The 57,671-nt window shown below is 73.4% G+C and carries 39 protein-coding genes (1 of these 39 running past the window's edge); 24 read left to right on the top strand and 15 right to left on the bottom strand.

All coding sequences use genetic code 11. From position 1 onward, the window contains the following. Both AB0B40_RS30365 and AB0B40_RS30360 read right to left on the bottom strand, forming a co-directional pair. Positions 1 to 338 carry the start of a methylaspartate mutase gene (locus AB0B40_RS30365; RefSeq protein WP_345053097.1) on the bottom strand. The gene continues 937 nt to the left of window position 1, outside the view, so 338 of the gene's 1,275 nt are visible here — the first part of the coding sequence; it begins with the start codon at positions 336 to 338; its stop codon lies off the left edge, out of view. Between the two features lie 32 nt (positions 339 to 370). After that, positions 371 to 808 carry a cobalamin-dependent protein gene (locus tag AB0B40_RS30360; RefSeq protein ID WP_345053050.1) on the bottom strand — a complete coding sequence of 146 codons (438 nt, stop codon included), beginning with the start codon at positions 806 to 808 and terminating at the stop codon, positions 371 to 373. 229 nt (positions 809 to 1,037) lie between these two features. On the opposite strand from AB0B40_RS30360, the gene AB0B40_RS30355 reads away from it, so the two are divergent. Beyond that, on the top strand, positions 1,038 to 1,331 hold the full coding sequence (locus AB0B40_RS30355; RefSeq protein WP_345053053.1) for a hypothetical protein: 294 nt from the start codon (positions 1,038 to 1,040) through the stop codon (positions 1,329 to 1,331). Positions 1,332 to 1,369: 38 nt separating this feature from the next. Continuing rightward, complete coding sequence (locus AB0B40_RS30350) at positions 1,370 to 1,582, top strand: MbtH family protein (protein ID WP_251094770.1); 213 nt, start codon at positions 1,370 to 1,372, stop codon at positions 1,580 to 1,582. Positions 1,583 to 1,643: 61 nt separating this feature from the next. Here AB0B40_RS30350 and AB0B40_RS30345 read toward each other — a convergent pair whose 3' ends face one another. Further along, a complete protein-coding gene (locus AB0B40_RS30345; RefSeq protein WP_362266708.1) occupies positions 1,644 to 2,570 on the bottom strand; it encodes an ornithine carbamoyltransferase in 927 nt (308 codons plus the stop codon). Positions 2,571 to 2,993: 423 nt separating this feature from the next. Further along, a complete protein-coding gene (locus AB0B40_RS30340) occupies positions 2,994 to 4,340 on the bottom strand; it encodes an AAA family ATPase (RefSeq protein ID WP_362266705.1) in 1,347 nt (448 codons plus the stop codon). Between the two features lie 254 nt (positions 4,341 to 4,594). Between AB0B40_RS30340 and AB0B40_RS30335 the strand changes: the two genes are divergently transcribed. Then, on the top strand, positions 4,595 to 7,564 hold the full coding sequence (locus AB0B40_RS30335; protein WP_345053062.1) for a BTAD domain-containing putative transcriptional regulator: 2,970 nt from the start codon (positions 4,595 to 4,597) through the stop codon (positions 7,562 to 7,564). A gap of 187 nt (positions 7,565 to 7,751) precedes the next feature. Here the strand turns inward: AB0B40_RS30335 and AB0B40_RS30330 are convergent, their stop codons facing one another. Together AB0B40_RS30330 and AB0B40_RS30325 are read right to left on the bottom strand one after the other, a co-directional pair. Beyond that, positions 7,752 to 7,997: a hypothetical protein gene (locus AB0B40_RS30330; protein ID WP_345053065.1), complete on the bottom strand. Its 246-nt coding sequence runs from the start codon at positions 7,995 to 7,997 to the stop codon at positions 7,752 to 7,754. Between the two features lie 165 nt (positions 7,998 to 8,162). After that, on the bottom strand, positions 8,163 to 8,519 hold the full coding sequence (locus AB0B40_RS30325; protein WP_345053067.1) for a hypothetical protein: 357 nt from the start codon (positions 8,517 to 8,519) through the stop codon (positions 8,163 to 8,165). Positions 8,520 to 8,795: 276 nt separating this feature from the next. On the opposite strand from AB0B40_RS30325, the gene AB0B40_RS30320 reads away from it, so the two are divergent. From AB0B40_RS30320 to AB0B40_RS30290, 7 genes are read left to right on the top strand one after another with little or no spacing between them, the layout of a single operon-like run. After that, positions 8,796 to 10,130: an MFS transporter gene (locus AB0B40_RS30320; protein WP_345053070.1), complete on the top strand. Its 1,335-nt coding sequence runs from the start codon at positions 8,796 to 8,798 to the stop codon at positions 10,128 to 10,130. Beyond that, complete coding sequence (locus AB0B40_RS30315) at positions 10,114 to 13,653, top strand: amino acid adenylation domain-containing protein (protein ID WP_362266703.1); 3,540 nt, start codon at positions 10,114 to 10,116, stop codon at positions 13,651 to 13,653. Before AB0B40_RS30320 ends, AB0B40_RS30315 begins: the two co-directional genes overlap by 17 nt. Beyond that, a complete protein-coding gene (locus AB0B40_RS30310; RefSeq protein WP_362266701.1) occupies positions 13,638 to 14,690 on the top strand; it encodes a MupA/Atu3671 family FMN-dependent luciferase-like monooxygenase in 1,053 nt (350 codons plus the stop codon). The genes AB0B40_RS30315 and AB0B40_RS30310 overlap by 16 nt, the downstream gene beginning before the upstream one ends. Beyond that, a complete protein-coding gene (locus AB0B40_RS30305) occupies positions 14,690 to 19,402 on the top strand; it encodes an amino acid adenylation domain-containing protein (RefSeq protein ID WP_362266699.1) in 4,713 nt (1,570 codons plus the stop codon). The genes AB0B40_RS30310 and AB0B40_RS30305 overlap by 1 nt, the downstream gene beginning before the upstream one ends. After that, a complete protein-coding gene (locus AB0B40_RS30300) occupies positions 19,399 to 23,235 on the top strand; it encodes an amino acid adenylation domain-containing protein (RefSeq protein ID WP_362266697.1) in 3,837 nt (1,278 codons plus the stop codon). The genes AB0B40_RS30305 and AB0B40_RS30300 overlap by 4 nt, the downstream gene beginning before the upstream one ends. A 3-nt stretch (positions 23,236 to 23,238) precedes the next feature. After that, positions 23,239 to 26,505: an amino acid adenylation domain-containing protein gene (locus tag AB0B40_RS30295; protein ID WP_362266695.1), complete on the top strand. Its 3,267-nt coding sequence runs from the start codon at positions 23,239 to 23,241 to the stop codon at positions 26,503 to 26,505. Further along, positions 26,502 to 28,625 (top strand): beta-ketoacyl synthase N-terminal-like domain-containing protein, encoded by a 2,124-nt coding sequence (locus AB0B40_RS30290; RefSeq protein ID WP_362266693.1) that lies wholly within the window; start codon positions 26,502 to 26,504, stop codon positions 28,623 to 28,625. Before AB0B40_RS30295 ends, AB0B40_RS30290 begins: the two co-directional genes overlap by 4 nt. 99 nt (positions 28,626 to 28,724) lie before the next feature. On the opposite strand, the gene AB0B40_RS30285 is transcribed toward AB0B40_RS30290, so the two are convergent. The 3 genes from AB0B40_RS30285 to AB0B40_RS30275 form a co-directional block, all read right to left on the bottom strand. Further along, positions 28,725 to 29,462 carry a thioesterase domain-containing protein gene (locus AB0B40_RS30285; protein WP_362266692.1) on the bottom strand — a complete coding sequence of 246 codons (738 nt, stop codon included), beginning with the start codon at positions 29,460 to 29,462 and terminating at the stop codon, positions 28,725 to 28,727. Between the two features lie 111 nt (positions 29,463 to 29,573). Further along, positions 29,574 to 30,050: a hypothetical protein gene (locus AB0B40_RS30280; RefSeq protein ID WP_345053089.1), complete on the bottom strand. Its 477-nt coding sequence runs from the start codon at positions 30,048 to 30,050 to the stop codon at positions 29,574 to 29,576. A gap of 19 nt (positions 30,051 to 30,069) precedes the next feature. Then, positions 30,070 to 30,312 (bottom strand): hypothetical protein, encoded by a 243-nt coding sequence (locus AB0B40_RS30275; RefSeq protein ID WP_345053092.1) that lies wholly within the window; start codon positions 30,310 to 30,312, stop codon positions 30,070 to 30,072. Between the two features lie 182 nt (positions 30,313 to 30,494). Here AB0B40_RS30275 and AB0B40_RS30270 point away from each other — a divergent pair, with 182 nt between their 5' ends. Then, positions 30,495 to 32,693, top strand: coding sequence for a DEAD/DEAH box helicase (locus AB0B40_RS30270; RefSeq protein WP_362266690.1), 2,199 nt, complete (start codon positions 30,495 to 30,497; stop codon positions 32,691 to 32,693). Between the two features lie 39 nt (positions 32,694 to 32,732). Here the strand turns inward: AB0B40_RS30270 and AB0B40_RS30265 are convergent, their stop codons facing one another. Continuing rightward, entirely contained in the window at positions 32,733 to 33,941 is a 1,209-nt protein-coding gene (locus tag AB0B40_RS30265) for a serpin family protein (protein WP_362266713.1), read from the bottom strand. Between the two features lie 579 nt (positions 33,942 to 34,520). On the opposite strand from AB0B40_RS30265, the gene AB0B40_RS30260 reads away from it, so the two are divergent. The 5 genes from AB0B40_RS30260 (at position 34,521) to AB0B40_RS30240 (ending at position 39,752) form a co-directional block, all read left to right on the top strand. Next, the gene (locus AB0B40_RS30260) at positions 34,521 to 35,273 is read left to right on the top strand and encodes a GntR family transcriptional regulator (protein ID WP_345055237.1); all 753 of its coding nucleotides are present in this window, start codon (positions 34,521 to 34,523) and stop codon (positions 35,271 to 35,273) included. Between the two features lie 380 nt (positions 35,274 to 35,653). After that, positions 35,654 to 35,845, top strand: coding sequence for an SPOR domain-containing protein (locus AB0B40_RS30255; protein WP_055709733.1), 192 nt, complete (start codon positions 35,654 to 35,656; stop codon positions 35,843 to 35,845). Between the two features lie 30 nt (positions 35,846 to 35,875). Further along, positions 35,876 to 36,301, top strand: coding sequence for a (deoxy)nucleoside triphosphate pyrophosphohydrolase (locus AB0B40_RS30250; protein WP_362266687.1), 426 nt, complete (start codon positions 35,876 to 35,878; stop codon positions 36,299 to 36,301). 193 nt (positions 36,302 to 36,494) lie between these two features. After that, positions 36,495 to 36,893 carry an ATP-binding protein gene (locus tag AB0B40_RS30245; RefSeq protein WP_345055241.1) on the top strand — a complete coding sequence of 133 codons (399 nt, stop codon included), beginning with the start codon at positions 36,495 to 36,497 and terminating at the stop codon, positions 36,891 to 36,893. A gap of 270 nt (positions 36,894 to 37,163) precedes the next feature. Next, positions 37,164 to 39,752, top strand: coding sequence for a SpoIIE family protein phosphatase (locus AB0B40_RS30240; RefSeq protein ID WP_345055242.1), 2,589 nt, complete (start codon positions 37,164 to 37,166; stop codon positions 39,750 to 39,752). A gap of 99 nt (positions 39,753 to 39,851) precedes the next feature. Here the strand turns inward: AB0B40_RS30240 and AB0B40_RS30235 are convergent, their stop codons facing one another. Next, entirely contained in the window at positions 39,852 to 41,789 is a 1,938-nt protein-coding gene (locus tag AB0B40_RS30235; protein ID WP_362266685.1) for a hypothetical protein, read from the bottom strand. A gap of 80 nt (positions 41,790 to 41,869) precedes the next feature. On the opposite strand from AB0B40_RS30235, the gene AB0B40_RS30230 reads away from it, so the two are divergent. Beyond that, on the top strand, positions 41,870 to 43,114 hold the full coding sequence (locus AB0B40_RS30230) for a hypothetical protein (RefSeq protein ID WP_362266683.1): 1,245 nt from the start codon (positions 41,870 to 41,872) through the stop codon (positions 43,112 to 43,114). Positions 43,115 to 43,147: 33 nt separating this feature from the next. Here AB0B40_RS30230 and AB0B40_RS30225 read toward each other — a convergent pair whose 3' ends face one another. From AB0B40_RS30225 to AB0B40_RS30210, 4 genes are read right to left on the bottom strand one after another with little or no spacing between them, the layout of a single operon-like run. Continuing rightward, on the bottom strand, positions 43,148 to 43,918 hold the full coding sequence (locus AB0B40_RS30225) for a succinate dehydrogenase/fumarate reductase iron-sulfur subunit (protein WP_345051052.1): 771 nt from the start codon (positions 43,916 to 43,918) through the stop codon (positions 43,148 to 43,150). Further along, positions 43,915 to 45,846, bottom strand: coding sequence for a fumarate reductase/succinate dehydrogenase flavoprotein subunit (locus AB0B40_RS30220; RefSeq protein ID WP_345051055.1), 1,932 nt, complete (start codon positions 45,844 to 45,846; stop codon positions 43,915 to 43,917). Before AB0B40_RS30220 ends, AB0B40_RS30225 begins: the two co-directional genes overlap by 4 nt. 25 nt (positions 45,847 to 45,871) lie before the next feature. After that, positions 45,872 to 46,693: a hypothetical protein gene (locus AB0B40_RS30215; protein ID WP_345051058.1), complete on the bottom strand. Its 822-nt coding sequence runs from the start codon at positions 46,691 to 46,693 to the stop codon at positions 45,872 to 45,874. A gap of 26 nt (positions 46,694 to 46,719) precedes the next feature. Further along, the gene (locus tag AB0B40_RS30210; RefSeq protein ID WP_345051060.1) at positions 46,720 to 47,010 is read right to left on the bottom strand and encodes a hypothetical protein; all 291 of its coding nucleotides are present in this window, start codon (positions 47,008 to 47,010) and stop codon (positions 46,720 to 46,722) included. A gap of 313 nt (positions 47,011 to 47,323) precedes the next feature. On the opposite strand from AB0B40_RS30210, the gene AB0B40_RS30205 reads away from it, so the two are divergent. The 7 genes from AB0B40_RS30205 to AB0B40_RS30175 form a co-directional block, all read left to right on the top strand. Continuing rightward, positions 47,324 to 49,534 carry an ABC transporter family substrate-binding protein gene (locus AB0B40_RS30205; RefSeq protein WP_345051062.1) on the top strand — a complete coding sequence of 737 codons (2,211 nt, stop codon included), beginning with the start codon at positions 47,324 to 47,326 and terminating at the stop codon, positions 49,532 to 49,534. A 136-nt stretch (positions 49,535 to 49,670) separates the two neighbouring features. Then, complete coding sequence (gene typA, locus AB0B40_RS30200; RefSeq protein WP_345051065.1) at positions 49,671 to 51,587, top strand: translational GTPase TypA; 1,917 nt, start codon at positions 49,671 to 49,673, stop codon at positions 51,585 to 51,587. Between the two features lie 565 nt (positions 51,588 to 52,152). Continuing rightward, on the top strand, positions 52,153 to 53,193 hold the full coding sequence (locus AB0B40_RS30195) for an ABC transporter permease (protein WP_362266680.1): 1,041 nt from the start codon (positions 52,153 to 52,155) through the stop codon (positions 53,191 to 53,193). Between the two features lie 101 nt (positions 53,194 to 53,294). Beyond that, on the top strand, positions 53,295 to 55,088 hold the full coding sequence (locus tag AB0B40_RS30190; protein WP_345051070.1) for an ABC transporter substrate-binding protein: 1,794 nt from the start codon (positions 53,295 to 53,297) through the stop codon (positions 55,086 to 55,088). Between the two features lie 94 nt (positions 55,089 to 55,182). Next, positions 55,183 to 56,160 (top strand): ABC transporter permease, encoded by a 978-nt coding sequence (locus AB0B40_RS30185; RefSeq protein ID WP_345051073.1) that lies wholly within the window; start codon positions 55,183 to 55,185, stop codon positions 56,158 to 56,160. Positions 56,161 to 56,175: 15 nt separating this feature from the next. Next, positions 56,176 to 57,237 carry an ABC transporter ATP-binding protein gene (locus AB0B40_RS30180; protein ID WP_345051075.1) on the top strand — a complete coding sequence of 354 codons (1,062 nt, stop codon included), beginning with the start codon at positions 56,176 to 56,178 and terminating at the stop codon, positions 57,235 to 57,237. A 13-nt stretch (positions 57,238 to 57,250) separates the two neighbouring features. Further along, a partial coding sequence (locus AB0B40_RS30175; RefSeq protein WP_362266677.1) for an ATP-binding cassette domain-containing protein occupies positions 57,251 to 57,671 on the top strand: 421 nt, incomplete at its 3' end.

The raw sequence follows: 57,671 nt of genomic DNA, 5'->3' as shown, positions 1-57,671 counted from the left end.
GGGCGGGCCGAGCCGTGCCGCACCTGCACCGGGAAACCGGCGTCGCGTACGCCGTCCAGCACCCAGGCCGCGGTGTGCGGGCTGTAGGAGGTGATCGGGAAGCCGTTGAGCGGGACCCGGTCGCGCAGCGCCCGCACCGCCGAGGGTTCGTCGCCCACCCGCGTGTAGCTGTCGATGGTGACGGTGCCGACGACCGCGTCCGCCGCCCCCTTGGTGGCCCGCAGGCCGGCCCGCATCAGCGCCGGGTCCGAGAACCCCATCCGCGGCTGCACCACGAGCGCCCCGCGGGCCTGCGCCTCGGCGACGAAGCGGCCGAAGGACGGCGGCCGCCGGTGCAGCGCGTTGACCGCGTCGGCCTTGTCGACCGCGTTCACCGTGTCACCGCCAGGGAGCCGACGAAGGACTCGAAGGCGGCGATGCCGGTCCCGTCCTGGAACACGGCGTCGAAGCCGGCCCGCATCAGCTCGGCGGCCTGCTCCTGGTCACCACCGCCGACACCGAGCTTGCCGCCGATCACGGACGGCAGACCCGCCAGCTCCCACCGCGACCTGACCGCCTCGATGAGGGGCCGGGCGTCGTTGAAGCCGTGCCCGTTGACACTGCTGACGACCAGCAGATCCGGTTCGAATTTGCAGCAGGATTCCACGATTTCGTCCTGGGGAACGCACGGACCCAGGTTGACGACCTTGTGCCCGAGGTCTTCGAGCAACAGCTGGATGAATACGAGGTTCCAGGTGTGCGCATCGGACGGCAGTCCGGTTACGACGACGTCCAGCGGCCCGGATCGAGGGCGATCCGCCCGTTCCACAGGCTTCATTGTTCGCTTCGTCCACATCATGGGGTGACAGGGGAGAAAGAGGCTCCGGCGGTCCCGGAACTTCCTTTCGGACATCACCGTAGATTCGCGCCGCCGCCGTTTCCGGCGTCCCCGGCGGCAACCGACAGGCAGGCGGGCAGCAGTTGGCGTCCGCCTGCCGCCGCCGGTCTCCGCGGGGCCCGACACTGGGGTGCACGACACCCGAGTGAGGAGTGAGGACATGACGGACACGCTGGAGGCAGTGCTGGACCGGGCACGCGAGGAGATCGACCGCAGTGAGGCCCTGGGGGAGGCTCAAGTCGCCGTGCTGGAGGCCGCATTGAGCCTGGTGCGAGCGGGCAGGCCGCGGCTCGCCGAGGCCCCGTCGGAGCGTGCGGAGCTGCTGCGCGAGGCGCTCGCCTCGGTCCGCGCGGCCACCGTCGCCACCGGGATCGCGGTCACCCGCGCGCACCGGAGCCCGGTTGCCGCACAACTGCCCGGCCTGCTGCCTGGCAAGGCGCCGGCGCGGATCTAGCGTCTTCTCCACAAGCCGACTTCGCAGAGGTGGACACCATGGCAACGAATCCGTTCGAGGACGCCGACGGCCGTTACGTCGTGCTGGTCAACGACGAGGGTCAGCATTCCCTCTGGCCCGCCCGCATCGAGCAGCCGGCCGGCTGGGAACTCGTGAAGGAAGAGAGCGGAAAGCAGGAATGCATGGAATTCATCGAGGCCAACTGGACGGACATGCGACCGCGTTCGGTCGTCGCGGCGCTCGCGGGCTGACACCGCGAAAGGGCCGGGCGGGCTGGAATTCTCCAGCCCGCCCGGCCCTTTTCCCGTCCGCTCAGCTCCCGGCGGAGACCACGCACCACTCCAGCACCGCCATCGCGGCCGTCATCTTGTGGTACGCCTGCCGCCAGGCGACGCTGCGCGGCCCGTCCAGCACCTCGTCCGTGACCTCCTGACCGCGCACGGCGGGCAGGTCGTGCAGGAACACGGTGTCCGGGCCGCCGAACCGGTCGAGGAAGGCGTCGTCGATCCGGAAGCCCTCGAAGTCCTTCAGCCAGTCGGGGTCGGCCTTGGGCACGCCCATCGTCTGCCAGCGGCTGGTGTACACCGCGTCGACCGGCCCCTCGACCTGGTCCGGGCTGGTGATCTGGGTGACCGCGGCCTTGCCGCCGGCCAGCTCGTCGGCGAGGTCCAGCTTGTCCTTCGGCACCTCGTAGCCACTCGGGCACAGCAGCGTCAGCCGCAGTCCCGGGCTGAGCGCCGTGGCCAGTGCGAGGGCGGCGCCGGAGCTGTTGCCCTCGCCGACGGCGAGGAGGTGCAGCCCGTCCAGCGAGTCGAACCGCTCGGTGAGCGTGGCCAGGTCCGCGACGGCCTGGGTGGGGTGCTCGTCCAGGCTGAGCGCGTTGACGACGGCCAGGTCCGGGCTGCTGCCGAGCCGCCGTATCTCCTCCACGTCCCCGTTGGTGCGCACCACCAGGGCGTCCAGGTACTGCCCGAGCACGCGCGAGGTGTCCTCGACGGTCTCGCCGGTGGACAGTTGCAGCTCGTTCGGGCCGTACGTGATGACGTCGGCACCCAGCCGGGTCGCCGCGCTCCAGAACGACGTACGGGTGCGGGTCGAGGACTTGCGGAAGTAGACGCCGACCTGCTTGCCGTCGAGCGACCTGTGATCGACGCCCTCGCGGCCGAAGAACACGGCCCGCCGCACGATCCGGTCCAGCTCGGCGGGCGTCAGGTCGGCGAGGGAGATGAGGTTGCGCATGGGTGGGGTGCCTTTCGTGGAGAAGGGGGTCGCGGATGCGTAGGAAGTCCGGGCGGCCGGCTCTTCACCCGGCCGGCCCCGCCGCCGGCCGGGTCTTCCGCCGGGCAGGTCTTCCGCCGGGCGGGTCTTTCGTTGGCGGGGCGGGTCTGCTGTGGGTGGGGTCTTTCGTTGGCCGGGCCGGTCTGCCGTCGGTGGGGTCTTTCGTTCGCCGGGCGGTCTGCCGTCGGTGGTGGGGTTCTTCGTTGGCCGGGCGCGTCCGCCGTCGGTGGGGTCCTTCATCGACCGGGTCGGCAGGGGCTTCCGTTGGCCGGGCGCGTCCGCCGTCGGTGGGGTTCTTCGTTGGCCGGGCCGGTCCGCCGTCGGGGGGCCTTCGTCGGGCCCCCGCGGCTTTTTCGCCGGTCGGCCCCCGGTGGGGCCGGCGGCTCAGTCGGCGGCGCCGACCAGGTCCGCCGCCGGTCGCCGCGCGGTCATCAGCTCGCGGACCAGGTTCAGCACCGTGAACCCGACGGGCCCGCCCGGCTCCGTCGCGTGCTGGCGGACAAGGCCCCGGAGCAGCAGGCCGTGCACGTCCCGGGCGGTCTCGGTCAGCGGCCTGCCGTTCGCGCGGGCGGCGGCGTCCACCGTCCACGGCTCGGGCAGGGCCGCCAGGGTGGTGAGCAGGTCGGCGGTACGGTCGTCCAGTTCGGCCAGCGCGGAGCCCAGCTGCTCGCCGAGCGTGCCGCCCGGCTCCGAGGTCGCCGGCGTGACCCCGTCGACGAGGAACAGCGGGGTCGCGCGGGCGATCTCCAGAAGCTGGTCCGGCGAGTACAGCAGCAGCCAGGAGGCGGCGGCCTCCAGAGCCCGCGGGATGCCGTCCACGCGGTGGCAGATGTGGGCGAGGGCGGTCGTGACCGCGTCGGTGGGCAGCAGGTCGGGACGCATGTGGCTGACGTACGACAGCATCAGCTCGACGGCGGGCCGGCCGGCGACCAGCGAGTCGCCCGGCAGGGCGGACTCGGCGGCGCTCGGTGCCGGAGCGGGCAGCGGGGCCAGCGGCAGCAGCCGTCCGGCCGGGGGCTGGGTCACCCGCCGCGAGGTGACGACGGTCTTCAGCCGCTCACAGGCGCGCAGCAGGTTCAGCAGGGCGGGCAGCGCGGGCGCCGAGTCGTCGAGTCCGTCCAGCACGATCAGGGTCGGCTTGTCCCCGATGACCGAGGTCAGCTCCTCGAAGCGGTCGCCGTCGCGGATCAGCGAGCGGACCCACCCGGCCAGTGGTGCCTGCGGACCCTGCTCCGGGCCGGCGTCCGCGGCACGGTCCATGGGGACCCACAGCACCGGCATCCGGTCCCGGGCGTGCAGCACCAGCGCGGCCTCCTGGGCCAGCCGGGACTTGCCCACGCCGGGCAGCCCCACCAGGGTCAGCAGCCGGTCGTGCCGGTTGTCCAGCCGGTCGGTCAGCGCCTCCAGTTCGGCACGGCGGCCGACCAGCGGACGCAACGGGGTCGGGGGCGCGGCCAGTTCGGCGCTGTAGAGGGACTGCAGGACCCGGCCCGCCGCGTGGGCGTCGGCGGCCAATTCGAGCTCGATCCGCCGGGCATCGCTCATACGCATGGCATTCGCCAGCAGTTTGAGTGTTTCTTTACGAGGGTTTCGTACACGGCCCTGCTCCAGGTCCCGGATGGCGCGCACGCTCACCGTGGCAAGCCCGGCCAGCTGTGCCTGGGTGAGCCCAGCCCGCCGCCGTGCATTCTGCAGCAGCACATCGAGACCGGGTGTGGACTCGGAATTCATAGGTCTCCCCCTTATCCTCAGATTCTTGGCCACATGCCAGGTTGGCGACCCGAGTCGACGAGGTGCCTGCCAACGAGGAAGAGACTGGACGAACCGCTTCCCGAACGATTCCCGTCGCAGTACCGCAGCGTTCCGCATGCCGTTACGATCGCCCAGCGCGAAGGGGACTGCTTAAGGGGAGCGGCGACTCAGGGGGGAGGCTGTCGGTGACGGCTGCGTCAGGAGATCAGCTTCGGTTCAATGTCCTCGGCCCGATGGAAGGGTGGTCGAATGGCGTCCGGTTGAAACTCGGCGGCGTTATTCAGGAGCGAGTTCTGGCCACTTTGCTGCTGGAGCCGGGAAAGGTACTCCCGGTCTCCCGGCTGGTCGAGGCCGCCTGGGACGACGATCCACCGGCGACCGCGTCCCACCAGGTCCGTAAGGCCGTCGCCGACCTGCGAAGACGGATACCGGGCGGTGCTGACGTACTGCTCACGGACGGCCCCGGCTACCGGGTCGTGATCGAAGAGACCCAGAATGATCTGTCCGAATTCGGAATGCTGGTGCGCACCGCAAAAGCGGCCGTGGCCGAAAGCCGACTCTCCGAGGCGTCCGAAATGCTGCGCGGCGCACTGGCGTTGTGGCGGGGCCCGGTGCTGTCCGGTATCGGGGGACCGGTCATCGAGGCGGCCGCCACCAGTATCGAGGAACGCCGGCTGGCCGTCTGGGAAGAGCACCTCGCCCTGCGCCTGTCCCTCGGCGAGTCCGGTGAGCTGATCCCGGACCTCAGGGAACTGGTCGCCCAGCACCCGCTGCGCGAGACCCTGCGCGGCCAGCTGATGCTCGCCCTGTACCGCTCGGGACGGCAGGCCGAGGCGCTGGAGGAGTACGGCAAGGTCCGCGAACTGCTCGTCGAGGAACTCGGCGTCGACCCGGGCCCGCAGCTGACCAGGCTGTACGAGGGCATCCTGCGGGAGAGTCCCGAACTGGCCGGTCCCGAGCCCGCCGCCCCGGCCCCCGTTCCCGTTCCGCTCCCGGCCGAGCCGCCCTGCACCCTGCCCTACGACCTCGCCGACTTCACCGGCCGTGCGGTCGAGATGGCCGAACTGCTGCGCTGCGCGACGCAGAAGGGGGAGCAGGGCCCGAAGATCGTGGCCCTGGACGGCATGGGCGGCAGCGGCAAGACCTCCCTCGCGGTGCGCGCGGCCTACCAGCTCATCCCCGAGTACCCGGACGGCCAGCTCCACATCGACCTGCGCGGCTACACCCCCGGTGACCAGCCGGTGTCCGCCGGCACCGCGCTGGACAGCCTGCTGCGGGCGCTCGGTATCCCCGGTGACCGCATCCCCGACGACACGGCCGGCCGCACCGCCCTGTGGCGGGCCACGCTCAGCGGCAAGCGGCTGCTGATCCTGCTCGACAACGCGGCCGACGCCTCCGGCATCCGCCCCCTGCTGCCCACCACCGCCGGCTGCCTGGTCCTGCTCACCAGCCGGGGCCGCCTCGTCGACCTCGACGGCGCGCAGTGGATCTCCCTCGGCGTGATGTCCCCGCGCGAGAGCGCCGCCCTGGTCGCCGAGACACTCGGCACCGAACGTGTCGCCGCCGAGCCCGAGGCCGCCGCCGAACTGGCCCGGCTGTGCGACCACCTCCCGCTCGCCCTGCGCATCGCCACCGCCCGCCTGCGCAACCGGCCCCGCTGGACCCTGCAGTACCTGGCCGAACGGCTGCGGGACGAGACCCGCCGGCTCGACGAACTCAGCTCCGGCGCCCGCAGCGTCTCCGCCACCCTGCGCCTGTCGTACCAGGCGCTGGACGAGGAGAGCCGCACGGCCTTCCGGATCCTCTCCCTGCACCCGGGCGGCGACATCAACGTCCACGCGGCGGCCGCGCTGCTCGGCTCTGACATGTGGGACGCCGAGGACGTGCTGGAACGCCTGCTGGACGTGCACCTCGTGCAGCAGCCGGAGATCGGGCTGTACTCCTTCCACGACCTGGTGCGCAGTTTCGCCCAGAGTCTCTTCGACGCCGCCGACCACAACGGTGACGAGGCGGCGACGGCCGTGGAACGGCTGCTCTGCTACTACCTGACGGCGACCGAGGCGGCCTGCGACGTCCTCTACCCCGGCCGCCGCCACCGCCCCACCGGCATCGAGAAGTCCACGGCCGACCTGCCGCCCCTCGGTGACGCCGAGCGGGCCCAGACCTGGTTCACCCGGGAACAGGACGCGCTGCTCGCCGCGGTCACGCTGGCCGAACGGCGGGGCCTCGACCGTTATGTCGTCTGTCTGAGCCGCAACCTCGTCTTCCAGCTCAGCGCGCGTGGACAACTGGAGGAGTTCGGGGCGCTGGGGCGGGCCTCGGTCGCCGCCGCCAAGCGCCTCGGTGACCTGGCCCTGCTGGGCGTGAGCCTGTCCAACCTGGGGGTCGCGTGCTGGCGGCTGGGCCGCTTCGAGGAGGGACTGCAGGCCGCCCGGGAGGGCCGGGACGTCGCCGCGCAGCTCGGCGACCGGCACACCGAGGCGCACAGCGAGGCCACTCTCGGCCAGTTCAACAGTCTGCTCGGCAACTTCCCCGAGGCGCTGGTCCACCTGGAGCGCGCGACCGCCTACGAGCGGGAACTGGGTACCCCCTGGTCGGAGTGCGACAGCCTGAGCCTGCTCAGCACCCTCTACGAGCAGTGGGGACGCCACGAGGAGGCCAAGGCGGCGGCCCGGCGCGCGGTGGATCTGCAGTGCGACCCGGGCCTGCGCGAGGAACAGTTCACCGCGCTCACCGACCTCGCCTTCGCCCAGGCCGGTCTCGGTGAGTACGAGGAGGCCGCGCGCAGCCTGGAGCAGGCCCGCGCGCTCGTCGACGACCGCGCCGACCAGGGGAACGTGGCCCTGGCCCTGGCCCTGTCGGCCGACGTCGACCAGCACCTCGGCCGGCCGGTGCGCACTCCCGACCTGGCCGAGCAGGCCCTCGAACTGGTGGCGTCCAACGCCTCGCCGCTGCGCCGGGCCAAGGTGGAGAACATCGTGGGCCGGCTGCGCCGGCGGCAGGGCGAGCGGCGGGCCGCGCGCGAACTGCACGCCGACGCCCGTGAACTGGCCTCCGCGATGAGCTACCGCATCGAGGAGGCGTACGCGCTGGCCGGGCTGGCGGACGCCGAGGACGACGCCGTGGCCGCGGCCCGGCACCGGGCCGCGGCGGAGGAACTGTTCGCGCGGATGGGGGTCGCGGAGGAACGGCGACGGCGCTGAACGGGCCGAGCGCGTGCGCTGAAAGGTTTCTCCAGCTGGGGCGCCCCAGAAGCCGGAACGGCCGCGGGGCGCGGGAGCGGCCACAGGAACGGCTGCGGGAAGCGGGAACGGCCGCAGGAACGGCGAGTGCCCCGCCCGGAGGTCCGGACGGGGCACTGTCGCGAGACGTGCAGCCTGGGGCGGGGGCTCAGCCGGCGACGATGACCGTGGGCTTCTGGTTGTCGGCCAGGACGACCGTGGTGCCGGTCGGCTTCTGGTTGTCGGCCGGGACGACCGTGACGTCGGTCGGCTTCTGGTTGTCGGCGAGGACGGAGGTGACGCCGGTGAGGTCCTGGCTGTTCGCCTGCACACCCTGCTCGATGGCGTGACCGCCGAAACCGAGGACCAGCGTGGCGGCGATCAGAGCGATGAACCCGGCAACCTTGCGTCCCATTGTCTGCCCCTTTGTGGTGTCTGAGCGATTCGCGGTGATTTCCGCTTCCTGACGCCACTGACTTTCCTGGGGGCCGTTCCCGGTGGGTTCCTCGTGCGTTACCGCCCTGCGGGAACGCATGGGGAACGGCCCCGGGAACCCCCGGGGAACGCCTTTGACCTGCGGTTACTCACTCAGACTGCACGTCACCACCCGAGGTCCCGCGGCGGTCAGCACCACCTGGGTACGGGCCGGTCCCGACTCATGGCCGGCCAGGTCGAGCAGCGACCGCACCAGCGAGCGCATGGCGGCCCGCTCGGCCTCGTCCGAGGGGGGCGGGGCGATCCTGGCCACGCTGTGCATGCCGTCCACCGTCTCCGTCTCGACACTGAACGTGGGCCCCTCGGCGAGGACGTGGGCGACGTAAGGCGGCGCCTGGCCGTCGGAGGCCGCCCGCTCCGCCCAGCGCTCCACGGAGGACAGGTCCTGGAGCGCGTGGGCCAGTGCCGTCCCGTCCGGCGAACGGTCCCGCGGATCCTTCACGGCTTACTCCTTCTGCGGGTCTGCAGACAACAACACCGGGACCCTCACCCGGACGGCTCCCGATTCCGTCCCGATCCGCTCCCGTCCCGGTCCCGTTCAGACGTTCGCGATGGGAACGCGTCGGGAATCGGCCACCGCATCATGACGGCCATTCGACAGCGGACCCGGAATCACGAGGCCGGTGCCCTGACCGCACGCGACCGTCCTGGGGGCAGTGCAGTGACAGCAACTCCAACCGATACGAGCCCGGGCCGTTTCACCGGCCTGGGGCCGCTCATGCTGGTCTGGTCGGGCCAGGCCGTCTCGCTCGTCGGCAGCGCGGCCGTCCGGTTCGCCTTCGTCGTCGACGTCTGGTCCACCGGGGAGAGGGCGAGCGCCGTCACCGCGCTCTCCCTGTGCGCGCTGCTCCCACAGGCGCTGCTCAGCCCGCTTGCGGGCGCAATCGTCGACCGTATGCGAAAGCGGTCCGCGCTTCAGCTTGCGGACGCCGGCGGCCTGCTGGTCGTGGGCTGCCTGGCGCTGCTGCACTACCTCGGCCTGCTCCACTCCTGGCAGATCTACGTCGCCACCGCCCTGCTCGGCGCCTGTGCGGCCTTCCAGTTCCCGGCCCTGTCCTCGGCCGTGCCGCTGCTCGTCCGCAAGGACCAGCTCGGCCGCGCCAACGGCCTGCTGGGCGGCGCCAAGAGCGCGGCGAGCATCGGCGGACCGGCGCTGGGCGGAATCCTGCTCACCGTCTTCGGGATAGGCCCGACCCTCCTCGCCGACCTGGTGAGTTACGCCATCGCCCTGATCGGCGTACGACTGGTGCGGTTGACCGGAGACAGGCCCGCACCGCCGTCCGGGCCGCGCCGCAGGATCACCGCGGAGTCCGGGGAGGGCCTGCGCTACCTGCTCCGCACGCCCGGCCTGCGGGACCTGATCGTCAACTTCTGTGTCGTCAACCTGGTGATGGTCTTCGGCTTCGCCCTGATCCAGCCCATGGTGCTGCTGCGGGCCGACAGCGCCGCGCTGGCCGCGGTCAACACCGCGATCGGTGTCGGCGGGGTCGCCGGCGGCCTGCTGATGGCCGCCTGGGGCGGACCGCGCGACCGCGGCCGGGGCATGATGCTGGGCGTCATCGGGATGTGCCTGTCCGCACTGGTGGGCATGGCGTTCGCCGGCGGGGTCCTCGGCTGGTCGGTGGCCGTGCTGATCGGCGCCCTGCTGATGACGGTCGTCAACTCGCAGATGAACGCCATCGTGCAGAGCAAGGTCCCCCAGGAGTGGCAGGGCCGCGTCTTCGGCGCGGTGATGTTCCTCGGCTACATCTCCGTCCCGCTGGCCACCGCCCTGTCCGGCCCGCTCGCCGACCACGTCTTCGAACCGCAGGCCGCCCACGGCACGGGCCTGTTCACCGTCCTCGGCCCGCTCTTCGGCGACCGGCCCGGCAGCGGCATGGCAGGCATGTTCTTCCTCGCCGGCCTGGCGGGCATCGGGGTCTCCCTGTGGGGGCTGGCCAGCCGGAACATCCGCGAGATCGACCTCGTGATGCCGGACGCGGACGACGAGGCGGCCGACGACGCGCACGACGTCCGGGAAGACGAAGGGGTCCGGGATGAAGTGCGTGCATGAACTCGTCGAGGAGCGGGCGCGGTCGGCACCCGGCACCCTCGCGCTCATCGACGGCGACGACCGCCTGACGTACGCCGAACTCGACGCGCGCGCCGCCCGCTCGGCCGCACTGCTCGTCCGGCACGGCGTACGGCACGGCGACACGGTCGGCGTGCACCTGGAGCGGTCGGCCGAACTGGTCGTGACCGTCCTCGGCGTCCTCAAGGCCGGCGCCGCCTATCTGATCCTCGACCCCGGCTTCCCGGCGGCACGCCTCGCCGCGATGGCGACGGACGCGGCCGTCACCGCCGTCGTCACACCTCGCGGCCGGCACCTCGGCGGCCTCGACGCCCCCGTGGTGCACCCCGGGGACGCGGGGACGGCGACCGCGCTGCCGCACGGCACGGTTCCCGTACGCCCCGCCGACCGCGCCTGCGTGATGTTCACCTCCGGCTCCACCGGCCGCCCCAAGGGCGTCGCCGCCCCGCACGAGGCGGTCACGGCCACCCTCACCGGCCAGGACTTCGCCTCCTTCGGGCCGGGCGCGGTCTGGCTCCAGTGCGCGCCGCTGTCCTGGGACGCGTTCGCGCTGGAACTGTGGGGGCCGCTCGTGAACGGCGGCACCTGTGTGCTGCACCCCCCGGGCCGCCCCGAGCCCCTCGTGATGGCACGCCTGATCACGGAGCACGGTGTCACGTCCATGTACCTGTCGGCATCCCTGTTCAACGTGGTCGTGGACGAGTACCCGGACGCCCTCGACGGTCTGCGTGAACTCCTCGTGGGCGGCGAGGCGTTGTCGCCCCCGCACGTCGCCCGCGCCCTCGCGCGCCGGCCCGGCCTGAGGCTGGCCAACGGCTACGGCCCCGTCGAGTGCATGGTCTTCCTCACCACCCACCCGGTCACACCCGGGGACCTGGCCACCGGCGGCCCCCTCCCGATCGGCCGCCCGCTCGCCGGGAAACGCCTGTACGTCCTCGACGAAGGGCTGCGGCCGGTCCCCGACGGCGGCACGGGCGAGCTGTACGCGGCCGGTGCGGGCCTGGCCCGGGAGTACACCGGCCAACCCGCCCTCACCGCCGAACGGTTCGTCGCCGCCCCCGGGGGCGAGCGCCTCTACCGCACCGGCGACCTGGTCCGCCGCCGGCCCGACGGTGTCCTCGAACACCTCGGCCGTGCCGACAGCCAGATCAAGATCCGGGGCTTCCGGGTGGAGCCCGGCGAGATCGAGACCGTCCTGGCCGGTCACCCGGGCGTCGACCGGGCCGCCGTGGTCGCCCACGCCCACCCCGCGGGGGACCGGCAGCTGACCGCGTACGTCGTCCCGCGCGGCACCCCGGCACCCTCGGCGGCGGAACTGCGCGGCCACGCCCGCCGCACCCTTCCCGACCACCTGGTGCCGGCCGCCTTCGTCGTCCTGGACGCCCTGCCCCTCACCCCGAGCGGCAAGCTGGACCGGGCGGCGCTGCCGGAACCGGTCTTCGCCTCCGGGGGGACCAGCGGTACGGACGAGCGGGCCGGCGGCCCGGCCGACGCGACCGTGAGCGCCCTGCGCGCCCTGTTCTCCGAGGTCCTCTCGGCCCCCCTCGGTCCCGACGACGACTTCTTCCTCCTCGGCGGCAACTCCCTGCTCGCCGCCCGGCTGGCGGGCCGGGTCCGCTCCGCGCTCGGCGTCGAGCTGGACATCCGTACGCTCTTCGAGGCGCCCACCCCGGCCCGGCTCGCCCCGCTCGTCGAACGCGCGCCCGCCGCCGTACCGCCGCCCGGGCCCACCACCGCCGCGGGTCCGCTGCCCGTGTCCGACGCCCAGCAACGCCTGTGGTTCCTGGACCGGACCGGCGCGGGCGCCGCCTACAACCTCCCCATGCTGGTCCGGCTGCGCGGAGCGGTCGATCCGGACGCGCTCGCCGGCGCACTGGCCGACGTCGCCGACCGGCACGAGGTGCTGCGCACCCTCTTCGGCGAGACCGACGGCGTCCCGGTACGGCGTGTGCTGCGCGGGACACGGGCGCAGCCGCCCTTCGCGCACGAGCACGTCGGGGCCGCGGAGCTGGAGCCGGCCCTCGCGGAGGTGGCGCGGCACCGCTTCGACCTGAGCGCCGAACTGCCCGTCCGGGCGGTCCTGTTCACCCTCCGGGAGCGGCCGGACGAGCACGCGCTGCTCGTGCTCGTGCACCACATCGCCGGTGACGGCTGGTCGCTTCGCCCGCTGTTCCGTGACCTGTCGCGGGCCTATACCGCCCGGGTCCAGGGCCGGCCGGCCGGCCTCGGCCCGCTCGCCGTCCCCTACGCCGAGCACGCCCGTCGCCGCCTGGACCGGCTGGGCTCCCCGGCCGATCCCGCTTCCCCGGCGGCCGTGCAACTCGCCTACTGGAGGCGGCGGCTGGCGGGACTGGACGCCGACGGCCCGCTGCTGCCGCGCCGCCCGCAGGCGCCCGCGGTGCCCGGACCGGCCGCCGGGACCGTCGTACGGCGGCTGGACGCGGCGGCCCACGCCCGGCTCGTCGACTCCGCGAACGCCCAGGGCGCCACCCTCTTCATGGCCCTGCACGCCGCCCTGGTCACCGTGCTGCTGCGGGCCGGCGCCGGCCCCGACACGGCGGTCGGCGCACCCGTGGCGGCACGGGCGGCCGACAGTGACGTCGAGGACGTCGTCGGGTTCTTCGTGAACCTGCTCGTCCTGCGCGCCGACGCGTCCGGTGACCCGACCGCGGCCGAACTGCTGGCCCGCGTCCGGGACACCGACCTCGCCGCCTTCGCCCACCAGGACGTGCCGTTCGAGAGCGTCGTCGGCGCGCTCAACCCCGCCCGCAGACCCGGCCGGCAACCGTTCACCGAGGTGGTCCTGGCGCTGCAGAACAACGCGCGCGCCGAGGTCGCGCTGCCGGGCGCCGAGGCCGGCGTGGAGCTGGTGCGCACCGGGTCCGCCCGGTTCGAGCTGCTCGTCGACGTGTCCGAGACCACCGCCCCGGACGGCACGCCCGGCGGCCTCACCCTCACCTTCGAGTACCGGGCCGAGGCACTGGAGGAGTCCTTCGCGGGCTGGCTGGCCGAGGCGCTGCCGCAGGCCCTGGAGGCCGCCGCGACCGCCCCGGCGACCCGCCTCTCCGCGCTCCCCCTGCCCGCACCGCCCCGCAGGGCGGGCACCGCCGACCGCCTCGCGTCACCGGCGGCCCCCGCCACCGCGCCCGCGGCCGGCACCCCGTCCGAGGAGCGCGTCGCCGCGGTCTGGCGCGAGGTCCTCGGCCTGCCCCGGGTCGGCCGCCACGAGGACTTCTTCGCCCTCGGCGGCAACTCGCTGCGGGCCGTACGGGTCGCCGCCCGCCTGAGCACCCCCGACCGGCCGGTGACCGCCGCGCAGCTCTTCGCCACCCCCACCGTCGCCGCCCTCGCCGCCGCACTGGAGGGCACCGCGGCCCGCCCGCGGCCCGCCATGGCACCCATCCCGCGCAGACCGCGCGTACCGCACACACCCCAGACATCCCGGACGACCGCGGCCGAGCGCGGCGGCAGGAAGCAGGAGGACAGGCAGTGGACCTCAGCGTGATGTTCTTCGGTGCGGACAGCACCGCCGGCGGGCAGGTGCGGCACGAGCGCACCTACGAGGACATCCTCACCGTCGCCCGGACCGCCGACCGCCTCGGCTTCCACGCCCTGTGGACGCCCGAGCGCCACTTCCAGCAGGTCGGGCAGGTGTTCTCCAGCCCACCGGTGCTCAGCGCCGCGCTCGCCGTGGCCACCGAGCGGATCGGCATCCGGGCCGGCAGCGTCGTCCTGCCGTTGCACCACCCGCTGAAGGTCGCCGAGGACTGGGCGGTCGTGGACAACCTCTCGCACGGCCGGGCGGGGCTGTCGGTCGCCACCGGCTGGCACTCCGCCGACTTCGCGCTCGCGCCCGGCAACTACGCCGACCGCCGCGCCCGCACCCTGGACACCGTCCCCGTCCTGCGCTCGCTGTGGGCGGGGGACAGCGCGCCCTTCCCGGACGGCACGGGCAAGCCGGTGAGCGTGCTGCCCCAGCCGCGGCCCGTACAGGAGTCGCTGCCGCTGTGGATCACCACGTCCGGCAACCCGGAGACGTGGGAGGCGGCCGGCCGGCTGCGCTGCGGGGTGCTCGGCGCGACCGTCGGGCAGAGCCGGGACGACCTCGCCGACCGCATCGCCCGTTACCGCGCCGCCTGCGCGGCCGCCCCCGACCAGCGGGGCACCGACGCGCACGGCCGGGTGACGCTCATGGCACACACCTACGTCGGCGCCGACGACGCGGAGGTACGGCGCCTGGCCGCCGCCCCGCTGAAGACGTACCTGGCCTCCTACCTCCGCCAGACCGCCGCCAACCGCACCGCCGACGCCGGCACCGCCGCGCTCACCGAGGAGAAGACCGCGCTGCTCGCGGAGTTCGCGTTCGAGCGCTACCTGAGCTGGGGCAGCCTGCTGGGCTCGCCCGGCCACTGCGCCAAGATGCTCGCCGACCTGGCGGAGCTGGGCGTGGACGAGGTCGCCTGCTTCGTCGACTTCGGCCTCGGACTCGACGACGTGCTCACGAGCCTGAACCGGCTGGCCGAACTGAAAGAGAGCCTGTGATGACCGCCCCCGTCCGTCAGGGACCGCGGCCCGCCGCCTCCCTCGCCGACCGCTTCAGCGCCCTCGGCGGTGAGCAGCGCGTCAAGCTGCTGCGCAAGCTGGTGGAGAGCGGACGCGTGCGGGACGTGCCCGCCGTCGTCCCGCCGAGGGACCCCGCCCGGCCGGTCCGGCTCAGCCCCGCGCAGCAGGACCTGTGGGCGTACGAGTCGCTGTATCCCGGCACCCCCGCCCTCAACCTGTGCTGTGCGTACCACTTCGAGGACCCCGTGGACGTCGCCCACCTCCAGGCCGCGCTCACCCTCGTCCAGGAGCACCACGACATCCTGCGCACCCGGGTCACCGGCACCCCGGGCGGCGAACTCCACGTCGACTTCCCCGACTCCGGCCCCTTCGTGCTGGAGCGCGACGACCTGCGCGGCACCGGAACCACCGTCCACCAGGCCTTCGACGCCTTCCGCCGGCGCCCCTTCGACCTGGACCGGGGCAGGCTGATGCGCGGCCGTTTCGTACGCGTCGACGACCGCCGTACGACCCTGATGCTGAGCGTGCACCACGCCATCGCCGACTGGTGGTCCTTCGACGTCCTGCAGAACGAGTTCGCCGAGGCGTACCTGGCCATCCGTGACGGCGCCGTGCCCCGGCTCACCCGCCCCGGCGTCCAGTACGCCGACTTCTCCGCCTGGCAGGGCGAGCTGGAGGAGGCCGGTGTCTTCGGTGAGCGTCTCGCCTTCTGGCGCCGCTACCTGGCCGACCCGCCCGGCCCGCTCACCGCCCCCGGCCACGGATCCACCGCCGACGACCCCGGCCGCGACCCCGACGGCATCGTCCACATCGGCTTCGACCTCGACCCGTCCGCCGCCGCCGCCGTCCGCGCCCTGGCCCGCCGCTCCGGCACCACCGTCTACGGCGTCCTGATGGCCGCTTTCGCGGTCCTCGCCCACCGGGTCACCGGTGCCGAGGACATGGTGCTGGGCACCCCCGTCGCCAACCGGGCCGCCAAGGGCCTGGAACGGGTCATCGGCTACGTCATGAACGCCGTCCCCACCCGCTGGCGCGTACGCCCCGACAGCTCCTTCGCCGACCTCCTCACCGTGTTCGCGGCCGACTTCCCCGACCTCGTCGCCAACGCCGACCTGCCCGTCGGCCGGATCGTCGCGGCGACCGCACCCGAGCGCAGCATCGGCCGGTCCCCGCTGTTCCAGTGGGTCTTCATGCACCTCACCCAGCAGCCGAGCGTGTCCGCCGTACGCGAGTTCGCCGAACCCGAACGCATCCACACCGGCGGCGAGCACGACCTCGTCGGCGTGGTGAAGGACAGCGGCGACGCGATGATCGGCAGCTTCGAGATCCGTACGGACACCTTCTCGCCGGAAGCGGTCGCGCGCTGGGCCGAGTGCTACGTCGAGCTGCTCAGGCAGGTCACCGAGGACCCGGCGCTGCGGGTGGCAGACATCGACATCGTGCCGTCGGGCCTGCGCGAGCGCCTGCTCGCGACGGCGTCGGGCGCCGGTGCGGCGGCGCCGCTGTCGCTGCCCGAGCTGGTGGCCCGGCAGGCCGCCCGCACCCCGGACGCACCCGCGCTCGACACCGGCACGCGGACCCTGTCGTACGCCCAACTCGCCGACCGGGTCGACCGGCTGGCCGGCGCCCTGGCCCGGCGCGGGGCCGGCCCCGGGCGCCTCGTGGCGCTCGTCCGCGGCCGTGGCACGGACTGGCCGGTGACCGCGCTGGCCGTCCAGCGGACGGGTGCCGCGTACCTGCCCCTCGATCCCGAGCACCCCGCGGAACGGCTGCGGCGCACGCTGGCCGACGCGGGGCCGGTGCTGGTCGTCGCGGACGACGCGCTGCCGGCGGCCGGCGACGTACCGGTGCTGGTGCCGGGCCCCGAGGCGTACGAGGGCGAGCCGTTGACCGCCCCCTACCCGGACCCGTCCAGCCCCGCCTACGTCATCCACACCTCGGGTTCCACCGGCACCCCCAAGGGTGTCGTCGTCCCGCACTCGGGCCTGGCCGCGCTCGCGAAGTCCCTGGCGGACCGGCTGGACCTGGCCTCCGGGGACCGGGTGCTCCAGCTGGGCCCCCCGACCTTCGACATATCGGTCGCCGACCTGTGCATGGCCTTCGGCTCCGGCGCGACCCTGGTCCTGCCGCCGGCCGGGATGCTGCTGGGGGACGACCTGGCGCGGGTGCTGACGCGGCGGCGGGTGTCCGCGGTCATGACGACACCGTCCGTGCTGGCGACGGTCCCGGCCGGTGCCTGCCCGGACCTGAGGGTGCTGGCGGTGGGCGCGGAGGCCTGCCCGCCGGAGCTGGTGGAGCGCTGGGCGGCGGACGGCCGCCGCTTCCACAACGTGTACGGCCCCACCGAGGCCACCGTCGCGGTCACGATCTCCGAGCCCCTCGGCCGTGGGAGCGGGCCGACGCGCGCACCGCTCGGCCGGCCCTTCGCCGGCGCGCGGGTACGCCTGCTCGACGACCGGCTCCGCCCGGTGGCCCCCGGCACGCGGGGTGAGCTGTACCTCTCCGGCCCCCTGGCCGACGGCTACCTGCACCGCCCCGCGCAGACCGCCGAGCGCTTCACGGCCGACCCCTACGGCCCCCCGGGCGCCCGCATGTACCGCACCGGCGACCTCGCCTGGCAGGACGACGACGGCACCCTGCACTACCTGGGCCGCACCGACGACCAGGTCAAACTGCGCGGCCTGCGCGCGGAGCCCGCCGAGATCGCCGCCACCCTCGCCGAACACCCCTCCGTCGGCGGCTCGGTGGCCGTCGTCCGGGAGGGCGGGGCCGGCCGCCCGCAGCTGGTCGGATACGTCGTCCCGGCCCCCGGCCACACCCCTGACCCGGGCACCCTGCTCGCCCACGCGGCCGAACGTCTGCCCGCCGGCCTGGTCCCGGCCGACGTGGTCGTCCTCGACGCGTTCCCGCTGACCTCCAACGGAAAGATCGACGGGGCCGCCCTGCCCGCCCCCGCCCCCCGCGGCCCGGCCGCGTCCCCCGCCGGCCGCCGCCCCGCGTCCCCGGCCGAACGGACCCTGTGCGCCCTGTACGCCGAGGTCCTCGGCACCGAACCCTCCGACGTGGACGCGGACGCGGACTTCTTCCGGCTCGGCGGCGACAGCATCATGGCCATCCAGCTCGCCGCCCGGGCCGCCGCGGCCGGTCTGCTCCTCGCCCCGCGGGACGTCTTCACCGCCCGCACCCCAGCCCGCCTGGCCCTGTCGGCCCGCCCGGCGGCCCCGGAGCGGCCCGCCGGCCCCGACCTGGCCGAGGGCCGCCTCCCGCTCACCCCGATCATGCACTGGTGGCGCGAACAGGGCACCCCGCTCGGCACGTTCATCCAGTCCATGGTGTTCCCCGTCCCGCACGGCGTCGGCCAGGACCGCGTCCGGGCCGCCGTCGCGGCCCTCGCCGAACGGCACGCCGCCCTCCGCATGCGGCTGATACGGCACGACGAGTCCACCGACTGGGAACTGGAGGCGGGCCCGGCCACCGTACGCACGGAACGCGTCGCCGTCCCCGCCGGCACCGACCCGGCCGGCCTCGCCCAGGAGTCGGCGCGCTCCGCCGTACTCGACCCGGAGCAGGGGGAGATGCTGCGGGCGCTCTGGCTCGACGCCGGACCCGGCCGGCCCGGTCTCCTGCTGCTCCTCGTGCACCACCTGGCCGTCGACGGGGTGTCCTGGCGGGTGCTGGGGCAGGAACTGGCGGGGCTGCTGGCGGACGGCGGCGAACCTCCGGCGGATCCGGGCGCCTCGTTCACCCGGTGGGCGCGGCTGCTGGCCGCCGAGGCGGACCGGGCGACGGACGAACTCGGCTGGTGGACCGGCCGGCTGGCCACCGCCGGCACGGCCCGGCTGACGGACGGACCGGACGGCTGGACGAGCCGGTCGGCCGCGTCCGCCACCGCCCACCGCCGCGCCGCCGTCACCGTCGAACTGGACGCCGAACTGACCCGGTCCGCCCTGGTCACCCTGCCCGGCGCCTTCCACTGCGGCACCGACGCCGTCCTGCTCACCGCCCTGGTCCGCGCGGCCGTCCGCCGGCGCGGCACCGGTACGGCCCTCCTCCTGCACCTGGAGGGACACGGCCGCGAGGCACTGTCGGCGCCCGTCGACGTCTCGCGCACGGTCGGCTGGTTCGTCACCCAGTACCCGGTCCTCCTCGACCCCGGCCCGGACCGCGGCCCCGCGGCGCTCAAGCAGGTCAAGGAGCAACTGCGGGCGGTGCCGTCCGCCGGCCTCGGCTGGGGCCTGCTGCGCTACCTCCACCCCGAGGCCGGCCCCGCCCTGGCCGCGCTGCCCGCTCCCGACGTCCGCTTCGCCTACCTGGGGCGGTTCGCCGGGGACGACGCGGCCGGCGGGCGGTTGCTCGACTCCGGACCGGAAGCGGTGCCGGTCGCGCACGCCCTGGAGATCGACGCCCTGGCCCGGGGCACGGAGGGCGAACCGCGGCTGGAGGCGACCTTCTCCTACGCGGAGGGCGTCCTCACCGAGGACGGCGTACGCGAGCTGGCCCGGCTGTGGACCGAGGAACTCACCGCCCTCGTGGCGGACACGGCGGACGGCTCCGCCGCCGGCCACACCCCGTCCGACTTCCCGCTGGTCGACCTGACCGTCGACCAGCTCATGGAGTACGAGAACGACCTGGACTTCGAGGAGGACGCCGACGGCTCCGACGGCCTCGACGGGGAGGTGACGTTCCGGTGAGCGGGAACGTCCAGGACGTCCTGCCGCTGTCCCCGGCCCAGGAAGGACTCCTCTTCCACACCCTGCGGGACACCACGGGACCCGACCCCTATCTGGTCCAGGCCCGGTTCCGGATCGGCCCCGGCACCGACCCGGGGCGGGTACGGGCCGCGGTGACGGAACTGCTGCGGCGCCACCCCAACCTGCGCGCCTGCTTCCGCCACGAACGCCTCGAACGGCCCGTGCAGATCGTTCCGCGCGCGGTGAAGGTGCCGTGGCGGGAGGCCGACCTCACCGGCCTCGACCCCGACGAGACGGCCGTGCGGATGCGACGGCTGCTGGAGTCGGACGCCGCCCGGCGCTTCGACCCCGCCCGGCCGCCCCTCGTGCGGGCCACCCTCGCCCGCCACGACACGGGTGCCGAACTGCTCCTGTCCTTCCACCACATCCTGCTCGACGGCTGGTCCATGCCGGTCGTGGAGGCGGACCTGGCCGCCCTGGTCGCGGGCCGCCCGCTGCCGCCCGCCGCCCCCTACCGCGACTACCTGGCGTGGCTGGCGCGGCAGGACCGGCACAAGGCGGAGACGGCCTGGGCCGAGGCACTGGAGGGGCTCGAACCGCCCGCGCCGCTCGCGACCGCGGCCGACGACGGCTCCTGCGACCGCGCCCAGGTCCGTCTGCCCGCCCACCTGACCGCCGCGCTCACCCGGCGCGCCGCGCAGGCCGGCGTCACCCTCAACACCCTCGTCCAGGCGGCCTGGGCACTCGTCCTGGCCCGGACCACGGGCTCCCGGGACGTGGTCTTCGGCGCGGTCGTCTCCGGCCGCCCGCACGACCTGCCCGGCGTCGAGAGCATGGTGGGCCTGTTCGTCAACACGCTCCCGGTACGGGTCCGGCTGCGTACCGGCGAGACCACGGCCGAACTGCTGGGCCGCCTCCAGGACGAACAGTCCCGGCTCGTCGCCCACCAGCACGCGCGGCTCGCCGACGTACAACGCGCCGCGGGCGTGGGGGAGCTGTTCGACTCCGTCCTCGCCTTCGAGAACTTCCCGCAGCGAGGTGAGGACGACACCGGCCCGGACGAGCTGACCCTCGTGCGGGTCACCGACGCCACCCACTACCCGGTGACGCTGGCCGTCACCGCCGGCGAGCGGCTGTGGCTGTCGGTCGGCTGCCGCCGGGGCCTGTCGGCGTCCGCGGTGGCCGGCCGCGTGGCCCATGCCCTGGGCGTGCTGGCGGGCGACCTCGACCGGCCGGCGGACGGCCTCGACGTCCTGCCGCCCGCGGAACACCTGCGGCTGATCGACCTCGCCACCGGTCCGGTCCGCCCCGTGGCCCGGCCGGCCACCGTCACCGCCCGGTTCGCCGCGCAGCGGGCCCGGACCCCCGACTGCCCGGCCGTCGAGTCGGACGGCACCACCCTCACCTACGCCGACCTGGACCTGGCCTCCGATGCCCTGGCCGCCCGTCTGGTCCGGGCGGGTACGGCCCCCGGCGACACGGTCGCCCTGCTGGCCGCCCGCTCCCCGTCCGTCGTCGTGGCCCAGCTGGCCGTCCTCAAGGCGGGCGCCTGCTGGCTGCCGCTGGACCCGGCCCAGCCGCCCGAACGCCTGGCCCGGCTGACGAAGGCGGCCGGGGTCCGGCTGGCGCTGACCGCGGGGACGGCGGCCGAACCGCCCGACGGCGTGCTGAGCCTGGACATCGACGAGCCCGGGCCGCCCCCCGCCTCGCCCCTCCCGGAAACCCACCCCGGCTCACCCGCCTGTGTCCTGTACACCTCCGGCTCCACCGGCGAACCCAAGGGCGTCGTCGTCCCGCACCGCGGCATCGTCGAACTCGCCGCCGACGCCCGCTTCCAGGGCGGCGGCCACCGCCGTGTGCTGGCGCACGCCCCCTGCACCTTCGACTCGGCGACGTACGAGGTGTGGGTGCCGCTGCTGAACGGCGGGACGGTCGTCATCGCCCCGCCCGGCCCCGTCACCCCCGGCGTCCTGCGCCGCGTGATCCCCGGGCGGCGGATCACCGCGCTGTTCCTCACGCCCGAACTCCTGCGCACGGTCGCGGAGATCGCGCCGGAGTCGGCGGCCGGGCTGAGGGAGATCTGGGCGGGCGGCGACGTACTCGCCCCCGAGACCGTGACCCGGCTGCGGGCGCACAGCCCGGGCACCACCGTCGTCAACGGGTACGGCCCCACCGAGGCGACCGTCTTCGCCACCGCCCACACCACCGACGGCGCCCCCGGCGCGATCCCCATCGGCCGCCCGCTGGACAACACCCGCGCCTACGTCCTGGACGGGCTGCTGCGCCCGGTGCCCGACGGAGGCACCGGCGAGCTGTACCTCGCCGGGACCGGCCTGGCGCACGGCTACCTCATGAGGCCCGCGCAGACGGCGGAGCGGTTCGTCGCCGACCCGTACGGGCCGCCGGGCAGCCGCATGTACCGCACCGGCGACCTGGCCCGCTGGACCGGCGACCGCGTCCTCGACTTCCGCGGCCGCGCCGACGACCAGATCAAGGTGCGCGGCGTGCGCATCGAACCGGCCGAGGCGGAGACCGCGCTCGCGGCCTGCCCCGGGGTACGGCGGGCCGTCGTCGCCGCGCGCCCGGACGCCGCCGGCGGCAAACGGCTCGCGGCATGGCTCCTGCCGGACGAGGCCACGGACGACGAGTGGCCCGAACTCCTGCGCCGCGCCAGGGAATTCGCCGCCCGGCAGCTGCCCGCCCACCTCGTGCCCTCCGTCTGGGCCCGCATCGACCACGTACCGCTCACCCGCCACGGCAAGACGGACCGGGCCGCCCTGCCCGAGCCGACGGGTGACGCGACCGGCGGGCCGGGCACCCGCGCTCCGCGCGACGACCGCGAACGGTGGCTGTGCGCGCTGTTCGCGGAGGTGCTCGGTGTGCCCGGCACCCACCCGGACACCGACTTCTTCACGGCCGGCGGCCACTCCCTGACCGCCCTGCGCCTGGCCTCGAAGGCCCGGGTGCCGCTGGCCGCCCTGTTCGCGGCTCCGACCCCCGCCCTGCTCGCCGCCCGCACCACCCCCACCCCCGCCCCCGGCACCGACCTGGCACCCCTCCTCACCCTCCGCACGGGCGACCGCACCCCCCTGTTCTGTGTCCATCCCGCCCTCGGCCTCGGCTGGTCCTTCGCCGCCCTCCTCCCGCACCTCCACCCGGACCGGCCGGTGCACGCCCTGCAGAGCCCGGCGCTCACCGAGGGCGCGGACCGGCTCCCGGCGAGCGTCGCCGCGCTGGCCGAGGCGTACACCGAACGCATCCGCGCACTCGTGCCGCACGGCCCGTACGCCCTGCTGGGACGCTCCTTCGGCGGTCCCGTCGCCCACGAGATCGCCGTACGCCTGCGCCGGGCCGGGCAGGAGGTGCGGCTGCTGGCCGTGCTGGACGCGATGCCCCAGCCCCCCGGCACCCCCCGGCTGCCGGCGGACGTGGTCGAGCGGGAGGCGCTGCGGATCCTGCTCCACAGCCACGCCCCGGACCGGCCCGCGCCCCCCGGCCGCTACGGCCGCACCGAGGCGTTCGCGGTGATCCGGACCACCGACAGCCCGCTCGCCGGCCTCGGTGACGGGGTGCTGCACGCCATGACCGACGCGGGCGCCCACCACATCCACCTCGCCCGCGCCTGGCGGCCGTCCCGTTACGACGGCCCCGTCACCTTCTTCTCCGCGACCCAGCAGGCCCACGCGGGGACCGCCGAGAAGGCGGCGGCCTGGCAGCCCGTCACCGCCGCCCTCGACGTGCACGAACTCGCCTGCACACACAGCGGAGTACTCCAGCCGGACCCGGCCGCACGCGTCGCCGCGGTCCTCGAAACCACCCTCCGGGGGGAATGACCCATGACCACCGACGCACCCGCCCCCACCGAGCCGGCCGTCGACGAGGAGTACGAGTTCCCCGTCTCCGACGCGCAGAGCCGGCTGCTCGTCCTCGACCAGCTGAACCCGGGCACCGCGCAGTACAACGTGCCGGCGGCCTTCGCCGTGACCGGCCCCTTCGACGTCGCCGCGTTCGGCCGTGCGCTGGACACGCTGGTCGCCCGGCACGAGTCGCTGCGCACCGTCTTCCGCACCACCGCGGACGGCACGTACACCCAGCGCGTGCGGGCCGCCGGCGGCGCGGCGCTCACCGTCGAGGAGGAGGTCCCCGCCGGCCGCGTCGACGCGCTGCTGCGGCGGGAGGCCGCCCGCCCCTTCGACCCGGCGGCCGGACCGCTGCTGCGCTGCACGGTGTACGCCGTCGACGACGGCACCCACCGCGTGCTGCTCGTCGCCCACCACCTGGTCTGCGACGGCTGGTCGCTGGGCGTCATGCTGGACGCGCTCGGTGCCGCCTACCGGGACGAAGCGGCCGGACGGCCGCACAGCCCGCCGGGCCGGCCCCTGCAGTTCCCGGACTTCGCGGTCTGGCAGCGCGAACGCCGGGCGGCGGGGGAGTACGACACGGCCGTACGGCACTGGGTGGAGGCACTTCGGGGCGCGCCCGCCGTCCTGGAGCTGCCCACGGACCGGCCGCGGCCCGCGTCGCGCTCCGTGGCCGGCGGCAGCACCCGTTTCCTGATCCCGGCCGCCACGCGGGCCCGCCTCGCCGAGGCGGCCGGCGCCTGCGGGGCGACGCCGTTCATGGCGCTGTTCGCCGCCTACGCCGCCTTCCTCGCCCGGCTCTCCGGCCGCGACGACCTGGTCATCGGCTACCCGGTGTCCGGCCGCGAGCACCCCGACCTCCAGCACACCGTCGGCATGCTCGCCGGCACCCTCGCGCTGCGCGTCGACGTGAGCGGCGACCCCTCCTTCCACGAGCTGACCGGCCGTGTCCGCGCCGCCCTGCGGGCCGCCGCCCCGCACCAGGACGCCCCGTTCGAGGCGGTGGTGGACGCCCTCGCCCCGGTCCGCGCGGCCGGTCACGACCCGGTGGTCCAGGTCGTCTTCTCCTACGACGACGACACCTCCCTCACCCTGGACCTGGCCGGAGCCGGCACGCGGCGGCTCGAAGTCGACCTGGACACCGCCAAGTTCGACTTCCACCTGCACGTGGAGCGCTGGGGGGAGGACCTGGCCGCCCAGTTCATCCACCGCGGCGACCTGTTCGAGACGGCGACCGTGCGCCGCTGGACCCGCAACTTCACCGTCCTCCTGGACGGCCTCCTCACCGACCCGCACGCCCCGCTCTCCCGCCTGGCCACGGTCGCGGAGGACGAGCGGCGGCTGCTCGTCGCGCAGAACGACCGCCTCCACGGCGCCGCCCCCGCCGACCGCCTGGTCCCCGACCTGATCGCCGGTGTCGCGGCGGCCCGCCCGGAGGCCACCGCGCTCGTCCACGGCGCGGAACGCCTCAGTTACCGCCGGCTCATGGAGCGCGCCGACGCGCTGGCGGCCCGGTTGCGCGCCGCCGGCGTGGGCCCCGGCAGCCGGGTCGGACTGCTCCTGCCCCGCTCGGCGGACCAGGGCATCGCCGCGCTCGCGGTGCTGCGGGCGGGCGGCGCCTACGTCCCCCTGGACCGCGCCCACCCCGGCGACCGCCTGCGCTACATGCTCGACTGCTCCGGCACCGGCCTGCTGCTGACCGCCGAGGCCACCGCCGGGCAGGGCGCGGACCTCGGCGTGCGCTGTCTGCGCGTCGACCGCACCGACCCCGCCGAGCCGCCGCCCGTCACCGACGGCCCGGCACCCGGTGCCCGCGACCTCGCCTACGTCCTGTTCACCTCCGGCTCCACCGGCCGGCCCAAGGGCGTGGCCGTCGAACACCGCTCCCTGGTCAACCTGACCACGGCCGTCCGCCACCACTTCCCGGTGACGGCCGCCGACCGGGTGCTGCAGTTCGTGGCGTTCGGCTTCGACGTCGCCGTCTCCGACCTGTTCTTCCCCTGGGCGGCGGGCGCCGAACTGCACGTCCCGACCGAGGACGAACGCCTCGGTGAGGGCCTGCTGCACCGGCTGCGCGACTCCCGCATCACCTATGTGTTCCTGCCGCCGTCCGCCGCCATGCTGCTGCCCGACATCAAGGGAAAACTGCCCGACCTGCGCACCGTCGCGGTCGGCGGCGAGGCGTGCCCCGCCGAACTCGTCGAGCGGCTGCACGAGCCCGGCCGGCGGATCGTGAACGCCTACGGCCCGAGCGAGGTCTCCGTCTACTCCCACACCGCCGACCTGGCCCCCGGCGACCCGGTCGTGCTCGGCCGCGCGGTGGCGGGCAGCCGCTGCTACGTCCTGGACGAGTGGCTGCGCCCCGTCCCCGTGGGCGTCACCGGCGAGGTCTACATCACCGGCGCCGGACTCGCCCGCGGCTACATCGAGCGGCCCGGCCTGACCGCCGAGCGGTTCGTCGCCGACCCGTACGGCGCCCCCGGCACCCGGATGTACCGCAGCGGCGACCTCGGACGCGTCGACGCGCACGGCGTGCTGAGCTACCTGGGCCGCAGCGATCTGCAGGTCAAGCTGCGCGGGGTGCGCATCGAGCCGGGCGAGATCGAGTCGCTGCTGGCCGCCCACCCGGCGGTGCGGATCGCGGCGGCGGCCGTGCGCGGCACCGGCGAGGAACAGCGGCTCGTCGCCTACGTGGTGGGCCGTGACGGAGCCGTCCCACCCGCCGACGGCGCCCTGCGCGCCCACCTCGCCGAGCGGCTGCCGGCCTTCATGGTCCCCGAGGTGTTCGTCCGCCTCGCGGAACTGCCGCTCAACGGCAACGGCAAGATCGACCGCTCCCGGCTGCCCGAACCGGACCTCACCCGCCGCACCCCGGACGCGGGCACCCCGGACGCGGGCGGGACGGACGCGAACGGGACGGCCACCGCGACCGAGCGGCTGGTCGCGGACATCTGGGCCCGCGTGCTCACCATGGACCGGGTCGACGTCCACGACAACTTCTTCGACCTGGGCGGCAACTCGGTCCGCCTGATGCGCGTGCTGGCCGCCCTGCGCGAGGCCGCCGTGGACGGCGGGCTCACCCTGGTCGACCTGTTCCGCCACCCCACCGTCGCCTCCCTCGCCGCCCGCCTCGACCAGGTCCGCGTGGCGGACCCCACCGACTCCGCGGCCCGTGGCCGTGAACGGCACCAGCGGCGCACCGCCGCCCGACGTCTCCGCTCCCGGAAAGGCACCCTGCGATGACCGACACCACAGCCGCCGAGACCCTCGACTCCGCCATCGCCGTCATCGGCATGAGCGGCCGGTTCCCCGGCGCCCCCGACCTCGACACGTACTGGCGGAACCTGCTCGGCGGCGTCACCTCCATCACCGACTTCACCGAGGAGGAGCTCCTCGCCGACGGTGCGGACCCCGACGAGATCCGCGGTCGCGACTACGTCCCCTCCAAAGGCGTCCTCGCCGACGCCGACCGCTTCGAGGCCGCCCTCTTCGGCTTCAACCGCACCGAGGCCGCCGCTCTCGACCCGCAGCACCGGCTGCTCCTGCAGACCGCCTGGTCCGCCCTGGAGGACTCCGGACACGACCCCCTCGGCGCACCGCGCCGCACCGGCGTCTACGTCGGCGGCGGCGTCACCGAACACATGCTGGCCGCCCAGACCGACCCCCGGCAGGCCGCGCAGATCGGCGCGCTCCAGGTCCGCATCCTCACCGACCGCGAGTTCCTCGCCCCCTGGATCTCCTACCGCCTCGGCCTCGACGGCCCGAGTCTGACCGTCCAGACCGCCTGCTCCACCTCCCTGACGGCGATCCATCTCGCCTGCCAGGCCCTGCTCCTCGGGGACTGCGACACCGCGCTCGCCGGAGGCGTCGCCGTCGACACCGTCCACAGACGCGGATACGTCCACTACCAGGGCGGCATCTTCTCGTCCGACGGCCGCTGCCGCCCCTTCGACGAGGCGTCCGGCGGCACCGTGCCCGGCAACGGCGTCGGCGTGGTCGTGCTGCGCCGGCTCGCCGACGCGCTCGCCGACGGCGACCCCGTCCGCGCGGTCATCCGCGGCAGCGCCGTCACCAACGACGGCGCCGCCCGCGTCGGCTTCACCGCCCCCGGTGTCGACCAGCAGACCGCCGCCATCGTGGAGGCCTGGACGGCGGCCGGTCTCGACCCGGCCGACGCCCAGTACCTGGAGGCGCACGGCACGGCCACCGAGCTGGGCGACCGGATCGAGGCGACCGCCGCGACCGCCGCGTTCAAGGGCGCCCTCGGCACCGGTTCCATCGCTCTGGGCTCGGTGAAGGCGAACATCGGCCACCTGGACGCGGCCGCGGGCGTGGCCGGGGTCATCAAGACCGTGCTGATGCTGGAGCACGCCGTCATCGCCCCGACCGCCGGAGCCGGCCGCCCGCATCCCGAACTCGCCCTGGACGGCTCGCCCTTCCACGTGGTCACCGAGGCCGAACCCTGGCCGGAGCCCGAGCACGGCCGCCGCCGGGCCGGGGTCAGCTCGGTCGGCATCGGCGGCACCAACGTCCACGTCGTGCTGGAGGAGGCCCCGCCCCGCCCCCGGGACACCGGATCGTCGGGCCCGGAGGTGCTGCTGCTGTCCGCTCACACCGAGGACGCCCTCAGGTCCCTGGCCGGCCGCCTGGCCACCGCCCTGCGCGCCCCGGACGCCCCCTCCCTCGCCGACACCGCCCACACCCTGCGGTTCGGCCGCACACCGCTCGCCGTCCGCGCCTACGTGCTGGCCGCCGACCGGGAGGAGGCCGCGATCGGTCTCGGCGAACTCGCCGAGGGCCGCACGGTGTCGGCCCCGGCCGCGGCGGACGACCTGCGCGCGATCGGGGAGGCGTGGCTGCGCGACGAGCGGCTGCCGTGGCCGCGGCGGGGCCGCCGGGTCTCGCTGCCGGCGTACCCGTTCGGCGGGGAGAGCTACGGGCAGCTCAGCCTGGGGACGGCACCGGCCGCACGGGGACAGGCGTCCCAGGGACCGCGGTCGCACGGTCCGGAGGTGCACGGTACGCAGTCGCACGGTCCGCAGTCCCAGGGGGCGTCCCCGGCGCCGGAGCCCGGGGCCGCGGATGCGGGCGCCGGCCTGGACACGTCCGTCCGCGCCCTCCTCGTCGAGACGCTCGGCCTGGACGACGGAGGCGACCTGAGCATGACCTACTTCGCCGCCGGCGGCGACTCCCTCGCCGCCGTCCACCTGGTCGGCTGCCTGCGTGACGACTTCGGCATCGACGTGCCGCTCACCCTGTTCCTGGAAGAGCTGACGCTGGAGGAGCTGGCCCGGCGGATCGTCGAGGCCCGGGAACCGGACGACGTGCTGGACGCGCTGCTCAGCGAGTTCGAGGGCGCGTGAGGCGATGAGCACAGGGGAAAGGGGCCGGTGGCGACCACCGGCCCCTTTCCCCTGCCTCACACGCGGACGCCTCAGAGCGGGTGCCTCACAGCGGACGCCTCACGCGCGGGCGAAGACCGACGCGAACACCCGGGCCAGGTACGGCAGATGGCCGTCCAGGTAGAAGTGCCCGCCGGTCAGCACATGCGCCGTGAACGGCCCCTCGGTCTCCTGCCGCCAGGCCCGCACCGCCTGCGCCGGCACCCTCGGATCGGCGTCCCCGGTCAGCGCCACCACCGGGCAGCGCAGCGGGGGACCGGGACGGTAGGAGTAGGCGGACAGCATCGCGTAGTCCGCGCGCAGGGCGGGAAGCGCGACCTCCAGCAGCATCGGGTCGGCCAGCAGACTGTCGTCCGTCCCGGCCAGCAGCCGCATCTCCGCCAGCAGTTCGGCGTCCGTGGGCACCCCGGCCCAGTCCGTCGTGACCGGCAGCGAGGGCCCGTTGTGCCCCGACACGAACAGCGCGGCGGGGGCCCGGCCCCGCGCCTGCAGCGCCCTGGCCGTCTCGAACGCCGCGAGCGCGCCCATGCTGTGCCCGAACAGCGCGAGCGGCCTGCCCGCCGGATCCGCGGGCAGCGCGTCCAGGACGGCGTCCACGACCTGGTCGATCCGCTCGGCGAACGGCTCCGCGAAGCGGTCGTGCCGGCCCGGGTACTGCACCACCAAGGGCTCCAGCGGACCGGCGACCGCGGCCGACAGCGCGTGCTGGGCGCCGGCCGCGCCGCCCGCGTGCGGGAAGCACAGCAACCGAACGGGGGCGTCGGGGGCGCGGTGGAAGCGCCGTATCCAGCCGTCCATGGAAGTCCCTCTCTCCTGAAGTACGTGACTCTCCTGAAGTGCGCGAGACGGCAGGGCCCCGCGCCGGTTCACCCGGCCCGGGGCCCTGCCTCGTCCGTCACGCCGGCCGGATCACTCCGCCGCGGCCATCCAGCTCTCCAGCTGTTCCAAGGTCGTGCCGGGGTCGGCGACGAGCACGTTCAGCTCGTCGTCGTGCGGGTTGAGGGTGACGACGGCGGGACAGCGGTGGCAGCCCTCGACGCCGACCTGGTTCCACCACTTGCAGTGCGGACGCAGGTGGCACCGTGGTACGGCCGCGGATCCGGCCTCGGTCTTCGGCGGCACGGCCCGTATGCGCTCGATCAGACCGCACGCCTCGCCCACCCGGTTCGCGCAGTCCGACACGCAGTGCGAGGCGAACCGCAGCACCCGGTTGGGAGCGATGCCCTCCGGAATGCTGCCCAGGACCTCGGCCGCCGGTACCGGGTCGGCGAGGTAGACGACCTCGCCGCGGTCTCCGGAGCGGACGCCGAGCACCACGCTCTCCGGGCGACTCGCGTCACCGGAGGGACACCAGTTGAGGGGCCGTGGCCCCGCGGAACCGTCCACGGTGCTCACCTCCGCGGCCTTAGCAGGCGTCCGGGTGGACGACCGACTTGCCGGTGTCGGCGACGATGCCGCCGACCACGCCGTCGGTGACGGCACCGCTCTCCTTCTCGGCCGCGACGGCCTTGGCGATGTTCGCCGCCAGCTGCTCCTGCGAGGTGATCCGCTCGGACCGGGACGCCGCCGCGGCGGGCGCACCGGCCGCCGTGACGAGTCCGGTGACCAGCGCCGCGGCCGCGGCCGCCGTACGAAGACCCTTGTTCATCTGAGCCCCTTCCCAAGTCTGCCGACTGATACGGAACCTGACGGTAGGCCGGGAGCGGGCCCGGGACCGGCGGTCGGGGCGGCAGCTGCGCGGAGTCACCGGACCACGGCTGCCGCCGGGCCGCCCCTTCCACCGCACCGGCTGCTGGGAGGATGGCCGGAGCGAGTCGGGCAGGGGGGCGTATGGGGCGGGGCGAACGGGACGCGGTCGCGCGTGGGGCGCGGCTGTGTGAGGCGGCTGAGGCGGTGGCCGGGGATCACGGCAGGGCCGTCGAGGCGGTGCGGGCGGCGCTGAAGCCGATCCAGGACGCGGCGGTGGAGCAGGCTCTCGACGCCATTCCCGTGGCGCGGCTGCAGGAGGCCACCGAAGGGCGGCTGAGACTGGCGAACGTCGAGCGGAGCGGCCTGCGCACGGTCCGTCAGGTGCTGGACGCCGGGCCCTACCGGTTGCGGCAGATTCCCGGGGTGGGGCAGCGGACCGTCGACCAGATCATCGCCGCGGCGCAGAGGCTGTCCGAGATGGCGCTGGAGACCGTCGCCGTGCGCCTGGACGTCGACCGGCCGGAGCCGCGCACGACCGCGCTCGTCCGGGCGCTGCACGTGCTGGTGGAGGCGGGCGCGGACGCGCGGCGCGCGGTCGACACGGCCGCCGGGCTGACGCGGCGGCTCGTCCCCCTGCTGGCGGACGCCAGGCCGGCGGCCGGGCGGCTGCGCCTGCTGGTCGCGGGGCGCGCCGCACGGGCTCGCGCGCTGGAGGCCGTCGAGCAGCTCCGGGCCGTCCTGGCGGAGGCCGGGCGGGCGGGCACCCCGGAGCTGCTCGCGCAGGCGTCGGTGGACCTGCTGCGGGGGCCGTCGGACGACATCGCGGCCTGGGTGGACTTCGAGCTGCGCTCCGCCGAGTACTACGCCCTGCTCGCCGAGATCTCCGGGCACGCTCCCGACACGGCCGCCGCCGAGGGCTTCCTGCCCGAGGACATCACCGCGCGGGTACGGGCCCAGCGCCTGGACGACTCCCGTCGGCGCGTGTCGCTGCGCGGCTACCAGGCGTTCGGCGCCCGTTTCGCTCTCGCGCAGCGCAGGGTGATCCTCGGCGACGAGATGGGGCTCGGCAAGACCATCCAGGCCATCGCCACGCTCGCGCATCTCGCCGCCGCGGGGGACACCCACTTCCTGGTCGTCTGTCCGGCGAGCGTCCTGGTCAACTGGACGCGGGAGACCGAGGCGCGCAGCACCCTGCGGGTCCTGCCGCTGCACGGTCCGGACCGGCAGGACGCCTTCGCCGACTGGAGGGGGCGGGGCGGGGTCGGTGTGACGACCTTCGACGCGCTGCGCGGGTTCCCGGTCCCGGACGCCGGGGAGGTCGGTCTGCTGGTGGTGGACGAGGCGCACTGCGTGAAGAACCCCCAGGCCCTGCGTTCCCAGGCCGTGGCCCAGTGGGCGGGGCGCTGCGAACGGGTCCTGTTCATGACCGGCACACCGATGGAGAACCGGGTCGCGGAGTTCCGCAGCCTGGTGCGCATGCTCGACGAGGAGGTGGCCGACCGCCTCGACGACCGGGACGGCCTGGCCGGGCCCGTGGCCTTCCGGAAGGCGGTCGCGCCTGTCTACCTGCGCCGCAACCAGCAGGATGTGCTGACCGAACTGCCCGCCCGCCAGCTCACGGACGAGTGGGAGGAACTGAGCCCTTCGGACGAGGATGCCTACCGGGAGGCCGTGCGCGCGGGAAACTTCATGGCGATGCGCAGGGCCGCCTACCGGTGCCCGGAGAAGTCGGCCAAGCTCGGCCGGCTCCGGGAGATCGTCCGGGAGGCCGGTGACAACGGCCAGAAGACGCTCGTCTTCTCCGCCTTCCGCGACGTGCTGGAGGCGGTGCGGGCCGCCCTTCAGAGCGAAGTGGGCCGGGACCTGCCGGTGTTCGGCCCGCTCACCGGAAGCGTGCCGCCCCGGCAGCGGCAGAGTGTGGTGGACGGGTTCGCGGGTGTGCCGGGGCCGGCGGTGCTGCTCGCCCAGATCCAGGCGGCCGGCGTCGGCCTCAACATCCAGGCCGCCTCCGTGGTCGTCATCTGCGAGCCCCAGATCAAACCGACGCTGGAGCACCAGGCCGTGGCCCGCGCCCATCGGATGGGGCAGGTACGACCGGTTCAGGTGCACCGCCTGCTGGCCACCGGCGGGGTGGACGAGCGCCTGGTGCGGATGCTGGAACGCAAGACGCGCCTGTTCGACGCCTACGCCCGCCGCAGCGAGGTGGCCGAGGCCACCCCGGACGCCGTCGACGTCTCGGACACCGAACTGGCACGCCTGATCGTCGAGGAGGAGCAGGCCCGCCTCGGCCTGGCGGACGCCCCCCTCATCACCCCCGAACCGGCGACTCCGGACCACTGAACCCCGACACCGCACCTGACGTGCCGGCCGGCCCCCTCGTCACAGCTGCGGGGACGCGGGGGCTGCGGGTGCCGTCAGTGGGTACGGTGCGGGGTCCGTCACCCAGCCCGCCGCCAGGACCAGGCGGGAGTCGCGGTCGGCTGCCAGGAAGCCGAAGGGGCGGTCGAAGGCGACGCGGACGACGGTGGTCTCGTAGCGGTACTGCGGGACCCCGCCCGGCGCCGCCATGACCGCCGTCACCGCCGCCGCCCGGAAGCCGAGCGCGCCGAACCGGGCCACCGCCGACTGGCGGGCCTCTCCGACGGCCAGCGGGTAGGCGCTCACCCCCGGGAAGTGGCCGGTGCGGGTGTCCGTCGCCGCCGTGAGGCCGAAGAGGCCGGACAGGGCGAGCAGATCGTGGTCGGCCCGTACCTCGTACGCCACCGTCCGCACGTCCAGCGTCCTCGGCTCCGGCGCGGCGGCCGGCTGCTGCTCCACGTGCAGGCCGGGGCCGACATGCCCGTGCGGCAGGGCGCCGCCCGCGGTCAGCGGCAGGCCGCGCTCCACGATCCCCACACCGGCCGCCAGCACCTGACCCGGTGTCATGCGCTCCTCGCCGAGGACCAGATGGACGTCGACGCCGCTGTCCCCGGGCACGGTCAGCGCGGTGACGAAGCCGTCCGGCGTGCCCGCCACCCCCACCCGGTCCGGCCGCACGCTGCGCCGGTGCAGTCCGCGCAGGGTACGGGCCTGCCAGGGGCCGGAGTCGGGCCGCAGCGGCAGCTCCGTGAACGGCTGCCGCCAGTCGGTACGCAGCGCGAGCGCGCTGGCCAGCACCATCCGCGCCTCCCGGGTCAGCGTCACCGGCATGCGCTCCACCAGCCCGCCGGTCCGCTCGGCCGCCCACGCGTCCAGCCGTTCCTGGGCGGTGACGAGGTCGTCCCCGAAGACCCCGTGGGCCCCGGCGGGCAGCCCGGCCCGCCACTCCTCCCGCAGGGACAGCCCGTGGTGCGTCCACAGGCCGAGTGCCGCGTCCAGGCCGGCCACCGACGCCGTCGCCGCCAGCAGTTCCCGGGCGGCACCGGCCGCCTGCTCGGCCGGCACGCCCAGGGCACCGGCCAGTTCGGCACGCGCCGGGCCCGCCGCGCCGTCCGCCAGGAAGGCCAGCAGGGGCCAGACGCCCGGCGCCGAGAACACCGTGCCCTCGGGCACGGCCTGCGCCCAGCGGGCCGTCAGCCCGTTCACACGCCGGACCGTCTCCTCGGTCAGCTTGCTCACTCGTCGCCCTTCCACGAGGCCGCGCCCATGTCCCGCTCGTCCTTGTTCATGTACGCCGCAGAGTCCCGGCCCGCTCATCCGGCCCGCACCCCCGGCGGCCGCCGGAGCGGACCGCGTGTGTCCGGGCGGCTCGGAACGGCGGCGGATCGGTCACCGGGCCCGCCGCCCGCCCGTCGAGCCCGTTCACCCCCCGGACCGCGGCACCGCCCGCCCGGCCGGCCGCCCGCCCTGCCCCGCGCATGGGTCTCCACCCGGATTCCGCCCCCGTTCCCGCCCCGCTCGGCATGCGGCCGGCCGTACGTCGGTCCGCCCGCCCAGGCCGGCCGCCGGTCCTGTGCCGCAGCCGCCTGGTCCAGGAGCACGCTACCGGTGTCCCCGCCCCCGCCGGGGCCCGCGTCGAGGTGTGAGCGCGCCCGTCGGCGAGCACCCCTATACGGGAGAGAAAGTGCCTGGGTAAAGCCCTACCCGGCCGCATGTCATCACATCGAGTGATTCTCTGGCCTTTGCTTGCATGGCACAACCCACGGTTGCCAGGCTGTTGCTGTCTGTACAAGCTGATGGGAGCGGCCAGTGACTTTCGGTGAGCAGCCGGCGTACCTGCGTGTCGCGGGTGATCTCCGCAACAAGATCGTCGACGGTTCACTCCCGCCCCACACCCGGCTCCCCTCGCAGGCCCGCATCCGCGAGGAGTACGGCGTCTCGGACACGGTCGCGCTGGAGGCCCGCAAGGTGCTGATGGCCGAGGGACTGGTCGAGGGCCGCTCCGGCTCGGGAACCTATGTGCGCGAGCGGCCCGTGCCCCGGCGGGTGGCCCGTTCCGGATACCGCCCGGCCGGCGGCGCCACGCCCTTCCGGCAGGAGCAGGCCGACGCCTCGGTGCGCGGCACCTGGGAGTCCAGCAGCGAGCAGGCCGAGGCCGGTGCTGCCATCGCCGAGCGGCTCGCGATCCGCACCGGCGACCGGGTCATGCGCACCAAGTACCTCTTCCGGGAGAACGGCGAGCCGATGATGCTCTCCACCTCCTGGGAGCCGCTCGCCGTCACCGGCCGCACCCCGGTGATGCTGCCCGAGGAGGGCCCGCTCGGCGGAATGGGCGTGGCCGAGCGCATGCGGGCGATCGACGTCATCGTGGACAACGTCACCGAGGAGGTCGGCGCCCGTCCCGGCCTCGCCGAGGAGCTGCACCTGCTCGGCGGTGTCCCCGGTCATGTGGTCCTGGTCGTCCAGCGCACGTACTTCGCCTCCGGCCGCCCGGTCGAGACCGCCGACGTGGTGATCCCGGCCGACCGCTACCGGGTCGCGTACCACCTGCCCGTCAAGTGACCGCCCCGCCCGGCCGGCGCGCGGACCGCCCGGTGCCGAGTGCGCCCCCTTACGTGAGGTAGCGCACACCCTGACGCGCCCGCCGGGGCCGCGGCCCCGCCCCCGGCCCGCCGTCGGCCCTCGGAGGCCGCAGCAATCCGGCCGTTCTCCCAGGTGACCCGGCTGCCCCCGGCATGCCCCCGACCCGGGGCGGCGGAGTTCCCCACGGCGCATTCGTCCCCGTGCGCCCCCGGCGTTCTGGCTGGTTGCGTACCTCTTTGTGAAAAGTCGTATTCGCAGCGTAAAGGTTGGGCGTACGCTCGGGCATATGCGGATTGCGGTTTCCTTAGCCGGGGGAAGCGGGTGGGGCGGTGCGGGAAGGGGCGCGGGCGGTGGGGGCCATGAGTGAGGGCACGGTCTCGCTGCCCTGGATCGTGATACGGCAGGACGACAACGGCAATCGCTACCGCGTCGGCAGGTACGCGACCCGCGCGGAGGCGCAGAAGATCGCCGACAGCCTCGACGACCGGGGGCACAAGCAGCTCTACTGGGTCGAGCGCATCGGCCAGAACGGGGACGGCGCGCGGAACTGACCGGCCGCGGGCTCCCGTAGGCTCCGCTGCATGACGCGCACGACCGCCGAAGCGGAACCGATCGTGGTGGTGGGAGCCGCCCTGCTCCACGGCGGCCGGCTGCTCGCCGCGCGCCGCAGCGCACCCCCCGACCTCGCCGGGCGCTGGGAGCTGCCCGGCGGCAAGGTCGAAGCGGGTGAGCGGCCCGAGGACGCCCTGGTGCGCGAACTGCGCGAGGAACTCGGCATCGACGCCGAGCCGGTCGGACGCGTGCCGGGGGAATGGCCCCTGCGGACGCCGTACGTCCTTCAGGTGTGGACCGCCCGCCTGCGCCCCGGCTCACCCGGGCCCCGGCCCCTTCAGGACCACGACGACCTGCGCTGGCTGGCACCGGCGGAGCTGTGGCACGTGGCATGGCTGGACCAGGACGTCCCCGCGGTGCACGAGATCGAGAAGCTGGCCGCGTTCTCGGCCTGACGCCTCAGCGGGCCGCGTCCCGGCGGGAGCGGGAGTCCGTGAGGCACACGCCGGTTCCGCCGGGCACCCCGTACGCCGTTCGTGCCACAGTGCGCCCTCTCATGCGGTACTGCCGACCAGATATCGGGTATGGGGCCATTAACCCCATGAAACCGGACATGGGCGGGCTCCGCTGGCCTGGGAAGTGATCGGCGTGATCGACACCGATGGCGACTGCGCCGAGTGGACGTTTCCGGCGGAGCCGGGCGCCGTGCGCGCCGCCCGTGCGGCGGTCCGGGGGCAGTTGCACGGCTGGAACCTGGACTGCGTCGCCGATCTCACCGCGCTGCTGGTCAGCGAGCTGGTCACCAACTCGCTGCGGCATGCCACGGGCCCCATCGGCGTACGGCTGCTCCGCCCGGCCGGGGCCGACGACACCCTGCGGGTGGAGGTCTCCGACCCGCTCCCGGACCCGCCCCGCGAACGCGTGGCGCACCCCGAGGACGAGAGCGGGCGCGGCCTGCAGCTGGTCGCGGGCTCCTCGCGCCGCTGGGGCACCCGGCCCGGCGCGGACGGAAAGACCGTCTGGTTCGAACTGGCGGTGCCCGGGTGAGGCGGAACACCCGCGGGAGCACGGGGTGTACAGCCGTCGGCGTGCCGTCCCTCCTGCGCGCCGGGGGCGCACACAGTCCGACAGAGCGTGGTTCGGTGGTGTGTTCCCTGGTTAGAAGAGTGGAAGTGTTGTCACGGACCGGTCCGAAAAACACCTGGACCGAGCTGTGATCGTGAACACCGTGTCGTGCGGCGCCGTAGTGCTGGATACTGCGGGCAGCCGCCCCCGGTGACCGGTGCCGGACGCGGTGAGCTGGAGGGGACGGTTCGCGTGAGCGAGATACCAGCGAAGGCCACGGAGTCCGAGGACCCGTCGGACGGCGCGAGGAGTCGGGCCGCGGAGGCTGCCGCGGCGCCCGGCGACGCCATGTGGCAGAGCAGTCCGCCCGGTTCGATCTACGACTACATCAAGGTCGCGTCCTTCTCCATCAGCCCCGGCGGGCTCGTCGACCAGTGGAGCCTGCGCGCCGAGCAGCTCTTCGGCATCCCCGCCGAACGCGCCGTCGGCGTGGACCCCATAGAGGCTTTCATCGATCCCGACCTGCGCGACCGCGGCCAGCGGAAGATGGCCGAAATCCTCGACGGCCGCGAGTGGACCGGAGTGGTGCCGTTCCGGATGCCGGACGGGCCCGACGGCGCCCGCGGCGAGGAGGGGCTGGCGGAGGTGTACGTCATGCCGACGCGCACCGCGGAGGGGGACAAGGCCGCCGTCTGTATCGTCGTGGACGTCCGCACGCTGCGCAGTATCGAGACAGATCTCGCCGCCTCGCAGGCGATTTTCGGACAATCGCCCTTCGGGTTCCTGCTCATCGACACCGATCTGCGGGTCCGCCGGGCCAACATGCGCTTCGCCTCCATCTTCGGCGAAACCCCGGACGACCACCGGGGCAGGGGAGTCCACGACTATCTGCCCCGCGGCGAGGCGGAGCGGGTCTCGGCCACCCTGCGACGGGTGCTGGAGTCCGGCGAGTCCATCACCGACATGCACGTGACCGGATTCGTCCCGGGCTCCGAGGAGCGCCGGCACTGGTCCGTCAACCTCTACCGCGTGCACAGCGGCAGCGGCCGGCCCATCGGCGTCGCCTGGCTCGGCACCGACATCACCGCCCGCCGGGCCGCCGCCCGCGAGGCCGCCGCCGCCCGGCGCAACCTCGCGCTGCTCAACGAGGCCGGCGCCCGCATAGGGAACTCGCTCGACCTGGAGACCACCGCCCGCGAACTGCTCGACGTGGTCGTCCCCGGCTTCTGCGACCTCGCCACCGTCGACCTCTACCAGGGCCTGCTGGCCGGCGACGAGACCCCGCCCGGCCTCGCCGACGGCAGCGCCGAACTGCGCCGCGTCGCCTTCGCGAGCGCCGTCTCCGGCGCCCCCCTCAACGGCTCGGGGCAGCCCGTCGAGGTCGGCGCGGTCCACCACTTCCCGTTCAACTCGCCGTGCGCGGACGCCCTGCGCACCGCCCGCCCGCAGTACGTGCCCGCCGAGGAGGGCGGGCTCGTGCAGTCCGTCCTGGCCGTGCCGATGGTCGCCCACGACACGGTCGTGGGACTCGCGCAGTTCTCCCGCGCGAAGGGCAGCGAGCCGTTCGGCGAACGGGACCGGGACCTGGCGGTGGAACTGGCCGCGCGGGCCGCCGTCTGCATCGACAACGCGCGCCTGTACCGCCGGGAGCACGAACGGGCGTTGATACTGCAGCGGTCCCTGCTCCCGCCGGGCGACCCGGAGGCGTCCGGCCTGGACATCGCCTGCCGCTACCTGCCCGGCAACGCGGCGACGGAGGTGGGCGGCGACTGGTTCGACGTCATCGAACTCCCCGGCCACCGCACGGCGCTGGTCGTCGGCGACGTGATGGGCCGGGGCCTGCGCGCGGCCGTGGCGATGGGCGAACTCCGCACGGCGGTGCGCACCCTGGCGCTGCTCGACCTCGAACCGGCCGAGGTGCTGTCGGCGCTCGACGAGATCGCACGGGGACTCGGCACGCCGGGCGGTGTCCAGCAGGCCACCCGCACCGCCCGGCAGCCCCGGGACGCCGACCTCTCCGAGGTGTACCTGGCGACGTGCGTGTACGCCGTGTACGACTCCGTCACCAGACGGTGTACGTTCGCCAACGCCGGCCATCTGCCGCCGGTCCTGGTGGAGCCCGGCGAGGCGGCGCTGATGCTGGACGTGCCGCCCGGCATGCCGCTCGGCGTGGGCGGCGAGCCGTTCGAGGAGGTCGAGGTCGAACTGCCGGAGGGGGCGCTGCTGGCCCTCTACACCGACGGCCTGGTCGAATCCCGCGACCACCCGCTGGACGAGGGTCTCCAGGCCTTCGTGGGCGCGCTGACGGACCCCTCCCAGCCCCTGGAGGACGTCTGCGACCACGTCCTCAACACCCTCGACACCCACCACGGCGAGGACGACATCGCCCTGCTGATGGCCCGGGTGCAGGGCCTGTCCGCCGACTCCGTGGGCGACTGGACCCTGCCCCGCGAGCCGCGCAGTGTGGGCCGGGCCCGTGAGTACGCGCGCGGCCGGCTGCAGTCCTGGGACCTGGAGCCGCTGGTCGACACGACGGAACTGCTCGTCAGCGAGCTGGTGACGAACGCGCTGCGGTACGGCGAGGGGGACATCCGGCTACGGCTGCTGCTGGACCGCACGCTGGTCTGCGAGGTCTGGGACTCCGGACTGGTCCAGCCACGGCGCCGGCGGGCCCGGGACACCGACGAGGGCGGCCGGGGGCTGCAGTTGGTTGGACTGCTCAGCGCGGCCTGGGGCTCACGCCGGACGCCCCGCGGCAAGACGGTGTGGTTCGAACTGCCCCTGCCGGGCGGAGAGGGCGGCCTCACCGACCCGGCGGAAGCGCTGCTGAGCCTGTTCTGACCCTGGAAGGGCGGCCCCGGCCGAACCGGTCCGGCTCAGGGAGGCGCAGCGCCATTGTCTTCTCGTCGACGGGTGGCCGGTGGGGCGGGGGAGTGCCGCTCAGGCGTCGTGGCGGGAGCGGGTTTCCGGGCCGCCGAACGACGCCGGGGGGCCGCCGTCCAGGTCCTCGGCCAGCAGGATGCCGCCGAGTACGGCGACGGCGGTCCCGGCCGATTCCCCTTCGGCACCGGCGTACGGGGTGCCGTGTGCCCTTACGTCCCGCTCGGCCAGCTCCCGCGCCTGCCTGGCCACGACATCCGCCCGGCCGGCGTGCCCCGCCCCCAGCTCCCGTACCGCCTCCGCCAGCCGGGCCCGCGCCTCCGTGCCCACCGCCCCCCGGTGCACCGCGACGAACTCCTCCGCCCCCGCCACGGAACTCCGCGCCACGAGCAGCGCCGCGCTGTCCGGCACCCCGGAGCCCGCTCCGTCCAGCCGCTCGCCGGCCCGGCTGATCCGGCGCAGCGCGTCCAGCGGGTCGTACGGCCCGCCGCCCAGTTCCTCGCGCACCGCCGCCAGCACCCCGTCGGCGTGGGCCCCCGGGGCGGGCAGCCCGCCCGGGTCCGGCGAGGTGCCCTCGGCGCCGTGCCGCGCACCGGCCAACACCGTCGGCACCAGTTCGGCCGCCTGCCGCAGCTGCGCCGCGAGCCGCTCCACCCCGCCCACCAGCACCCCGGCCTGGGCCACCGCGCCCTCACCGGCGCGCAGCTGCCGGGCGGCCCGCCGCCAGTGGCCCGCGTCGGCGGCCTGGCGGGCCTCGTTGATGCTGGCGGTGGCGAACAGCAGCCGGTCCTGGGCCTGTTCGACGTACCCCGTGACGGCCCCGGTGGCCGAGGGCGCGTACCGCTCCCGGAGCGCCACCAGGGTGTGCCGCGCGGCCACCACCCGCGCCGCCAACTCCCGAAACCGCCCCTCGGCCACCTCCAGCGCCACGCACACCCCTGCCCCGTCCCCCTCCCGCACCGCACGGCCCGCCCCTTCGGCCGCAGCCCGCACCCCGCCGCCCCCTCCACCGACCCCTTCCTCCACGGCACCGCCCCCCGCGCCGGCCGCCTCCTGCGCGGCGCCGGTCTCTCCGCCGACCGTCCCCTGCCCGGCGCCGGTCCCTGCGCCGAGTGCCTCCTGCGTGGCGCCGGTCTGTCCGTCGCTCGCCCCCTGCGCCGTCCCGGTCTGCCCCCCGGTCATGTCCTGTGCCGTACCGGCTCGTCCCCCGCTCAGGTCCCGCACCGCACCCCTCCCCGCGCCGGCCGCCTCTTGCGTCGCCTCGGCGTCGGCCTCGTCCGCCGGATGGCCGTACCCCGGCGCTCCCGGTCCGGGCGTCGCCCGACCACCCGCTCCCCGGGTGTCGAAGCCCCGCACCAGGTCCAGCGCCACCGCCTCCGCGTCCAGTCGGCGTCCCGCCTCCGCGCACCGGCCGATCACCCCGACCAGCGCCTGGCGCCGGGCGCTCGGCTCCTCCGGGACGCCCCCCTCGTACCGCCGCCAGATCGCGAACGCCGCCGCCAGCTCGGTCTCGGCGGCGCGCAGCGCGTGCGCGAACGGCTCGCTCCGCTTCTCCCCGAACGCCTCCCGGACGAAGTCCAGTTCCTCCCGGCTGGCCCGTACACAGTCGTCGGCCAGCCGCAGCGCGGCCCGGGCCTGCCGTTCGGAGTCGGCCGCGGTGGCCCCGGGCGGGTGCGCCGAGACGGTCCCCGGAGTGGTCCGGGTGCGCGTCCGCCGGGTGCGTCGCACATAGCCGTATCCGGCCAGGGCCACGGCCGCCACCCCGGCGACCAGTGGCAGCACGAGGTCGGCCGTCGACGTCCCGTCCTGCGCGGGGGCGGCAGCGCTCACCACCGCGCCGACCGGAGCCGCGGGAACCGGATCGTGGGTGCCGGCCGTCATCACCGGCGACACCAGCCACCCGGCTCCCGCCAGGGCGCCCAGCACGGCATGCGCCACCCGCATCCGTATGTGCGCGGTGGCACGCCGGGGTCGGCCCCGGATCAGGGAGGACGTCACATTTCGGAGCGTATGGGCAGGTAGGCGCCTTCGCGAGCGGGATGGATACGGGTGGGGGACCAGATGAACAGGGGGGCGCGATGGACGAGAACCCGAGGGACGAAAGCCGGGCGGAGGAACGGCGGACCGACGAGAACCGGCCGGCCGAAAGCCGGCCCGGGGAGAACCGGACGGACACACCCCCGACCGGCCCGCGTCCCGGCGCACCCCCGGACGCCACCCCGGCCCCGCCGCGGCCCGGCGCGGAACGGGAGACGGCTGCCGAGCCCGACGCCGCCGCCCCGGCCGCCCGCCGTCCCGCTCCGCCGTCGAGGCGCCGCTCCCGCACGCGCCGGATCCTCCGGCTCGCCGCCGCCGTCCTCGCGCTCCTGCTGCTCCCGCTCCTGACCGCCGAGACGGCACTGCGCCTCAACTACACCGGCGACCCGGCCCCCGGCACCCGCACCCGGCACCGGGACGCTCTCTGGCTGGGCCACGCCTGGGTGGACGGCCGGAAGACCGACCAGGACGTCAGGGCGCTCGCCCGCCGTCTGCGTGACACCGGCATCCGGGACCTCTACGTCCACACGGGCCCCCTGGAACACGACGGCACCCTCCCCGAGTCGGCCCACCCGAAGGCCCGTTGGCTGACGGCGGCCGTCCACCGGGAACTGCCGGACGTCCGCGTCCAGGCCTGGCTCGGTGACACGCTGGCCAGTGAGAGCCCCGACGGGCTGCGCCTCGACCGTCCGGCCACCCGCACGGCGGTCCTCGCCTCCACCCGCGCCGTCCTCGCCTCCGGTTTCCAGGGCGCGCACTTCGACCTGGAACCGCTGCACTCCGGGGACCGCGACTACCTCCGCCTCCTGGACGACCTGCGCGCACTCACCCACGCCCGGGGCGCGGTCCTCTCCGTCGCCGCCCACCAGATCGACCCGCTGCCCGCCTTCCACTCCTTCTGGGGCACGACCACCGGCCACCCCAAGTGGTGGTCGCAGGCGTACTTCGGTCAGGTGGCCCGCCGCGTCGACCAGATCGCCGTCATGTCGTACGACACGATGCAACCGCTGCAGGGCCTGTACGGCGGCTATGTCGCCCAGCAGACCAGCCTCGCCCTGGAGGTCACCCCGGACAGCACGGACCTGCTGATGGGCCAGCCCTTCTACCACGAGAACCGGTTCGGCCACTGGGCGCACGCCGAGACCGTGCCGGCCGCCGTACGCGGCGTCCGCCTGGGCCTGTCCCGCACGGACGCCGGCCGCGCCCGCTTCGGGGTCGCCCTGTACGTCGACTTCGCGGCCACGGAGGCGGACTGGCGGGCGTACCGGGAGAACTGGGTCCGATGACGGAGCCCGGCGCGCCGGACTGAGCGCCGGCCCTCACGGCGTGCGCCTCCTGATCTTCGAACCCAGCCACACCAGCGGGTCGTACTTCCGGTCGACGGCCCGTTCCTTCAGGGGGATCAGGGCGTTGTCGGTGATCCTGATGCCCTCGGGGCAGACCTCCGTGCAGCACTTGGTGATGTTGCAGTAGCCGAGGCCGTGTTCGTCCTGGGCCGCGCGTCCCCGGTCCAGCCCCGTCTCGGCGGCCGCGTCCAGCGGGTGCATGTCCAGTTCCGCGACGCGCATCAGGAAGCGCGGGCCGGCGAACGCCTGCTTGTTCTCCTCGTGGTCGCGCACCACGTGGCAGGTGTCCTGGCACAGGAAGCACTCGATGCACTTGCGGAACTCCTGCGAGCGGTCCACGTCCTCCTGCATCATGCGGTACTCGCCCGGGCCCAGTCCGGCGGGCGGGACGAACGCCGGGACCTCGCGTGCCTTACGGTAGTTGAAGCCGACGTCCGTCACCAGGTCCCGGACCACCGGGAAGGCGCGCAGCGGGGTGATCGTGATCGTCTCGTCGCGGTCGAAGACCGACATGCGGGTCATGCACATCAGCCGGGGGCGGCCGTTGATCTCCGCCGAGCACGAACCGCACTTGCCGGCCTTGCAGTTCCAGCGCACGGCCAGGTCGGGCGTCTGGGTGGCCTGGAGGCGGTGGACGATGTCCAGGACCACCTCGCCGTCGTTCACCTCGACTGTGAAGTCCTGGAGGCCACCGCCCTGTTCGTCGCCCCGCCACACCTTGAAGCGGGCTTCGTAGCTGCTCACTCGTACAGCTCCTCTTCGGCGAGGTACTTGACCAGCTCCTCCTTCTCGAAGAGGGCGAGCAGGTCCGGGCGGACGGGATCGGTGGTCTCGCGGGTGAGCCGGATCTGGCCGCGGGCGGGATCGGTCGCCGCGAGGCCGCCGGTGGGGTCGGCCAGAGCGCAGAGCAGGTTCACGTTGCGCCAGGCGCGGTCCATGGCCGGGTGGTCCTCGCGGGTGTGCCCGCCGCGCGACTCGGTGCGCTCCAGCGCGGCCCGGGCCACGCATTCGCTGACCAGCAGCATGTTCCGGAGGTCCAGGGCGAGGTGCCAGCCGGGGTTGAACTGGCGGTGCCCCTCCACCCCGGCCCGCCGGGCCCGGGCCCGCAGCTCGGCCAGCTTGTGCAGGGCCCGCTCCATCTCGCCCTCACGGCGGATGATCCCGACCAGGTCGTTCATCGCCTGCTGGAGTTCCTGGTGCAGGGTGTAGGGGTTCTCCGGCGTGCCCCCCTCGCCCTCGGTCTCCGCGGAGAAGGGGCGCAGTGCCTCCGCCGCGGCGGTGTTGACCTGGGCGTCGTCCACCGGCGGGCGCTCGTACGCCAGGCTCTGCGCGTACTCGGCCGCGTGCCAGCCCGCGCGCCGGCCGAAGACCAGCAGGTCGGACAGGGAGTTGCCGCCGAGCCGGTTGGAGCCGTGCATGCCCCCGGCCACCTCGCCGGCCGCGTACAGCCCCGGCACGCCGCGGGCCGCCGCCGTGTCCGACTCGACCGCGACACCGCCCATCACGTAGTGGCAGGTCGGCCCGACCTCCATCGCCTCCGCCGTGATGTCGACGTCCGCCAGCTCCTTGAACTGGTGGTACATCGACGGCAGCCGGCGCCGGATCACCTCGGCGGGCATCCGGGTGGAGACGTCGAGGAAGACACCGCCGTGCGGCGAGCCCCGGCCCGCCTTCACCTCGGCGTTGATCGCGCGGGCCACCTCGTCGCGGGGGAGCAGCTCGGGGGGCCGGCGGTTGTTCTCGGGGTCCTCGTACCACCGGTCGGCCTCGTCCTCCGACTCGGCGTACTTCTCCTTGAAGACGTCCGGGACGTAGTCGAACATGAACCGCTTGCCGTCGGAGTTGCGCAGCACGCCGCCGTCCCCGCGCACCGACTCGGTGACGAGGATGCCCTTGACCGACGGGGGCCAGACCATGCCGGTCGGGTGGAACTGCACGAACTCCATGTTGAGCAGCGGCGCGCCCGCCAGCAGCGCCAGCGCGTGGCCGTCGCCCGTGTACTCCCACGAGTTGGAGGTGACCTTGAAGGACTTGCCGATCCCGCCGGTGGCGAGGACCACGGCGGGCGCCTCCAGGACGAAGAAGCGCCCGCTCTCGCGCTCGTAGGCGAAGACCCCGCAGACCCTGCCGCCGTCCTTGAGGACCCGGGTGACCGTGCACTCCTGGAAGACCTTCAGCCGGGACTCGTAGTCCCCGGTCTCCCTGAAGTCCTCCTGCTGGAGGGCGACGATCTTCTGCTGGAGCGTGCGGATCAGTTCCAGGCCCGTGCGGTCGCCGACGTGCGCCAGCCGCGGGTACTCGTGGCCGCCGAAGTTGCGCTGCGAGATCCGGCCGTCCTTCGTACGGTCGAACAGCGCGCCCCAGGTCTCCAGCTCCCACACCCGGTCCGGGGCCTCCTGCGCGTGCAGTTCGGCCATCCGCCACTGGTTCAGGAACTTGCCGCCGCGCATGGTGTCGCGGAAGTGGACCTGCCAGGTGTCGTGCTCGTTGGCGTTGGCCATGGCCGCCGCGATGCCGCCCTCGGCCATCACCGTGTGCGCCTTGCCGAACAGGGACTTGCAGATCACGGCCGTACGGGCGCCCCGCTCACGCGCCTCGATCGCGGCCCGCAGCCCGGCGCCGCCGGCCCCGACCACGACGACGTCCCACTCCTGACGGTCGACCACGGACATCTATCAGTCCCTCTTCACTAGGTCACTAGAAGAAGCGCGGATCGTCGAAGACCCCGGACGCGACGAGATACACATAGAAGTCGGCGAGCGCCACGCTCAGCAGCGAGGCCCAGGCCAGCTGCATGTGCCGGGCGTTCAGCCTGCCGACGAACTGCCAGGCCCGGTAGCGCACGGGGTGTTTGGAGAAGTGCTTGAGCTTGCCGCCGACGATGTGCCGGCAGGAGTGGCAGGAGAGGGTGTACGCCCAGATCAGCGCGATGTTGGCCACGAAGACCAGGGTGCCGAGGCCCATGTGCCCCCACCGGTAGTGCGTGTCCCGGAAGGCCAGCACGGTGTCGTACGTCAGCACGCCGGCCACCAGCAGGGCGGCGTAGAAGAAGTACCGGTGGACGTTCTGCAGGATCAGCGGGAAGCGGGTCTCCCCGGTGTACGTCCGGTGCGGCTCGGCCACCGCGCAGGCGGGCGGGGAGGCCCAGAAGGCGCGGTAGTACGCCTTGCGGTAGTAGTAGCAGGTCAGGCGGAAGCCGAGCGGGAAGATCAGGATGATGATCGCGGGGGAGATGCCCCACCAGCCGCCGAACAGGTCGGCGTTGGGTCCGGCCCGCATGGTCCGGCAGTTCTCCGCCAGGCACGGCGAGTAGAACGGCGAGACGTACGGCGCCGCGTAGTAGTCCGCATTGGCGAAGGCCCGCCAGGTCGAGTACACGACGAAGGCGAACAGGCCGGCCGCGGTGACGGCGGGCGCCAGCCACCAGCGGTCGGTCCGCAGGTGCGGGGCGGCGATCGCGGCGCGCGTACCGGTGCGTACGCCGCCGGTGTTCTGTTGGGGTTCCGTACCAGTAGCCAAAGGGGACTCCGGTCGGTAGGGGGGTTTCAGGGGGCGCGGCGGTCGCGGGCGCCCAGGCCCTCGTCGTCCGAGTCCGTCCACAGGGTGATGTCGTAGGGCGCGTCGGAGATGGTGACGAGGTCGGGCCGGCGTTGCGCGGCCGGGGCGGCGGCGGCCTCCCGCAGCAGTGCCACGCTCTCGCGCAGGTGGTCGGCGTCCAGCCGGACCCGGCGTATCTCCAGGCCACCGCCGCCGATCTGGTGCTCCAGGCGGCCCAGCGACCGGTGGAGGTCGTCGAGACAGCGCTGTACGGCGTTGATGTCGTCGTGCACGGACATGCTTGCCCTCGCTTCCGCGGGTCCGGCGGGCCATGGACGGCAACGTTCATGCGCCTTGGAGTGTTGCGCCTCACGCCTGCCTGTGTGAAGGGATGTGCAGCGATTGGCCGGGGCGTACGGGTGCATCGCCCGGTGCGTTGCGCCGCACGGGTGGGCTTACCGGCCGTCGTCGCCGTGTCGCCCACTGTTGCCGGATCCTTTCCTCTTCAGTGGCCGCATAGATCTGATCAGCTCCATATACCGCCAAACGTGACCAGCTCCACATACCGACAAAAGCGAGCATAAGGCCCATGGCTCCCCGGAGGTAGCAGAGATGTCCCACGACGTTCGGCAGCGCTCCGCGGGGGCGCGGGACAGCATCGACGAGCGGCGCTCCCCCGCGCCGCGGCACTTCCGGCGGAGCCTTGCCTTCCTGGGCGCCGGCGCGCTCGCCGTGCCGCTGCTCGCCGGCTGCGGCTCCGACGACGTCACCAGCAGTCCCCTCGCCGCAGAGGACATCGCCCCGGTCGCCCGGGACCTGGTCGCCGACGGCGGCACCCTGAAATGGGCGGTGGACGCCCTGCCGGAGACCCTGAACACCTTCCAGGCCGACGCCGACGCCGGCACCGGCCGGGTCGCCCAGGCCGTGCTGCCCTCGATGTTCCGGCTCGACGCGAGCGGCCGCCCCGTGGCCAATCCCGCCTACCTGGAGTCGGCCAAGGTCATCGAGACCGAGCCGCGCCAGGTCGTGCTGTACAAGCTGAACCAGCAGGCCGTCTGGAGCGACGGCCGGGAGATCGGCGCCGCCGACTTCCTCGCCCAGTGGCGCGCCCTGTCCGGTAAGAACAGCGCGTACTGGACCGCCCGCAACGCCGGCTACGACCGCATCGCGAAGATCGAACGCGGTGACAACGACCTCCAGGTCCGGGTCACCTTCGCCCGTCCCTACGCCGACTGGAGATCGCTGTTCTCCCCGCTCTACCCGAAGGACGTCATGGGCACCCCGGACGCCTTCAACGACGGCGCCCGCCGCAAGCTGGCGGTCACCGCCGGGCCCTTCAAGGTGGAGAAGGTCGACACCGCCACGAAGGACGTGGTGCTCACCCGCAACACGCGCTGGTGGGGCAAGCCCGCCAAGCTGAACGAGATCGTGCTGCACGCCGTGCCCCGCGACAAGCGGGCCGCCGCGCTCGCCGACGGCAGCGCGGACCTCGCCGAGATCGCCGCCTCCGACGTCCAGCGCATCGGGCTCGCCAACCGCGAGAAGGGCACCGGCACCCCGCTCCAGGGCGGCGGCCGCACGTCCGTGAAGAAGCTGCGCTCCTGGGCGCTCGCGCACGGCCTGGACGCGGGCGGGGCGCACGCCGGTGAGAAGAAGCTCGGCAGGGCCATCACCCGGTACCTGGAGCAGCAGCAGGCGCTGCGGGAGGTCGAGGTCCGCAAGAGCCTGGAGCCCGCCTACACCCAGCTCGCCCTCAACGGCTCCACGGGTCCCCTCACCGACGAACGGGTCCGCCGGGCCGTCGCCCGTGCCCTGGACCGCGCGGAACTGGCGCGGCTGGTGCTCACCCCGCTGGGGCTGCCCGCCGTCCCGGTCGGCAGCCACCTCGCCCTGTCGGGGCAGGACGCCTACGCCGACAACAGCGGCGCGCTCGGCGACCAGAACGCCCAGGAGGCGCAGGCGCTGCTCGCCGACGCCGGCTGGGTGCGCGGCGGCCCGCTGAAGGAGCAGAAGAAGGGCGAGAAGGCGGCCGGCCCCGAGAGCCACGACAAGGACGTGTCGAACGGCGGCAAGGAGGGCGAGTACATCGTCGGGGAGGACGACGGCGACGGCGACGGCAAGGGCAGGCACCACGAGAGCCCCGGCGACCCGCGCGAGCACGCCGACCGCCTCGCCCAGGAGGGCAAGCACGGCGGCGCGCCCGGCGCGTACGCCCCCAAGGGCACGGCCGCCCCGGCCGCCGCGCCGGCCGGACCGCTCGCCAAGGACGGCAAGCCGCTCGCGCTGCGCTTCGTCCTGCCGTCCGGGCCCGGCTCGGACACCCTGAACGCGGTCGCCGAGCGGATCTCGGCGATGCTGGAGCAGGTCGGCATCCGCGCGGTGATCACCAAGGTCTCGGACGAGAGCTACTTCAAGGACCACATCGCCGCCGGCGACTACGACCTGGCCCTGTACTCCTGGCCCTCCTCCGCCTTCCCGGCGACCGACGCCCGGCCCGTCTACGCCAAGCCGGTCCCGGCCGCGGACGGCTCGGTGAACGTCGAGCAGAACTACACGCGGGTCGGTACGGACCTCGTCGACCAGCTCTTCGACGAGGCCGCGACCACGCTGGACGAGGACGAGGCGCGGGACCTGATCAGAAGGGCCGACTCCCGCATCTGGGCGGCCGCCGGCTCGATCCCGCTGTACCAGCGCCCGCAGCTGGTGGGGGTACGGAAGAACCTGGTCAACGCGGGGGCCTTCGGGTTCCGGACACCGGTGTACGAGGACATGGGCTTCCTGAGGAAGGGCGCGAAGGTCTCGGCGAGCCCGGGCAAGGGGTAGGGCGGGGCGGCCCGGCGAGCCCCTACCGCGTGGGCCACGTACCATGGGGTGAGGCCGTGGCGTGTCCGTCCCGGCAGGGCCCGCGCGACACGGACGTACGCGCAGGGCAGTCCACACACCGGGAGTACGCCACACCATGCCTGTGACTGCAACGCGTCACGACATCCGCAATGTCGCCATCGTCGCCCACGTCGACCACGGGAAGACCACCATCGTCGACGGCATGCTGAAGCAGGCCGGAGCGTTCGCGGCCCACCAGCTCGAGGGCGTCGACGACCGCATGATGGACTCGAACGACCTGGAGCGTGAGAAGGGCATCACGATCCTCGCCAAGAACACGGCGGTCAAGTACCACCCGAAGGACGGCGGGGACCCGATCACGATCAACATCATCGACACCCCCGGCCATGCCGACTTCGGCGGCGAGGTCGAGCGCGGTCTGTCGATGGTCGACGGCGTCGTGCTGCTGGTGGACGCCTCCGAGGGCCCGCTGCCGCAGACCCGGTTCGTGCTGCGCAAGGCCCTCCAGCAGCGCCTGCCCGTCATCCTGTGCATCAACAAGACGGACCGCCCCGACTCCCGGATCGACGAGGTCGTCAACGAGACCTACGACCTCTTCCTGGACCTGGACGCGGACGAGGAGCAGATCGAGTTCCCGATCGTCTACGCCTGCGGCCGTGACGGCATCGCCTCGCTGACCAAGCCGGACAACGGCACGGTCCCGGCGGACAGCGACAGCCTGGAGCCCTTCTTCTCCACCATCCTGGAGCACATCCCGGCGCCGACGTACGAGGAGGACGCGCCGCTCCAGGCCCACGTCACCAACCTCGACGCCGACAACTTCCTCGGCCGTATCGCGCTGCTCCGCGTGGAGCAGGGCGAGCTGCGCAAGGGCCAGACGGTCGCCTGGATCAAGCGCGACGGCTCGATCAGCAACGTCCGCATCAGCGAGCTGATGATGACCGAGGCGCTCACCCGCAAGCCCGCCGAGAAGGCCGGCCCGGGTGACATCTGCGCGGTCGCCGGTATCCCGGACATCATGATCGGCGAGACCCTGGCCGACACCGAGAACCCGATCGCGCTGCCGCTGATCACGGTCGACGAGCCCGCGATCTCGATGACGATCGGCACGAACACCTCCCCGCTGGTCGGCCGCGGCGGCACCGGCAAGGGCGCCGACGCGAAGGCGGCCGTGAAGGACCGCAAGGTCACCGCCCGCCAGGTCAAGGACCGCCTCGACCGCGAGCTGATCGGTAACGTCTCGCTGCGCGTGCTGGACACCGAGCGTCCGGACGCCTGGGAGGTCCAGGGCCGTGGTGAGCTGGCGCTCGCCATCCTGGTCGAGCAGATGCGCCGCGAGGGCTACGAGCTGACCGTCGGCAAGCCGCAGGTGGTCACCAAGGAGGTCGACGGCAAGACCTACGAGCCGGTCGAGCGCATGACGATCGACGTGCCCGAGGAGCACATGGGCGCCGTCACGCAGCTCATGGGTGTCCGCAAGGGCCGGATGGACAACATGTCCAACCACGGCTCCGGCTGGGTCCGCATGGAGTTCGTCGTCCCCTCCCGCGGTCTGATCGGCTTCCGTACCGAGTTCCTGACCCAGACCCGCGGCACGGGCATCGGCCACTCCATCCACGAGGGCTTCGAGCCCTGGTTCGGCAACCTGACGACCCGCAACAACGGCTCGCTGGTCGCCGACCGCTCCGGTGCCGTCACCGCCTTCGCGATGACGAACCTCCAGGAGCGCGGCGTGCTCTTCGTGGAGCCGGGCACCGAGGTGTACGAGGGCATGATCGTCGGTGAGAACTCCCGCTCCGACGACATGGACGTCAACATCACCAAGGAGAAGAAGCTCACCAACATGCGGTCTTCCTCGGCCGACTCGTTCGAGGCGATCGTTCCGCCGCGCAAGCTCTCGCTGGAGCAGTCGCTGGAGTTCTGCCGCGACGACGAGTGCGTCGAGGTGACCCCGGAGGCGGTTCGCATCCGCAAGGTGAACCTGGACGCCCGCGAGCGCGCCCGCGCCGCGAGCCGCGCCAAGCACGGCTGATCCACCGCCCGTTGAGCCCGGGTGTCCCCATGATGGGGACACCCGGGCTTTTTGCAACCCGTTTTACGGTGACCGATGCTCGACCGTGCGTGGCCGGGTGTCCGGATTGCGGAGATGTCCGACCGATAGCCATGTAACACGTCCGTTTCGCGGCCTTCTCCCGGCGAACACTTTGTCCAGTTATTGGAAGTTGTTCGGGTCAGCTGTGACTGAATTGAGATTTAAAGACGGTGGTCGGCATCTGGCTCATGGCAGATAGTTAGCCGCGTAGCGCTCGGGTCAATGGGTCTCGCGCTGTGGGGACAGCGCCGACTCGCGAGCACCAGGGGGTGTCTGACCCTCCGTCAGGGGTGTCGGAGGGAAGACGGTAACCCTCTCCTGTTGGTGAACACGTGGAGTCATGAGGAGGAACCCCCATGCGCGGTGTCACGAACACCAGGTGGGTCGGTCCGTCACGTCCAGCGGTGTGATTCGGCTGTAGAACTACGCGCGTCCGACTGCGGTTTCGCGCGCCCTAGGAGTACCCGGGAACCTCTCACACTTATACCTGTGAAACGGACGAACCGTGACAAGTCCTATCGATATCCAGGGCGGCGGGGCGCCGCTCGTCGTCGACGGCGAACCAGAGCCGGAGACGAAGAGCGAGGCCGTCAAGCTCGCGGGCCGGTCCCCCGGCCAGCTGATGTGGCTGCGCTTCAAGCGCGACCGCACGGGCGTGATCTGCGCCGTCGTGGTGATCGGCTACTTCGCCGTCGCCATCCTCGCACCGTTGCTCGTGAAGCTGTCGGGCACCGATCCGTACACCCTGTACGGCCAGGACCCCACCTATGCCGACAAGCCCGTACTCGATGAATTCGGGCTTCCGCTCGGCTACTTGGGCGGCGTCTCGGGCGGCCACTGGTTCGGCGTCGAACCGCAGTACGGCCGCGACCTCTTCGCGATGCTCGTGTACGGCATGCGCACCTCCCTGTACATGGCGCTCGGCATCACCGTCCTGATCATGCTCACCGGTGTGGTGATCGGCCTGGTCGGCGGGTACTTCGGCGGCCGTACGGACTACTGGATCGGCCGCGGCACCGACTTCTTCCTCTCCTTCCCCCAGCAGCTCTTCTTCATCGCCTTCATGCCCGTCGTGACGTCCTTCTTCGTGAACCCCCGCGAGGAGACGCCGACCTACTTCCGCGCCCTCGCCATGCTGATCGTGCTCTGGCTGCTGGGCTGGATGGGCATGGCCCGGCTGGTGCGGTCCACCGTACTGTCCCTGCGGGAAAGGGAGTTCGTGGAGGCCGCCAAGGTCTCCGGCGCCTCGCCGTGGCGGATCGTGCGCAAGGAGATCCTGCCCAACGTCGTCACCCCGATCCTGGTGCAGTTCACGTACCAGCTGCCCAGCACCATCCTCAGCATCGCCTTCCTGTCCTTCGCGGGTGTCGGGTTCGTCGAGCCGACGCCCGACTGGGGACGCCTCTTCGCCGTCGGTGCCCGGTACGCCGAGCAGGACCCGGCGTTCATGTTCTTCCCCGGGACGGCGCTGGTGATCTTCGTCCTGTGCTTCAACCTCCTCGGGGACTCCGTACGGGACGCGTTCGACCCCAAGTCCGGGCGATAGAGCGTCCGTTGGGTGGGGGTGGCTGCCGCCCCCGCCGGCCCGTGCGGCCGGCGCCCGGCAGATCTCACGGATAACAATCGACAGGTAGGTGGATTCGCCCCATGATGTCTCATCGCGCCCGCGCAGCGCGTGCCGTTGTGATCGCCGTAGCGGCCGGCTCCCTCGCTCTCACCGGCTGCTCGAAGAACGAGGGCGGCAAGTCGGGCAAGGACTCCAAGAAGGACCAGAAGGAGGCGGCGGTCCAGTCGAAGGCGGTCACCTACGTCGACGCCGCCGGATCGGCCGGACCCGCCAAGGAGGTGCCCGGCGCCAGGCCCGGCGGCACGATCACCGTGTACCAGGAGGCGGGCCTGTCCCACCTGGACCCCGGCCAGATCTACGTCTCCGACGCCGGACAGGTCGCCAACCTGCTCTTCCGCCGCCTGACCCAGTTCCAGGAGGACGACAAGGGCAACGTGTCGGTCGTCGGTGACCTCGCCACCGACTCCGGCAAGGCCACCGACGGCGGCAAGACCTGGACCTTCACCCTGAAGGACGGCATCAAGGACGAGAACGGCAACCCCATCTCCTCCGCCGACGTCCGGCACAGCATCGAGCGCCTGTACGCGAAGTTCATCTTCGACGGCCCGACCTACCTGCAGACCTGGCTGAGCGGCGCCGACTACCGCAAGGCCCTGCCCGGCGGCGGCTTCGACGGCAAGCACCTGCCGGCCTCGGTGCTGGACACCCCCGACGACAAGACGGTGGTCCTCCACTTCGACCAGCCGCATCCGGACCTGCCGCAGACGCTCGCCATGGCCGGTTACGCCGTCGTCCCGGCGAAGGGCGACACCAAGGAGAAGTACGAGAAGAAGCCGGTCGCCACCGGACCGTACAAGATCGCCGAGAACAAGGCAGGCAAGACCCTGAAGCTGGTGAAGAACACCAACTGGGACCCCAAGACGGACTCCGTGCGCCACCAGTACGCCGACGGATTCACCATCCAGTTCGGCGTCACCGAGTCGACCCAGACCAAGCGGCTGATCGCGGACCAGGGCGACAACAAGAACGCCATCCAGCTCACCAACGGTGTCGAGGCCACCCAGATCCAGGACGTCATCAGGAACCCGGAGGCCAGCAAGCGCACGGTCAAGGGCTACCAGCCCTACGTCATGCAGCTGACCTTCAACCTCGACCGGGTCAAGGACCTCAAGATCCGCCAGGCCGTCACCTACGCGGTCAACTCCAAGTCCCTCATCGCCGGCGAGGGCGGCGCCTACGGCGGTGACGTCGCGCCGAACTACTTCGCGCCGACGCTGCCCGGCTACGAGCCGAACTACGACCCGTACGGCCGGCTGAAGACACCGCAGGGCAACATCGCCAAGGCCAAGGAGATCCTCAGTAGCGTCCCGGCGTCCGAGAAGAAGCTCGTCTTCGCCTACGCCAACAGCGAGGCCGGCCAGAAGCGCAAGGTCGCCATCGAGGACGCGCTCACCAAGGTCGGCTTCGACATCGTCGCCAAGGAGGTCGACGCGGCGAGCTACTACGAGCAGATCGGCAAGCTGAAGAACCCGTACGACATGTACATCTCCGGCTGGGGCCAGGACTGGCCGTCCCCGGGCACGGTCGTCACCCCGATCTACGACGGCTCGCAGGTCTTCGACGGCTCCTCGAACTACTCGCACGTCAAGGACCCGAAGGTCGACGCCCTCATCAAGAAGGCGCTGACCCAGCAGCCGGCCGAGGCCGCCAAGACGTGGAGGGAAGCACAGCACTACCTGCTGGAGAACGTCGTCCCGGCGGCCCCGCTGTGGTACACGAAGCAGTTCCAGATCTCCGGTTCCAACGTGGGCGGTGCCCGCTACGGCTCGGTGTCCAGCCTCATCGACATCACCAGGCTGTACCTGAAGTCGTGACCCGCGGCCGATGACGGGGGCGCGCTCCGACCGAGCGCGCCCCGTGTCCGAGCGCACCCCACCCACCGTCTCCGCAGAGAGCAGCCAGCCCGCCATGCTTCAGTTCATCATCCGGCGCACGGTCGGCGCCTTCGTCACGCTCTTCCTCATCGGGGCGGCGACCTTCTTCCTCTTCGTGGCCGCACCCTCCGACTACGCCTCACTTGCCTGCGGCAAGGACTGTTCGCCCCAGCGGCTGGCGGACATCCGGGACGCCCTGGGTCTCGACCTGCCCCTGGCCCAGCAGTTCTGGGACTTCATGTCCGGCATCGTGACGGGCCGTGACTTCCCGACCGGTCACTGCTCGGCCCCCTGCCTGGGCGTGTCGTTCTACTCGGGGGACATGGTCTGGAGCACCATCATGGACCGGTTCCCGCTGACCCTCACCCTGACCGCAGGCGGTGCGGTCGTCTTCCTCCTGGTCGGGGTCGGCGCGGGCATGATCGCCGCCTACCGGCGCGGGACACTGGTGGACAAGGTCGCCACCGGCACGTCCATGGTGCTGAGTTCGTTCCAGATCTACTTCCTCGGCCCGATCGTGCTGACGATCCTCGTCTACAGCACCGGCTGGATGGAGGACCCGCACTACGTGCCGGTCACCGATGACCCGGTCGGGTGGTTCGTCGGCATGTCGATCCCGGTCTGCGTGATGGCCACGATCTTCACCGCGCAGTACACCCGTATGGCGCGCTCGTCGATGATCGAGCAGCTCGCCGAGGACCATGTGCGCACCGCGCGGGCCAAGGGCATGTCGCGCAGGTACGTCTTCCTGCGCTACGCCTGGCGCGGCTCGCTCATCCCGATCGTCACCGTGCTCGGCATCGACGTCAGCTCCATGCTGGGCGGTGCCGTCGTCACCGAACTGACCTTCTCCCTCCAGGGGATCGGCCGGCTCGCCGTGGACGGCGCGGTCAACAAGGACCTGCCGCTGACGATGGGGGTCATGCTGTTCGGCGCCTTCTTCATCCTGGTCATCAACATCTTCACCGACGTCACGTACGCGTGGATCGACCCCCGCATCCGGCTCTCCTAGGAAGAACCAGCCACTGTGACCACACTGACCAAGGCCGCGGGCGCACCGGCCCCGACCGGGCCGGACGGTTTCCTCTCGGTGCGTGATCTCCAGGTGACGTTCTCCACCGAGGACGGCCCGGTCAAGGCCGTCGACGGGCTCTCCTTCGACCTGGAGCGCGGCAGGACCCTCGGCATCGTGGGCGAGTCGGGTTCCGGCAAGTCGGTGACCAACCTGACGGTCCTCGGACTGCACGACCCGCTGTTCACGACGATCGACGGAGAGATCGTCCTCGACGGCAAGGAACTCATCACCGCCACCGAGAAGGAGATGGAGCGGCTGCGCGGCAACCGGATGGCGATGATCTTCCAGGATCCCCTCACCGCGCTGTCGCCCTTCTACACCATCGGCCGGCAGATCGCCGAGCCGTTCATGAAGCACACGGGCGCCTCGAAGAAGGCCGGCTGGGAGCGCGCCGTGGAGATGCTCGCCAAGGTGGGCATCCCCAACCCCCGGGAGCGGGCCCGGGACTACCCGCACCAGTTCTCCGGCGGTATGCGCCAGCGCGCGATGATCGCCATGGCCCTGGTCTGCGACCCGGACCTGCTGATCGCCGACGAGCCGACCACGGCCCTGGACGTGACCGTGCAGGCCCAGATCCTCGACCTGCTCAAGGACCTTCAGCGGGAGACCGGCACGGGGATCGTCTTCATCACCCACGACCTCGGGGTGATCGCCGACATGGCCGACGACATCATGGTCATGTACGCCGGGCGCGCGGTGGAACGCGGCACCGTCGACGAGGTCCTCAGGTCGCCGCAGCACCCGTACACCTGGGGGCTGCTGAACTCCATGCCCCGGCTGGACTCCGACCTCGGCACCCCGCTGTCGCCCATTCCCGGCAGCCCGCCGAGCCTGCTCACCCCGCCGACCGGCTGCCGCTTCCACCCCCGGTGCACCTTCCGGGACCGGGTCGGCGGCGACCGCTGTGTCACCGAGCGCCCCGCGCTGGCGCCGGACCGCTCCTCGGCGTGCCATCTCGGCGCGGAGCAGAAACGAACCATCTTCGTCGAAGAGATCAGGCCCCGACTGGGCTAGGAGGACAACCGTCATGAAAGAGGACCTGGTCCTTCCCGCCACCCGCGAGGCCGGTGCGGACGCGGCGGACGAGCCGCTGCTGACCGTCTCGGGGCTCGTCAAGCACTTCCCGGTCAAGGGCGGCTTCCCCATCCGCCGTACGGTCGGCGCCGTCCAGGCCGTCGACGGCGTGGACCTGACCGTGCACGCGGGGGAGAGCTTCGGCCTGGTCGGCGAGTCGGGCTGTGGCAAGTCGACCACGGGCCGGCTCATCACCCGCCTGCTGGAGCCCACCCACGGCACCATCACCTATCGCGGCCGGGACATCAGCCGTGCGACGCGCAAGCAGCTCGCGCCCATCCGCTCCGAGATCCAGATGATCTTCCAGGACCCGTACTCGTCGCTGAACCCGCGGCAGACGGTCGGCAAGATCATCTCCGGTCCGATGGAGATCA

The organism is Streptomyces sp. NPDC042638 (assembly GCF_040647235.1).
Classification (GTDB): domain Bacteria; phylum Actinomycetota; class Actinomycetes; order Streptomycetales; family Streptomycetaceae; genus Streptomyces; species Streptomyces rameus.
This window is presented reverse-complemented; position numbering and strand designations above follow the sequence as displayed.

Bases quoted from the DNA above. Each gene is read 5' to 3' on its own strand.
- AB0B40_RS30355 (WP_345053053.1), top strand. From the start codon at position 1,038: ATGACGGACACGCTGGAGGCAGTGCTGGACCGGGCACGCGAGGAGATC.
- AB0B40_RS30350 (WP_251094770.1), top strand. From the start codon at position 1,370: ATGGCAACGAATCCGTTCGAGGACGCCGACGGCCGTTACGTCGTGCTG.
- AB0B40_RS30345 (WP_362266708.1), bottom strand. From the start codon at position 2,570: ATGCGCAACCTCATCTCCCTCGCCGACCTGACGCCCGCCGAGCTGGAC.
- AB0B40_RS30340 (WP_362266705.1), bottom strand. From the start codon at position 4,340: ATGAATTCCGAGTCCACACCCGGTCTCGATGTGCTGCTGCAGAATGCA.
- AB0B40_RS30335 (WP_345053062.1), top strand. From the start codon at position 4,595: ATGGAAGGGTGGTCGAATGGCGTCCGGTTGAAACTCGGCGGCGTTATT.
- AB0B40_RS30330 (WP_345053065.1), bottom strand. From the start codon at position 7,997: ATGGGACGCAAGGTTGCCGGGTTCATCGCTCTGATCGCCGCCACGCTG.
- AB0B40_RS30320 (WP_345053070.1), top strand. From the start codon at position 8,796: ATGCTGGTCTGGTCGGGCCAGGCCGTCTCGCTCGTCGGCAGCGCGGCC.
- AB0B40_RS30315 (WP_362266703.1), top strand. From the start codon at position 10,114: ATGAAGTGCGTGCATGAACTCGTCGAGGAGCGGGCGCGGTCGGCACCC.
- AB0B40_RS30305 (WP_362266699.1), top strand. From the start codon at position 14,690: ATGACCGCCCCCGTCCGTCAGGGACCGCGGCCCGCCGCCTCCCTCGCC.
- AB0B40_RS30295 (WP_362266695.1), top strand. From the start codon at position 23,239: ATGACCACCGACGCACCCGCCCCCACCGAGCCGGCCGTCGACGAGGAG.
- AB0B40_RS30290 (WP_362266693.1), top strand. From the start codon at position 26,502: ATGACCGACACCACAGCCGCCGAGACCCTCGACTCCGCCATCGCCGTC.
- AB0B40_RS30285 (WP_362266692.1), bottom strand. From the start codon at position 29,462: ATGGACGGCTGGATACGGCGCTTCCACCGCGCCCCCGACGCCCCCGTT.
- AB0B40_RS30275 (WP_345053092.1), bottom strand. From the start codon at position 30,312: ATGAACAAGGGTCTTCGTACGGCGGCCGCGGCCGCGGCGCTGGTCACC.
- AB0B40_RS30270 (WP_362266690.1), top strand. From the start codon at position 30,495: ATGGGGCGGGGCGAACGGGACGCGGTCGCGCGTGGGGCGCGGCTGTGT.
- AB0B40_RS30255 (WP_055709733.1), top strand. From the start codon at position 35,654: ATGAGTGAGGGCACGGTCTCGCTGCCCTGGATCGTGATACGGCAGGAC.
- AB0B40_RS30250 (WP_362266687.1), top strand. From the start codon at position 35,876: ATGACGCGCACGACCGCCGAAGCGGAACCGATCGTGGTGGTGGGAGCC.
- AB0B40_RS30230 (WP_362266683.1), top strand. From the start codon at position 41,870: ATGGACGAGAACCCGAGGGACGAAAGCCGGGCGGAGGAACGGCGGACC.
- AB0B40_RS30220 (WP_345051055.1), bottom strand. From the start codon at position 45,846: ATGTCCGTGGTCGACCGTCAGGAGTGGGACGTCGTCGTGGTCGGGGCC.
- AB0B40_RS30210 (WP_345051060.1), bottom strand. From the start codon at position 47,010: ATGTCCGTGCACGACGACATCAACGCCGTACAGCGCTGTCTCGACGAC.
- AB0B40_RS30205 (WP_345051062.1), top strand. From the start codon at position 47,324: ATGTCCCACGACGTTCGGCAGCGCTCCGCGGGGGCGCGGGACAGCATC.
- typA (WP_345051065.1), top strand. From the start codon at position 49,671: ATGCCTGTGACTGCAACGCGTCACGACATCCGCAATGTCGCCATCGTC.
- AB0B40_RS30190 (WP_345051070.1), top strand. From the start codon at position 53,295: ATGATGTCTCATCGCGCCCGCGCAGCGCGTGCCGTTGTGATCGCCGTA.
- AB0B40_RS30185 (WP_345051073.1), top strand. From the start codon at position 55,183: ATGCTTCAGTTCATCATCCGGCGCACGGTCGGCGCCTTCGTCACGCTC.